This is a genomic window from Salegentibacter agarivorans, assembly GCF_900113135.1.
Lineage (GTDB): Bacteria > Bacteroidota > Bacteroidia > Flavobacteriales > Flavobacteriaceae > Salegentibacter > Salegentibacter agarivorans.
The window spans coordinates 230,186-287,856 of record NZ_FOOH01000001.1; the positions used below are offsets into that span (position 1 = coordinate 230,186).

Here is a 57,671-nt window from a genome sequence, read left to right on the forward strand (position 1 = left end):
CAGGTACTTCGGTTAGTTGGAGCCATACGGCTGAACCTATGAGTAAAACTGTAACTTATATTAACGGGTATACCGGGAGTGAAGAAACAACAACATTCTCTTATCCAGACAACCACCTTTATCAAAATGGAAATGTGAAGAATGATCATTTAACTAAAATTATAACACAAAAATTTATAGCTCAGGTTCCCTGGCTACCTCTTGAGACATGGAACGACCATCGACGTTTAGGTTTACCATTTTTCGAAAATCCGGCAGTAGAAAATTCCTTACCAAATTTACCTGCACTGGGACAAAATAATTATAATGAAAGTAGACAGGAGTTTTTTCCACAGCGTTTAAGATATCCCGGTAACTTACAAAATAATGTTCCAGAAGGTTATCAACAGGCTATTAATCATTTAGGAGGAGACGATAGTGTACTCACCCCTTTATGGTGGGCAAAACCTGAATAAATAGATAATTTTAAGGAATTGTTGTATTTTTTAAAATTCTGAATTCTAAAAATTATTACACGAAGTAATTGTTTCTATATCATTCATAAGGGTCATCGATTAATTCCGATGGCCCTTGAATTTTTTAATCTTAAACTATTATTATATGAAAAGGCGTAGTTTTATTAAGTCTGCCGGTACTATAAGCCTGGGTATCCCCTTTTTAAATTCCTGTTCCAGTTTACCTGCTTTTCAACAGGAAGATTTCTCTATTAAAACTGGTCCCGTTAGTATTAATACCTGGAATTTTCAGGAAGCTGGAAAGACAGCAGGGGCCACATTGATCCAGGGGGGCACGGCATTAGACGCTGTTCAACGAGGAGTAATGGTAGAAGAAGCCAACTTAGATAATACTACGGTGGGTAATGGCGGCGCCCCCGATAGGGAGGGCGAAGTTACCTTAGACGCCTGCATTATGGCTCCCAATGGTAATTGCGGCAGTGTTGCTTATCTTAAAAATATAGAGCATCCGGTACTTGTTGCTAGAAAAGTGATGGAAGAAACTCCTCATGTGATGCTGGTTGGAGAAGGTGCTTATAACTTTGCTATTCAAAATGGCTTTAAACCAAAAAATCTTCTGACTGAAAAATCAGAAAAGGAATGGAGAAAATGGTTGAAAGAGAAGGATTATAAACCTATTATCAATATTGAAAATCACGATACTATTGGAATGTTAGCAATAGATCAAACCGGGGATATAGCTGGAGCCTGTACAACTTCAGGCTTAGCGTATAAAATGCAGGGAAGAGTAGGTGATTCTCCAATTATAGGCTCGGGCTTATTTTTAGATAATGAAGTAGGGGGAGCGGTAGCTACTGGTATGGGAGAAGAAATCTTAAAAAATGTAAGCAGCTTTTTAGTGGTAGAATTAATGCGCCAGGGAAAATCACCACAGGAATCGTGTGAGCTTGCTATAAAAAGAATAATTAAAAATAATTCGAAATATAAAGATTTTCAGGTGGCTCTGTTGGCTGTAAATAAAAAGGGAGAAGTAGGTTCCTATTGTATTCATCCAGGGTTTACTTATGTAGTAAATAGAGCTGGAGAAAACAGAAATATTAAGAGTGAATCTTACCTATAAAAAGCCGATCCTTAAGCCTTAAACGTGCTTGGTTTATAGTAAATATTAAGGATTATTTCTGAGTTAGAAAAGAAAAAGAAATACCATTAGCCATTTCCTTCAATGATGGGTATCCATTTTATATGGAATTAATGCCAAACAGTATTTTAGGAAATACAATATTTAATAATTAAAAAATTTTCTCGTGTAAAATGAAAATATTCAATGACCAGCGAATAGTATTAACCTTAGATGCTGGAGGTACAAATTTTGTTTTCTCTGCCCTACAAGGTGGTAAGCCTATAACTGATTTATTAACCTTACCTTCTTATTCTAACGATTTAAAAAGATGTCTTAATACAATCATCACCGGATTCGAAAAAATTAATGAAGCCATATATCCTGAAAAAGCGGTAGCCATAAGTTTTGCTTTTCCCGGTCCTGCTGCTTATAAAAAAGGAGTTATTATAAATCCGCCAAATTTTCCAGGCTTTAAGAATAGTGTTGCGTTAGGGCCTTTCTTAGAAGATTATTTTAATCTACCTACTTTTATTAATAACGATGGAGACTTATTTACCTATGGAGAAAGTATTGGTGGTTTTCTAACAGAGGTTAATAAGGGTTTTAGAGATTTTGAAATCAATAAAAAGTTTAAAAACCTTATTGGTATTACCCTGGGCACTGGTTTTGGAGGTGGTATTGTAATTAATAATCAAATTTGCGAAGGCGATAACTCGGCTGGAGGGGAGGTCTGGTTAATGCGCAATTTATTAGAGCCCGAAATCATAGCAGAAGAAAGTGTTAGTGTACGAGGAATTCAACATTATTATAAAAATCTCTCGGGCGAAAGCGAGGAACGCAGTCCGAAGGAGATCTTTGAAATAGCAATTGGAAATGAAAATGGAAATAAAAAAGCTGCAATAACGGCTTATGATAATATGGCCCAGGTGGCGGCTGAAGCATTAGCAAATATAATAACCTTAATAGACGGTGCAGTGGTGATTGGCGGAGGGATGTCTGGTTCTTCTGAATTATTACTTCCTCAAATCTTAAAACATTTAAATGGCGAAATTAAAACTCGTAAAGGAGAAAAGTTGAATCGAATAGTATCCCGGGCTTTTTCTTTTGAAGAGAAGGAAAGCAAAAACGAATTTTATCGCAGAGCAACAAAAAAAGTAAAGATTCCATTTTCTTCCCGTGAAGTAGAATTTATGGCGAACAAAGGAATTCCAATAGGGATTTCCCGCTTGGGAACAAGTAAAGCAATTATGCTTGGCGCCTACGCCATAGCTTTAAATCAAGTTGAAAATTTTACCCTAACTACAAAGAAGTAGAGGGATAAATTATATAATAAAAATAGTAATTAACAATCAATTAAACTTTGATTTTTACCTGAATATCTTTAACGGGGAAGCATTTATAAACTTAGACGGATAATGAAATTGAAAAAAACGATAATATTTCTCGGTATTTTAATTGGTTTTCAGGGATTTGCACAATCTCCGGAAGAAAAAGCCATAAAGGATACCTTATTCTGAAGAATTTTTACTGCGGGATCCTACCCGTGTAATAGCGGTAGCATATAACCCCGGAACTAATTCATATAGTGAAGTTTCCAACATTAGTCTGGATATACCCAAGAAGGATTGGAAAGTATTGAATGAAAATGATGATGCAGAAAAAATTATTGATGCCGATGAAAATTCAGTATGGACAAAACAAGGGAAACTTCCGCAGGAGGTAATAGTAGACCTCGGTAAAACCTATAATTTAAAAGGATTTACTTATTTACCCCAACAAAGTAGATGGCTACAAGGTGTAATTGCAGATTATGAATTTATGCTTAGCGAAAACGGAAAACAATGGCAGAAGGTTAGTGAGGGTGAATTTTCAAATATTAAAAATAACCCTATAGAACAGCTTATTGAATTTAAAACGACAAAGGCACGATATTTTAAATTCGTAGGGAAACGAAGTGCTGATGATACGGAAGTTTTTGGAATTGCTGAAATAGGAGTAATTACAGAATGATAAGATTGTCAAGCAGAAGTATTAGGACAATAAAAATGGGAATTAGCAGGTTTACAACCTGAGGCTGCTCAATTATTTTATTCTTTAATTGATATACTGGTCTATAATCTACACTTGATGTTTCTGAAGTAGGCGATTCCAAAGTTAATTATAACTATTGGGTACAATGCAATTTCAATAATGCATAAGCTGTGTTAGAAGAATCTTCAAATCCTTTAATTTAGCTAAAAAATTGGAGAATATCTTCTCCGTAAGGTACCTATAACACCCAAATCTGGAGTTGAAAATTTCATATTTCAATAGATTATGTATTAAACAGTTATTTATAAGATTACATTTCTCTTAACTTTTAAGTACCAAATAATTGGAAGAAATTGAGAGATAGATCAGCGAAAAGACTCTAAAACTCTGGCTTTTTTCACTAACTTTCTCCCTCAGAAAAACCTTCTATTAGTAAATTATGAAGAGATTCTTCATTTTTGTATTCATTGTGTGGAGTGTTTGCACTTTTGGACAGGACAAACACCCTGATTCTTTGTGGCTTTTAAAAACTGGTAGTTCTAATCCTTTATCTGATTTACAAAAAGGATATAATACATTTTACTTTGATGCTGTCTCGGAATTAAAAAATAATGAAGACGGTTTTAATCAACTTTTGAGTACACAGCGCCAGGTTCTTTTACTGTATAATCGCCACAGAGAAAAACTACAGGATTTTTTAGACGATTCTCTCAAAATTTTTACAAAACCGCCAGGTTCTTCTAAAGAAAATGAAATTATTGGAATTGAAACAAATCAACTAAATTATATTCCTTTTGTAAGCGATTCATTATCCGAGATTGAGGTTTGCAAAGAATTTAATCTAATTTCCGTTGATAGTTTAAAAAGTAAAAAAGAAATTGATTTTTTTCTTGAAGAACTACTTTTCAGCAAAGGAGTGGTTCCCGATATTATTTCTTCACCTTTTATCAAAGATATTGAGTATTTAAAAAAAGAATTTTATAAGAAGCCAATATATAAAGCTAGGATTACTTATAATAATGAAGAATTAAACAAAGTTGGTTGGAAAGAATTCCCCCATCTGGAAACTTGTGGTGTTTTTAGGACCAGTGCTTCTACCTTATCACCCCAAAAAAGGGGATTTATGTTCTCTCCTGATATCTATAATTTTACCGATGAAAACAGAAGAATTTCAGGACCAAAAACATTTCGGGCCATAAAATATGAGATAGAGGAAAAGTTAAGGTATTCCCTGCCCCTGGATGGACAAGTGGCTAATTTAGCCAATAAGGATGATAAAAGCACCGCTACTGATGTTGAGTTTGAAAAAGATACATTTAGAGATAAACGCGTCAGTATTTTTAACGGTTCCTCGAGTTATATAGACATTAGGAGTAGACCGGAGGATAGGCTGGAAGAAATAAGTATTAGCGCCTGGATAAAACCAGATGAGGTAGATGGAAGTTTTAGTTTAATTGGAAAGGGGGAAGCTTTCTCAGCAAAAATTTATGATGGTAGGTTACAATTTACTACTACTGGAATTAAAGATCATACTACCTCAAAAGCTGTAATCAAAAAAGGAGAGTGGAGCCATGTGGCCTTCGTATATGTGCCCACACAAAAACTCCATGTATATGTAAATGGGAGCTTGGTAGAGGAAATTGCTGCCTCGGATATTCGGCAGACCGATCATGCCTTACTTATAGGAACAAATCTCTGGGGTCAATACTATTCCGGGCTAATGAGTGATTTAAAAATATGGGATAGAGCATTAAGTGATGATGAAATCAAAAGTGTTTATTTGAAAAAAACGGGTAGCGATCAGCATTCTTTTTTTACCAATAATTGGTTGTATTTATCGGGTCTTTTTTTGATTTTAATCATCCCCGCATTCTTTATTTTCCGAAGAAAGCCAACAGTAAAACCAGAAACCCAGATCCCGGAGGAAAAACCCCTGGCTCCAGTTCAGCAAAATATCAAACTAAACAGCATTAACTTATTAAATGGGTTTAAGGTGTGGAATAAAAAGGGAGAAGATATTACATCAAAATTACCTCCAAAACGGAGAGAATTATTAATCTTGATTTTACTATTTACGCTACGCGATGGTGGGATCACTTCAAAAAAGCTAAGCGATATCCTGTGGCCGGGTTTTCCATCTGAAAACAAAAAAAATAATAGAAGTACTCAAATAAAAGAATTGAGAAAAACCCTGGAAAAGCAGCTTGATGCTGAAATTTTATTTGAAGATAAAAAATGGAAATTTCAATTTTCAGAACCAGGTAAAGTAGACGTTTTTATCTTAAATAATGTACTACCTGATTTTTGGTCATCAGAAAAGGAAATTCATTCTGAGATTCATGCTATTGAATTTGCCAGAATTGTTTCTAAAGGACCTTTACTTCCCCAGGTAGAGGTAGAATGGCTGGATGCTATTAAAGCAGAATATAATTCCAGGGTATTAGACCTGTTAACTCCGTTCCTGGAAAACGAAGTTTTAGATAATTCGAGAAAGATTGAAGTTATTGAAGCTATTCTGGTGGTAGATCCTTTATTTGAACCTGCAGTTAGGAAAAAAGTTTCCTGTTTATTACAACAGGAAAAATACGGTTCCGCAAAGAAGACCGTTGAAAACTATAAAAAACTTTACGAAACTTATTATAATGAGACTATTGACCCGGAATTTATGAAATTAGTTAAATAAATCAGAAATTTTCGGGCTTATTACCCCTTTTATTACCCTTAATATTACGTCTTCCCCGGTTAGATTTACGCAGTTAAAAAAATAAATCTATCTAATAACTATGGAGAATAATAGACGTTCTTTTATTAAAAAATTGGGAGTAGCAGGAGCCACTGCTGCCATTATCCCTTCAAGCTTTGCTTCCGAAACGAAACCGGTAAATTTACTTAACCGGCAAACTAAATTTACTGGTAACAAAACCTTAAATATCGCCTTAATAGGTGCCGGGGGAATGGGAGTGGCAGATACTACTACTGCTTTAAGCCATGACAATATTAATTTACTTGCCGTTTGTGATTTATACGATGCCAGGTTGGAAGAATCAAAACAGCGTTGGGGAAACAGCTTGTTTGTTACCAAAGATTATAAGGAAATTTTAAAACGCAGTGATATTGACGCAGTTATTATAGGAACTCCAGATTTCTGGCATAAAAAAATGAGTGTTGACGCCTTAAATGCAGGTAAACATGTGTATTGTGAGAAACCGATGGTACACAGCGTAGAGGAAGGTAACGAAATAATAAAAGCCTGGAAGAAATCCGGTAAAATTTATATGGTAGGTAGCCAAGGGATGTCTTCTCTAGGCAATGAAAAGGCTAAAGAATTATTGGCGGCAGGCGCAATAGGAACTTTAAATTATGCCGAAGGTTTCTGGGCTCGTAATTCCGCATTTGGGGCCTGGCAATATCCTATTCCAGATGATGCTTCTACTCAAACCGTAGATTGGGAGAAATATATCTCCATCAGTGAAGATCGGCCTTTCGACCCTTTACGCTTTTTTAGATGGCGTAACTATTTAGACTATGGAACAGGAATGGCGGGTGATTTGTTTGTGCATTTATTTTCCAGCCTGCATTTTATCACGAACTCTTATGGACCTAACAAAATTGCAGCCACTGGAGGTTTACGTCATTGGGATGATGGACGGGAAGTTCCGGACGTACTTTTAGGAATGTTTGATTATCCCGATACTAAACAACATCCGGCTTTTAACCTTTCCCTGCGTTGTAATTTCGTAGACGGCACCAGTGGTAGTACGTTCTTAAAACTGGTAGGAAGTAAAGGATCTATGGATATAGCCTGGGATAGTCTAACCTTAAAACGCAATGCTGGTGGTGAAAGCGATGATCCATTTTTAGCAGAAAAAGCTAAAGAAGAATCTGGAAGACCAGACCGCAAAAAATTGGTTCCACCACTGGAAACCATTTATAAAGCGCAAAACGGTTATAAAGGAGCGCATTACGATCATTTTGCTAATTTCTTTACCGCAATTCGAGAGAATGGTTCCGTAGCTGAAGACCCTGTTTTCGGATTTCGCGCGGCAGCTCCGGCTTTGCTTTGTAATGAAAGTTATAAAAAGAACGAATTTATAGATTGGGATCCTGAAAATATGAAACTAGGCTAATCCTTAAGTTTATATAACACTTCAATCTAAAATATTTCAGATGAAAAAGATAATAGTATACACGTTTTTGGCAGTTTCCACCATTGCCTGTAAAAATTCAGATAAAAAACAGGAAGCAATTGAAACCAATAACCAAGATCAGGAAAATACAGTCCAGACTCAACAAGAAGAGGGAGACTGGCAATATTTATTTAACGGTAGTAGCCTTGAAGGCTGGCGAGGTTACGGTGAAGAAGAGATGCCACCAGGTTGGATCATAGAAGATAATGTATTAACCTATAAAACTGACCTTGGAAAAGAAGAAGATTATACCGGAGGCCGGGATATTATCTATGGTGCTGAAGAGTTTGATAATTTTGAGCTTTCCCTGGAATGGAAACTTCCGGAAGGGGGGAATAGCGGGATTTTTTACCACGTAAAAGAAGGGTATGAAAACCCATCAAAAGTAGCTCCTGAATATCAGCTTATAGATGATGAAAATTATGAAAATATCCATGATCTTACCGGTTATAATGAGAGTCTTGGTCACACTGAAAATCTTTCAGAATTAAAGCCATTAAACAAAACAGCTGCCGATTATGCGATGTACGCTCCCGATTCTGAAAAGAAAAAATTAAATCCGGTTGGAGAGTGGAATACCAGTAAGATTGTATATACCCCAGAGAGGGTTGAACATTGGCTTAATGGGGAAATGGTAGTGTCATTCAATCCTAAATCTGAAGACTGGCAAGAGAAAAGAGATTCAGGTAAATGGAAAGGCAGTCCCGATTATGCAAAGTTTAAGTCTGGTTATATCGGTTTGCAGGACCACGCCAGCCCCATCTGGTTTAGAAATATTAAAATTAAAAGATTATAAATTCAATTATCCTAAAAATTAGATAAACGGATAATTATATTAAAAAATATAAAATGAAAAAAAATAGTTTAGTTGCGATCTTATTGAGTATTGCATTTATGGGTTGTCAATCTGGAAAAGATCTTTTTAACGGAAAAGATCTGGAAGGATGGAAAATACATGGTACTGAGAAATGGTATGTAGAAGATGGATTGTTGATCTCAGAAAGCGGTCCCGATAAAGCATATGGATATCTTGCCTCTAAAGAAAATTACAAAGATTTTGAATTGAATTTAGAATTTAAACAAGAAGCGGACGGGAATAGTGGAGTATTTATAAGGTCTGAAATTGAAGGCACCAAGATAGCTGGTTGGCAGGTAGAAGTGGCACCACCAAATCTTCATACAGGTGGGATCTATGAATCTTATGGACGTGGTTGGTTGATTAAACCAGCCCCAGAAAAAGAAGATGCACTTAAGTATGGAGAATGGAATAAATTAAAGATAAGAGTAAAAGGCAACCAGGTAACCAGTTGGTTAAACGGCGTGGAAATGGTTGATTTTTCTGATGAAAAAATAGGAGCTGCTACCGGTAAAATCGCTTTGCAAATTCACGATGGGGGAGGGATTAAAGTGTACTGGAGAAATATTAAACTTAAACAAATTTAATTCAGAAGTAATTTAAAGATTTCAATTACAGTAATATATAAAGTTAAGTAGTTTTTTCAATAATGTGTTTTAGTTTGAAAGCCGTCTTCAATTTTTGAAAGACGGCTTTTTTTAAATATGCGATAATCTTAATTAATAAATAGACTGATTTTTGGGACAGGGTAATTGATTTGGTTAATAGATAAATTTAGGAGAAAACCGGGAAGAAAAAATTGATTAAATGAATAGTGAAAAGAAAATAAAAGCCGAATGTCTCCAAAAAAAAAGAGGCTGGTTGAATTAACAACCAGCCAGTCTTTGAATTAACACCTATGAAAATTCAAAATAAAACCTATTTCGTGATGGAGTATATTGAATATCCATTCGCCGGAGCTTCAATTATTGCCATTCCGTTTTCATCGGAGGTAGGGGTGTATGTTGTGTTACCACTATAATCAATTAAGGTAACGTTATTCCAATTAGTTTGAACGTTTCTACGTTTTGTAGAATTTCCGGTGCTAATATATAGAATTAATCCGGGGTTTTCAGCATTCCCTTCCCTTTTCATTACATATTCGTTATTATCTACATGAAGTACTTCTACATCACCAAGTGCCAGACTATTATGAATCTCGATTAACTGCTTAATTTCTTCGTTGAAAGCTTCATTTTCGTAATCTGAGTAGAAAATTGTAGGATATCCGTCGTGTGTTAGAATATAGGCATAAGCTTTCATTTTATTCTCTGCAGCGATGCGATTGTCTTCATTTTCGTCTTTTTCGGTGTCATGATTCGCTACAAAAGTCACAGCTTTGTCAGGATTAACCTTACGAAGTGTATTTCCGTCTAAATAATTTAGGTCGTCAAAACGATCAAAAGCTTCTTCCATTTTATAGAAGGCAGCAAAATCGAAAGCTGAAACTCCAGTGGCGTCAACCCAGTCTACCAGAACATCTGCATTTCCGTCAAAATTCTCTCCAACAGCAAATCCGCCAACTTCGTTCATCCAATCTTCAATCACCCAGGTTCCAAAACCTTTTACGTAATCAAATCGCCAGCCGTCAAAACCCATTTCATTTTTGTAATATTTTGCGACAGAATTTTCATTCTTCCAAAACCAGTCCTGTACATAAGGAACATCGTGATCTACATCCTGTTCAGAAAAGAAAAGATCTCCCTCATCACTTTGGCTTACATCGTTTGGATGAAAATGTTCGTAGTTTCTATTGAACATCCCTGAAGCGTTTCCATTTTCTTCGTTGAATAGGGTATAGGTATCCTTTTCGCGATATGGATTGTATTCCAGGCCGCCGCCCGAATTATGGTTTAAAACGATATCTGCAATCACCTCTAAGCCCAGCTCATGAGATTTAGAGATAAGATTTTCCAGCTCTTCGCGAGTCCCAAAACGTGTAGGAACAGTCCCGTGTTGATCGTATTCTCCAAAATCGAAATAATCTGAAGGGTCATAGCCCATAGAGTAACCGCCAGACTGACCTTTGGTAGCTACGGGAAGCCATATTCTATCTATCCCGGTATCTGCCCAGCCTTCAACTTTATCTGAAAGGTTATTCCACCATTCAAAGCGTGGTTCTACATCCCAGTAAAAAGTTTGCATCATTACTTTTTGCCCGCTGGAATATTGGGAAAGGTCTAAGGCTTCAGGATCATTAGGGGTTTCTTCCGGTTCTTTGCCACCGGTAATATCATCTGTTTCATCAACAACTTCATCGTCATCTTTAGAACAGCCAGATACCACTAAAAGCAAGCTGAAAAGAAAAGGGAATAAAAATTTAGTTTTTTTCATAATTAATAAGAATTAAAAAGGGCTGCACGCGGCAGCCCTTTTAGTTAATTAAGTCTTTTACTCTTCCCCTTGTGGGATAAAGATATATCGACCATCCAGTGTGTTAAACCACACATCGTAAGTTCCTGCGATCACTGGAATATTTGGTCCAGCTACTGTAGTTTCCCCGCTAACTGGAGTTGCTCCACCCCAATCTAGATCCCATGCGTCATCTGCTCTAAACTTCGCTTCACCATCAGTTAATTCAATTCCTTCGATATACCAGATATGAGGGTTGAATTCAGACTGAGTCATATCAGTATCATCATCCCACGCACCAGGAGTGGCATCGCCAATTATCCCGATGTTTGTTTGAACTTCGGCTGCACTTTCATCTATTTCTTCCCAGGTGTAAGTCATTTCATCAACATTCACCATTAGAGAATAATAGGCATCATCTTCTACCGGGAATGCATTAGGATCATTACCTAAGATATCACTGTTAGTAAGTTCACCATTAGAAAGTCCCCATTGTGGTTGCCACGCTGTAGTTTGTAAAAATTTGAAACCTTCTATATCTCCTCCTCCGGCAAATCTTCCTTCAAAGTAATAGATATTTTCATTTTCACCATCTCTAAACAAAGGAGTGTTGTTGTTTGCAGGATCCCAACCGGCTGCGGTGGCATCTCCTACAAGATAAAGTTCCATTTTAGGTGCTTCACCTTCTTCTTCGGCTTCTGGTAGCTCTACATTAAGGCCAATAGTTTCAGAAAATTCTTCTAAAGCATTTCCTTCACCGTCACCGGCAAATGCACGTACTTTAAAGTAAACGCTGCCAGTATTTGGCGCTTCGGTTTCAGGATCGTTATCAAGACCTGCATCTTCAGCAAGATCTCTCATTTGGCCAATGCTTACACCAAGATTATTATTATCTGTACTTCCTATTACCATAAAGTCTCCAAAAGCTTCATCTGCAGAGCCCTGAAGCTCATAGGTAATAGTAGTAGGTGCATTAAAATCTACTTCGTTCCAAACAAATCTTTCGGCAAGATTGTCTGGATTTCCCGATGGTAACACATAGGTGTTTTGAAATGAATTGCTAAACTGAATTCCTTCCGGGTCTGGTTGGGCAACGAATACAATATCATCGTCTTGTGTACACGCGCTAAAGCTTAGTAGCGCGATAAATGCTAAAAATAAAATTGAAAATTTCTTCATTTTAATTCTTTTATAAAATTAATATCCTGGATTCTGTTCTAAATTGGTGTTAACTCCTAAGTCTGAAGCTGGTATAGGCATTAGGTTTCTGTAACCTTGTGTAGTTGCTCCCTGTGGAACATCTCCTTTCCATGGCCAAATTCCATTTTCAGTAAATTGGTTAAACCTTATAAGATCTGTTCTTCTGTGTGCTTCCCAGTATAATTCACGGGCGCGCTCATCTAATATAAAATTTAAGCTTAGATCTGATGCGCCAACCTGGTCTGCATCAACTCGTTCCCTCAATTCGTTTACATAATCTAAAGCAGCCGCCTGGCTACCACCACCGCCTCTAAGGTGGGCTTCAGCATACATTAAATATGCATCTGCAAGTCTAAACATTGGGAAATCTGTATCAGGGAATTCCCCGGTATCATCAGATCCCCATTCGCCATCTACGGTAACATTTTTGAACTTGGTAATGGCAAAGCCATCATTAAAGCTGGAAATTTCATCTATCTCTTTAGTTTGTCCTTCTGTAAAGAAAAGTGCTCTTTCATCTTCAGAATCTGCTCCATTTGGAAATTTATCTACCAGGGCAGCGGTGGTTCTTAAACCGGCCCAACCACTACTTACTCCAAAGTCTGCAGGATCCATATCGCCACCTACAGCAGCGTGAATAATAAATGCCATACCGCCATAAGACCTGGTTTGCTGCCCATCAAAAGTAATAGGGAAGATCACTTCAGATTGTGCTCCATTGGAATCATTATCTGCCAGGAATAATTTTTGGTAATCATCTGCTAAACTATAGTTTGCGTTAATTACTCTTTCCGAATAATCTAAAGCTTCAGTATAATGAGCCTCACCGGTATAAATTTCAGCATTTAGATAAAGTTTAGAAAGCAGCATCCAAACTGCAGCCTGATCGGCACGCCCGTATTCATTAGAATTAGCGCTTACAATTTCGCTTTCTATGGCTAAAAGTTCACTTTCTACAAAATCGTATAATTCTGGTCTTTGAATTTGCTGCGGAAGAAAAGCTCCTACAGGGTCTTCTTCGGTCACAAAAGGAACATTACCAAATAAATCTAAAGCGTGATAATAATGAAGTGCTCTTAGGAACCTTGCTTCAGCACGGTAAATGGCTATATTTTCTCTTTCTTCAGCTGCAATGCCTCTAGACTCTAAAAGTTCTGGAGTGCTTTGTCTTAAAAATTCATTAGTAAGAGAAACCTGGTACAAAATCCTTGAGTACATAGTTCTAATAAACTCGTTTCCTGCAGTCCAGTTTTGGGCGTGCAAGTCCTGGATTGTACCATCGTTCCAGCCAATTACAGCTTCATCTGTAGTAAGTTCCTGCATAGACCAGTATAATCTAAGATACTGAGAGAAACCTTCGTCAAGACCAATAAGGTCTGGATCTCCGGCTGGACCTTCCTGGCCACTAACCGCAAGACCGGCATAAAGTTTAGCCAAAAACTGTTTGTAAGATGCTGGATCTTCAAATGTAGTTTCGGCCGTGAGCCTGTTATCTTCAGGCTGCAAATCTAAATCGTCTTCACAAGACCAGAGGAAACCGGCACTTATAAATAAGATTAAGAATGGTTTTAGTGTTTTTAACATAACTAATTTATTATATATTTTTTCTTAAAATGAAAGATTTAAACCAAGTACAATGGTGGTAGATCTTGGATAAAAATTGTTGTCTATACCGTTAGCAATTTCTGGATCTAAACCTTCATAATCGGTTATAGTCCATACATTGGTTGCGGTTAGTGAAGTTCTAATATCAAGGTCTTCTCCCGGGAATAAATATCCTACAGAAATGTTGTCTAGCTTCACAAAATCAGCCTTTTGAATATAATAGTCTGAAAAGAACTGGTTATTGTTAAAGTTGCTTTCTAAAACATTGCTATTAAAGTTTGAATAGTAAGGCTGCGGGGTAACTGTACCTGCGCCTACAAATCCGTTACTTGACTGGGTGTTGTTGTACATGTAATTTCCGAAGTTACCTCTAAAGGTAAAGCTGAAATCAAGGTTTTTATACCTCATAGTATTTGTTAATCCCATAAAGTAATCTGGTGTGGCTTTTTTATAAGCAACCCTGTCTTCTTCTGTAATTTCGTTATCCCCGTTCACATCTACATAAGCACCTTCTATTGGTTGCCCATTTTCATTATAAACCTGGCGGAAAACATTAAAGGTAGTAGGGTCAAAGCCTTCTTTCCATAGCTGGATGTTGTTACCAACACCACCGCTAATTTCTCCTTGTGGAATTTGGAAATTCGGGTTGTCACCCAGGGTTAAATTGGTGATTTCTAAATCCTGGAAAGTTAAATTGTAATTTAAATCCCAGTTGAAATCTTCTTGCTGAATAATTGCACCATTAATTCCAAATTCAAGTCCTTTACTTACCGTGCTACCTACGTTGGTAACTAAAAGGTCGGTAAGGTTAGCACCTGCCGGTACCGGTACTGTGGCTAAAAGATCTTCAGTTTCACGGTAATAAGCTTCTATGGTACCAGAGATCCTGTTATTAAAGAACCCGTAATCTATACCAACATTATAGGTTTGTAATTCTTCCCATTTCAGGTCAGAATCGTAAGCTTCAGGACGTAAAGTGTTATAGAATTGATTGCCAAACTGGTATCGCGCTCCACCTACACTTGGGTTATAAGTTCCGAAGTAACCATAATTAGGTCCAATTTCCTGGTTACCGGTTACCCCGTATCCTGCACGAAGTTTTAATTGGTTCAATACATTAGAATCTGCAAGGAAGTTTTCGTTATGTAATTTCCAACCTACAGATAATGCAGGGAAAATACTCCATTTATTGTCTCCTCCAAATCTTGAAGAACCATCTCTACGCACGCTACCAGAAACCAAATATTTATTGGCAATATCAAAACTGGCACGACCAAAGTAAGATTCCAATGCATTTCGATTTATATCTCTTGGGAAATCCTGAATATCGTTAGAAACTGTTTCAGTTGTTTGGCTGGTAATAAAGAATTCCTGGTAAGAATGTCCTGCAGTTAAATCAATTTCAGTATCCAGAAAATCTATATCATTTTTATAATTGAAATAGAAATCCAGAAGTGTATTTCTGTTGAAACCACCATAATCTTCAAAATAAGGAATATCCTGGTTGTTTGCAGCAGAAGTTAATGGTCTTCTATTATAACCATCATTCTCTGAATAATCAAAACCTGCATTTACATTAAATTTCAATTCCGGAAGGAAATGGAATTTATATTCTGCATTCAGGTTGGTGATATTTCTTTTAGTAACTCCACGGCCATCTAATTGCTCTAAAAGTGCTAATGGGTTACGTGTAGCCTGGATTTGTTGTTGTTCAGGTGAAAGTGTGTGCTCATAATATCCATCAAAGTAACTTCCCTCATTATAAACCGGTTGGGTAGGGTCAAAGCCTACGGCTGAGCCAATAGCACCCTGATCTGCAAAACGGTTTTCATCTACAATTCCTTTAGAAGTTAAGGATAATTTTAGGTGATTATCAAATAAATCCTGGTTAAGCGCAATATTAAGAGCGTTTCTTTCATAAACATCGGTTTTTAAAACTCCTGTTTGTGAAGTGTGGTTGTAATTTATACGGTAAGTGAAATTTTCAAATCCCTGTGTTGCCGTAAAGTTGTGAATAGCTCCTACAGCGGTTTGGTAAATTTGATCCTGCCAATCGGTATTAGCATCTCCCAATAAAGAAGGGTCTGTTCCCGGGGTTTCGTTTATTAAAGTACGAAATTGATCGGCATTCAATACATCTACCTTATCTATAATCCTTCCGGCAGATACTTTAAGATCGTAAGATAAAGCCAACGGAGATTCTTTTTTACCAGTTTTGGTGGTGATTAAGATTACCCCGTTAGAAGCCCTGGAACCATAAATAGAAGTTGCAGCAGCATCTTTTAAAATTACAAAATCTTCAATTTCATTTGGGTTAATGGAGTTTAACTGGTTTCTAACACCCTGAACTCCTCTTTGGTCTAATGGCACACCATCTACTACAATAAGTGGGGAGTTGTTACCCGATAAGGAAGAACCACCACGAATTCTAATTTCAGAACCACCACCTGGTTCACCGCTTCCGGGAGTAATTCTAACCCCGGCCGATTTACCTGATATTAATTGTTCTGGTGAAACTACTGCTCCCTGGTTAAAGCTTTCAGCAGAAATCTTTTCTACAGATCCTGTTGCATCCTGTTCAGATGTGCTACCGTATCCAATAAGAACTACCTCTTCTAAAGTAGCCTGATCTTCGTCTAACTGAACATCTAAAGTTGCCTGTCCTTCATAAGGAATTTCCTGACTGGCAAAACCAAGAAAAGAAAAGACAAGAATATCGTCTTCACTTACGTTTTGAATGGTATAATTACCATCAAAATCTGTGACTGCACCATTAGTTGTTCCTTTTACAATAACGTTTGCGCCGGGAATTGGAAGGCCGGTTGCGCTTTCGCTAACAACGCCACTCACAGTCTCCTGCGCAAAAAAGCTCATTGGTAGCATTAAGAGCAACATCAACGTGCTTTTAAATAGTGTTTTCATAAATTATTTTATTGATTTTTACTAAAAATTATGCTTATATTTTTACTTCCTGAGGTTAAAAGTATGTAAACAGAATGTAAAGAAATAGGCATTCCCTTACCAGTATTTTGCGCAAACGTTTGAGTGTTGAAAACTTTTGATTTTTGCGGGTATAGCGTAATTTTTATGGTATTTTTACGACATCTTAAAAATTATCCCTGAGTTATTTTTAAATAATAGATTTTTATGAAGCCAAAATTGACCCTAAAACAAATTGCAAGAGAATTAGACGTGTCAATTTCTACTGTTTCAAAAGCCCTAAGAGACAGTTCAGAAATTGGGGAAGAAACCCGTAAAAAAATCAAGGCTTTTGCAAAATTATATAACTACCGGCCTAATAATATCGCACTCAGTCTTAAAAACCGAAAAACAAAAACTATAGGAATTATTATTCCTGAAATTGTTCATTATTTCTTTACTACAGTAATTAGTGGGGTAGAGCAGGTTGCCAACGAAATGGGGTATAACGTAATTGTATGTCTTTCCAACAATTCTTTTGATAAAGAAGTACTAAACCTTGAAATGCTGGCAAATGGCAGTACCGATGGTTTTATCCTTTCTTTGGCAAAAGAAACCATGCAAAAGGAAGATTACCATCACCTTACTGAAGTTACCAACCAAGGAATGCCCGTGGTTTTATTTGATAGGGTAGTAGATGAAATACATTGCGATAAAGTGATTATTGATGATGTTATTGGTGCCAAAAAAGCTGTTCAATATTTGCTTGATAAAGGATCGAAAAAAATCGGACTGGTTTCTACGGTAGATTATGTGAGCGTAGGGAAATTAAGAACCCGTGGTTATCTTGAAGTTTTAAGAGAAAATAATGTAGAAATTGATGATAAGCTTATCCTTAAAATAGAGGATATGGATAATAGTGAAACTGAAATTAAAGACTTTATTGATAAAAATGAAGTCGATGCAGTTTTCGCAGTGAACGAGCATTTTGCCATTTACGCGATAAAAGCCATTCAGGAAAAAGGTTTAAAAGTTCCAGAAGATGTCTCTGTAATTGGTTTTACAGATGGGGAGCTTTCAAAAAGATTTATTCCCAGCCTTACCACTGTAAGTCAACACGGCGAACGTATGGGAGCTGAAGCTGCCAGGCTTTTAATAGATAAACTGGAAAGAAAACCAGAGGAAGAAGAATCTTATAGAACAGTAATTGTAGAAACCAATTTGATAGAAAGAAATTCTACCAAATTGTAAACTACTTTTAATCCAGCCGTGGAGAGCTATTTTTGAATTTTAAATACTGTCTGGAGTATTTAATTCTCGATTCTCGAGTAATTTTCGATTACCATCTTTAAAATTTTATATATATTTACCCCAGCTTAGTTAATTTATCAGAACTTATATTTTTACTTCCTACCTAAAATAAGTTTTGATAAGCCTTATGCTTATCGTAAACGTTAATTGTACGATATGCAAAAACGTAGATTAAGTTTCTGGGAGATCTGGAACATGAGTTTTGGTTTTCTTGGAATCCAGATGGGGTTTGCACTCCAAAATGCCAACGCAAGTAGAATTTTACAAATCTTTGGAGCCGATATTCACGAGCTTTCGTGGTTTTGGTTAGTGGCGCCGGTTACCGGTTTAATCGTTCAGCCTATTATAGGCTACTATAGCGATAGAACCTGGACCAGCCTTGGTCGCAGGCGACCATTCTTTCTAACTGGAGCAATTTTAGCGGCAATAGGCCTTATTTTAATGCCTAACGCCGATTGGTTTATCGCTATTTTGCCTTCCCTTTGGGTAGGTGCCGGGATGCTCTTTATTATGGATGCTTCCTTTAATGTAGCGATGGAACCTTTTCGCGCCCTGGTGGCCGATAAGTTACCTTCAGATCAAAGAACCCTTGGCTTTAGTGTGCAAACCGTTTTAATAGGAATTGGGGCCGTAATTGGTTCCTGGTTGCCTTATGTTTTGACCAACTGGTTTGATATTAGCAATAGAGCGGTGGTGGGAGAAGTTCCGCTAAACCTGCTGCTTTCATTTGTAATTGGAGCGGCTATTTTAGTCGGGAGTATTCTGGTAACGGTAATTACTACCAAAGAATATTCTCCCGAGGAACTGGAAAAAATGGATGACCACGTTGAAGAACCGGTCGATGAAAATGAAAAATCCAGTTTGCTGGATATCTTTTCAGATTTTGCTAAAATGCCTCATACTATGCGGCAGCTTAGCTGGGTTCAGTTCTTTTCATGGTTTGGGCTTTTTGGAATGTGGGTTTTCTCAACTCCCGCAATTGCCCATCATATTTATGGCTTACCACTTTCAGACAGTAGCAGTGAAACCTATCAGGATGCCGGCGACTGGGTTGGTGTGCTTTTCGGGGTTTACAATGCTGTTTCAGCGGTTTTTGCATTTTTTCTTCCGGCTATTGCCTTAAAAATTGGAAGAAAAAGCACGCATATTATGTCGCTATTTATTGGCGCCCTGGGAATGCTGTCCATTTATATAATGCCGAATGAATATTGGCTATTGCTTTCTATGTTCGCTATTGGTATTGGTTGGGCCAGTATTTTGGCAATGCCTTATGCAATTCTTGCCGGATCAATTCCACCGAAAAAAATGGGGGTGTATATGGGGATCTTCAACTTTTTTATTGTGATCCCACAAATTGTAAATGCACTTATTGGAGGATTAATGGTAAAATATCTTTACGACGGAAACCCAATCTACGCCTTAGTTACCAGCGGAATTGCTTTTCTAATCGCCGCTATACTTACTTTTAGAATAGACGATGTGGACGAACCCGTTAAAGCATAACAATATCAGTTCGAGTAGATTTGATGAAACTTAGTGGGCTCAAAACGTCTCGAGAACTGCATCGATAAAGAAATGCTGAAATGATAATTAAAAGAGATAATTTAAGATAATGAAGACAACAAAAGGAGTAATATTCGATTTAGACGGCGTAATTGTAGATACCGCAAAATTTCATTTTTTGGCCTGGAGAAAACTGGCTAACGATTTGGGTTTCGATTTTACCAAAGCCCAAAACGAACAACTTAAAGGTGTTAGCAGGGTAGAATCTCTTAAAAAAATACTGGAATGGGGAGAATTGGAACTTTCTAAAACAGAATTTAAACGCCAAATGGCGCTTAAAAACGAAAATTATCTCTCTTATGTTGCTAAAATGGACGATGACGAAATTCTTCCGGGAGTTCAAAAGGTGATAGATTATTTAATTGAAAATAATATTCCTTTCGCTTTGGGTTCCGCAAGTAAAAACGCACGTAATATCTTAAAAAAGATCAATTTGCTGGAAAAATTTGACGCCATTGTTGATGGCAATGATGTTAGCAAAGCAAAGCCCGATCCTGAGGTATTTCTTATCGCTGCCGAAAAGATAAATATTAATCCAGAAAACAGTATCGTTTTTGAAGATTCTGTAGCCGGAGTGCAGGCTGCAAATAATGCAAATATGATGAGTATTGGAATTGGCGAAAAAGAAATATTGGGTGAAGCCGATTATGTATTCAACGATTTCACCGAAATAGATATAAATTTTATAAAGAAATTACTCAGTAATTGAGATAATTTCTTTCAATAATACAACTTAAACCTATGGGTTTGTCCCGGGTTTATCAATTAGAAATTAGACAGAAATAAAGCAATGAACCAAGATTATATACAACCTAACGAGTGGTCCATTCTGGAAGAAGGATTTGATGTAGAACGCGTAAAATCGTCTGAAAGCCTTTTTAGTATAGGTAACGGCGTTATGGGGCAGCGAGCCAATTTTGAAGAAAACTATTCAGGGCCCAGTTTCCAGGGAAGCTACATTGGTGGGGTTTACTATCCTGATAAAACCAAAGTTGGCTGGTGGAAAAACGGCTATCCAGAATATTTTGCAAAAGTACTTAACGCACCCAACTGGATTGGGGTAAACGTGTTTATAAACGATGAGGCCTTAGACCTTTTTACCTGTAAAAAAGTTGAAGATTTTAAGCGTGAACTTAATATGAAAGAAGGTTTTCACCGCCGCAGTTTTATAGCTACGCTTCCAAACGAAATCGAAATTTCGGTAAAAGCCACCCGTTTTCTTTCTATTGTTGAAGATGAACTTGGCGCGATAGATTTTGAAATTGAAGTTTTGAACAGCGATGCTGAGGTTCGTTTTGAGCCGTATCTAGATGGCGGAATCACGAATACCGATGCCAACTGGGAAGAACGTTTTTGGAAGACTTTAGAAGTGAAATCTGAAGGCAACAAAGGTTTTGTGCTTTCTAAAACTTTAAAAACTGAGTTCCACGTAAACACCTATATGCAATCTGAAGTTTTGCTGAATGCTGAAAAACAAGATGTCGATTTTACTGAAACCAAAACTGCAGATTCACTCACTTTTTCCTATTCAATTAAAGCTGAAAAAGGACAAAAAGTAAGTCTTAGAAAATATGCCGGCTACGTAACCGATATGAACCATAAGCGTTCAGATCTCGTGGAAGCGGCTAGTAAAGTATTAGATTATGCCACTAAAGCCGGATTTTCCAAATTGCTTCAGGATCAAAAAGAAGCATGGGAGAAAATTTGGGAAATGGCAGATATCACTATTGAAGGTGATGTAAAAGCCCAACAGGGAATTCGCTTTAATATTTTTCAGCTCAATCAAACTTATTTAGGAAAAGACGAGCGTCTAAATATTGGTCCAAAAGGCTTTACCGGCGAGAAATACGGCGGAAGTACTTATTGGGATACCGAAGCCTATTGTATTCCATTCTATATGGCAACCAAAGACCAGCAGGTAGCCAGGAATTTATTGACCTATCGTTATAATCATTTAGACAAAGCCATAGAGAATGCCGAAAAACTTGGTTTTACCAATGGCGCGGCGCTTTATCCAATGGTTACGATGAATGGCGAAGAAAGCCATAATGAATGGGAAATTACTTTCGAGGAAATTCATAGAAATGGCGCAATGGTTTATGCCATTTATAATTATGTACGCTACACGGGCGATTTCGATTATATTCCGGAAAAAGGCCTGGAAGTAATGATCGCAATTGCAAGATTCTGGCAGCAAAGAGTCAATTTCAGCGAACACAGAAATAAATATGTAATGCTGGGTGTAACCGGGCCAAACGAATATGAAAATAATGTTCACAATAACTGGTACACCAATTATCTTGCGAAATGGTGTATTGAATATTGCCTGGAAACCATTGAAAAGGTGAAGGAGGCTTATGCCGAAGATTATAAGCGTGTAATGGGTAAAACCAGGCTCAATGAAGGCGAAATGGCGAAATGGAGAGAAGTTGCTGAAAATATGTATTTCCCATATTCTGAAAAGCACGAGGTTTTCCTTCAGCAGGACGGATTTTTAGATAAAGAGATCGTTCCAATAGCCGATTTGGACAAATCTCAACGTCCTATTAACCAAAAATGGAGTTGGGACAGGATTTTACGTTCCTGCTATATTAAACAAGCTGATGTTTTGCAAGGCTTCTACTTTTTTGAAGATCATTTTAGCAAAAAAGAACTTGAAAAACATTTTGACTATTACGAACCTATCACCGTTCACGAATCCTCGCTTTCTCCTTGCGTGCATAGCATTCAGGCTGCACTTCTGGGAAGAACAAAGCAGGCTTACGAGTTCTATTTAAGAACTTCAAGGCTGGATTTAGATGATTATAATAAAGAAGTAGAGCAGGGGTGTCATATTACAAGTATGGCCGGAACCTGGATGAGTATTGTAGAAGGTTTCGGCGGAATGCGGGTTAAAGATGATCAACTTTCTTTTAATCCCACAATTCCTGAAGACTGGAAAACCTATTCTTTTAAAGTGAATTTTAGAGACCAAATATTAAAAGTGAAAGTCTCTGCAGATAAAACGGTTTTCTACCTGGAAGGAGATAACGCGATTGAAATTAATGTAAACGGAAAAGCTGTTGAATTGCAGCCAAATCAGGAATTAGAGGTTTAATACGTCATCCTGTCCCGAAGCTTCGGGATATTTCAGGATCTAAGATGTTAGAATCCCGATGCAAATTCGGGATAAAGACTGAAAAAAGTTCAGGTTGACGATAATTAGCAGAACAATTACTTAAAACAAAAAATCATGAAAAAAATACTAATCACTTTAATGCTCCTCACCGGTTTAACCGGGTTTGCGCAAATAGAGCGTGTAGAGCCGCCAAACTGGTGGACGGGTTTTGAAGAAACCGAACTCCAGTTAATGGTTTACGGCGAAAATATTGGAAATGCCACTCCCAACATCGATTATCCCGGAGTAAGCATTGAAAATGTTGAAAAAGCCGATAGCCCTAATTACCTGTTTATCGATTTGGAAATCGGGGAAGCAAAACCGGGAACTTTTGAGCTCACTTTTGAGCTTGAGGACGGCTCAGAAGAAGTATATGAATATGAATTGAAAAGTCGGGAAAAAGCTGCATCAGAATATGTAGGTTTTGATAATACCGATGCGATTTATCTAATCACACCAGACCGATTTGCGAATGGAGATACATCTAATGATAGTTTTAATTTTCTAAACGAAAAAACGAAAAACCGCGAAGATGATTATGGTCGCCACGGGGGAGATATCCGCGGAATCATCAATCATTTAGATTATATAGATGAAATGGGTTTTACCGCTATTTGGCCTTCGCCTTTGGTGATTAACGATATGAAATCGGGTTCTTATCACGGTTATGCGATGACTGATTTTTATAAGGTAGATCCGCGGTTTGGAACTTTAGAAGAATACAGAGAATTAGCAGATAAAGCTACCGTTCGTGGAATAAAACTGGTTATGGACCAGGTAGCTAATCACGCCGGCGTTGAGCATTGGTGGATGGATGATCTGCCATTTGACAATTGGATCAACTTCCAGGAGAAATTTGAAAATGGCGAAGATTTGGTTTATTCCAATCACCGTAGAACGACCAACCAGGATCTATATGCTTCAGAAACCGATAAAAAAGGAATGACTGAAGGTTGGTTTGTAGAAACCATGCCCGATCTAAATCAGGAAAATCCGTTTATGGCCAAATACCTTATTCAGAATAGTATTTGGTGGATTGAAACTCTTGGTTTAGGTGGGATTCGCCAGGATACTTATCCTTATCCCGATAAAGCATTTATGAGTGATTGGGCTGGCGCAATTATGACCGAATATCCAAACTTTAATATTGTAGGCGAAGAGTGGAGCTTGAATCCGTTGCTTATTCGTTACTGGCAGGATGGTGTGGATAATGGTTATGATTCTAACCTAAAATCTACGATGGATTTCGCAATGCAAGAAAGAATTGTAACCGGCTTAAAAGCTGAAGAAACCTGGGGCACCGGCCTGGTGGAAATTTACGAGGGCTTAGCCAACGATTTCGCGTATGCCCATCCTGAAAATATTATGATTTTCCCCGATAATCACGATAAAAGTCGAATCTATACCCAACTTGGAGAAGATGTAGCCAAAACCAAAATGACCGTAGCTTATATGGCTGTTTTGCCGAGAATTTTCCAAATGTACTACGGTACCGAAATTCTAATGGATGATACCGAAAATCCAGGCGATCACGGTTTAATTAGAACCGAATTTCCCGGTGGTTGGGATGATAGCGAAGTGAATGCTTTTACTGGTGAAGGACTGTCGGAAGAAAAGGCTGATATGCAGGAATTCGTTAGAAAAGTGATGAATTACCGCAAAAACAGCGAGGCAATTCATTCAGGAGTAACCAAACATTTTGCTCCGGAAGAAGGTACTTACCTAATTACAAGAAAGGCGGGCGATGAGGTTCTAGTGCTAATTTTGAATAAAAATGAAGAAGCAATTACTTTAGACTTGGAACGTTTCAGTGAATTAAATTTAGAAGGAAAAACTTTTAAAAATATTATTTCCGAAGAAATATTTCAGTGGGAAGACTCATTGGAATTATCGGAAGAAGGAGTTTATTTCTTTACTACGAAAATGGAGTAGTGAATTTCCTACGAGGTTTTTAAAACCTCGTAGGTATACAAAAAGGAAAACCTACAAGGTTTTAGAAACCTTGCAGGAGAAAAAGTATAGGGCACGTCCTCCTGAACTTGTTTCAGGATCTAACATGTTTGAATTTAATATCACATTAGAAGTTGAAACATCCCGAAGTTTCGGGACAGCATGACGTCAATAATAAAATAGAGTAAAAATATAATATCAACTAAATAAAGAATAATGAAAAAAACATTAATAATGCTGCTGGCTTTTACGGCCTTATTTTCCTGTAAGGAAAATGAAAAACAAGAGCAGCCAGAACAAAAAGCGATAGCTCCCATTTCTAATGAGGCGATGGAATCTGCGGTGATTTATGAGGCAAATATTCGCCAGTATTCACCGGAAGGAACCTTTAATGCCTTTACTGAAGATATTCCGCAGCTAAAGGAACTGGGTGTGAAAGTGATTTGGTTAATGCCTGTTTATCCTATTTCTATGAAAAATAGAAAGGCAACCGGAGATCTTTCAGTAGAAGATATTGAGGATCCGGAAGAAAGAGAGAAGTATCTTGGAAGCTATTATGCGATTTCAGATTACACCGATGTAAACCCTGAATTCGGGAGCTTTGAAGATTTTGAAAAACTGGTAGAAACCGCTCACGAAAACGATATGTATGTAATTCTGGATTGGGTGGCTAACCACACCGGTTGGGATCATAAATGGATAGAGGAAAAACCTGAATTTTATCATAAAAATGATAAAGGTGAAGTTACCGATCCTATAAATCCTGCAACAGGGGAATCCTGGGGCTGGACAGATGTTGCTCATTTAAATTTTGAGAACAAAGAGCTTCATAAAGCTATGGGCGAAGAAATGAAGTTTTGGGTAGAGAAGTATGATATTGATGGATTTAGAGCAGATGTTGCAGGGGAAGTCCCAACCGAATTCTGGGAAAACATTGTTCCGCAATTAAAAGAAATAAAACCGGTTTTTATGTTGGCCGAGTCAGAAGATAAGGATCTTTTTGAGAATGCTTTTGATATGGGTTACAACTGGGAAGGTCACCATATTATGAATGAAATGGCACAGGGTAAGAAAACTGCCAAAGACTGGGATGCTTATATGCAGAAGATAGATTCCACTTACCAGGAAGATGATTATTTGATGAATTTTGTTACCAACCACGATGAGAATTCCTGGAACGGGACCGTGAAGGAGAGAATGGGAGATGCTTCAGAAGCTATGATGGCACTTACTTATACTTTACCTGGAATGCCATTAATATACAGTGGGCAGGAATATGATATGGATAAAAGACTTTTATTTTTTGAAAAAGATACGATTCCGAAGGAAAAAGGAAAAGTTTGGCCTTTACTGGAAAAACTTGGAAAATTGAAAAACGAAAACAAAGCCCTGCACGGTGCAAAGGAAGCTGCTTCTTATGAAAATATAGAAACTTCAGAAGAAGAAAAAGTTTTAGCTTTTAAAAGGGAAAAAGATGGAGCTAAGTTATTTTATATTGCCAATATGAGCGATAAAAATACTAGCTTCAGCATTCAGTTAAACGGAAGTTTTGAAGATTATTTATCTGGAGAAAGCTTAGAGATTTCAGAAGATAAAAATATAGATTTGGAACCCTGGCAGTACTTTGTCTTAATAAATAAGTAATAAATTTACTAAAAAACTAAAAACAGCCCTCTCGAAAGGGCTGTTTTTGTTAGTTATTAACCGAAAACGTTTTAGTTTTTTAGGAAATTAGGTTATATTGTAGAATTAAAATAGATTTGGCCTAATGGCGAAAAAAATTAATAAAATTGCAGTCTTAACTTCTGGGGGTGATGCACCCGGAATGAACGCCGCTATAAGGGCGGTTGTTAGATCCTGTTCATACTATAACCTGGAATGTGTGGGTGTTTACCGCGGGTTTCAGGGACTTATAGAAGCAGATTTTGAACCACTTAACGCAAGATCTGTTAGAAACATCATTAATAAAGGAGGTACATTTTTAAAATCTTCCCGATCTGAAGAATTTAAAACTAAAGAAGGAAGGGCAAAAGCTCATAAAAATCTTACCGATGCCGGTATAGATGCTTTGGTTGCGATTGGTGGAGATGGAACTTTTACCGGAGGCCTTTATTTTAGCAACGAGTTTAATTTTCCAATTGTGGGAATTCCCGCAACTATAGATAACGATATTAACGGTACTGATTATACACTTGGTTACGACACCGCTTTAAATACGGTAGTGGAAGCCATAGATAAAATTCGGGATACCGCGAGTTCTCATAACCGATTATTCTTAATTGAAGTTATGGGTCGGGATGCAGGTGATATTGCTTTAAATAGTGGTATTGGTGCAGGAGCCGAAGAAATATTATTGCCGGAAGAAGACCAGGGAATTCAACGAATGATGGATTCTTTGGAAAAAAGTAAAAAATCCGGAAAAACTTCCAGCATTATCGTGGTGGCTGAAGGTGAAAAGAGCGGAAAGAATATTTTTCAGTTAGCTGAATTTATTTCGCAAAGCCACGAAGAATATGACATTAAAGTCTCTGTATTGGGTCATATTCAAAGAGGAGGTTCTCCAAGTTGTTTTGATCGTGTTCTGGCCAGTAAGCTTGGTGTTGGTGCGGTTGAAGCATTAACCGATGGTAAAACCAATATCATGTTAGGCGTGCATCACCAAAAAGTGGTTCACGTGCCTTTGGAAACTGCTTTAAAAGAAGACAGGGAATTTGATCAGGAATTAAGAAGGGTGGCAAACATCACTTCAGTGTAAATTTTTAAAATTTAAATTATGAGTACAAAAATTGGAATTAATGGTTTTGGCCGAATAGGACGTATCGCGTTTAGAATTGCGGCTGAAAAAGATAATGTAGAAGTTGTTGCAATCAACGATTTACTTGATGTAGATCATTTAGCTTACTTGCTAAAATATGATTCTGTTCATGGTAGATTTAAAGGAGATGTTTCTGTTAAAGACGGAAATCTGGTTGTTAATGGAAATACCATTCGTATTACAGCAGAAAAAAATCCGGCAGACCTTAAATGGAACGATGTAGGGGTAGATGTTGTGATTGACTGTACAGGTATCTTTAAAGAAAAAGACTCTGCGCAGGCGCATATTGATGCCGGTGCTAAGAAAGTAGTTATTTCTGCACCATCTAAAACCGCACCTATGTTTGTAATGGGTGTTAACCATAAAGATGTTAAACCAGAAGATACAATTGTTTCTAACGCTTCCTGTACTACAAACTGTCTTGCTCCACTTGCAAAAGTAATAGACGATGAGTTTGGTCTTGTAGAAGGTTTAATGACAACAGTTCACGCAACTACAGCTACACAGTTAACTGTAGATGGACCATCAGCAAAAGATTTTAGAGGTGGTAGAAGTGCTCTTATGAATATTATTCCATCTTCAACAGGTGCAGCAGTTGCTGTAGGGAAAGTAATTCCTAAACTAGATGGGAAACTTACAGGGATGGCTTTTAGAGTACCAACCGCAGATGTTTCTGTAGTAGACCTTACGGTTAAGACAGACAAGTCTGTGAGCTACGAAGATGTAAAAGCTGCATTCAAAAAAGCTTCTGAAGGAGCTTACAAAGGAGTGATTTCTTATACTGACGATGCTGTGGTTTCTCAGGATTACGTATCAGACGCACATACTTGTAACTTTGATGCCGATGCAGGAATCGCACTTAACGATAATTTTTTCAAATTAATCGCATGGTATGATAACGAATATGGTTATTCTGCCAAACTTTTGGATTTAGCGGCACACGTTAATTCAATTTAATATTTTATTTTAGAGCCTGAAGAAAGCTACGCTTAGGTTATTTTTAATCTTTAGCCCTTTCCTCAGGCTTTTTAATTAAACCATATTCACACACATGATATTAATAGCGGACGGTGGCTCTACAAAATGTGATTGGATTTTACTTAGTGCAACGGGAGAAGAATTACTTAGAACCCGCACCAAAGGATTAAATCCGGCAGTATTTCCCGAGGGAGTACTGGAACAACGTATTGAAGAAAATGCCGAATTAAAAGAAGTAAAAGATAAAGTAGAACGCGTGCATTTTTATGGCGCCGGTTGTGGTACCGAAACGCCTAAAAAATTATTGGAAGGAATTTTTACCAATTTCTTTACCAATGTAGAAGAAGTTATAATCCTGGAAGATATGGTAGCTGCGGTTTACGCCGCCACTACAGAGCCAGGAATTGTATGTATACTTGGTACAGGTTCTAATAGTTGTTACTTTGACGGCAAGGATATTCACCAGGCCGTGCACTCTCTTGGTTATATTCTTATGGATGAAGCCAGTGGAAATTACTTCGGAAAAAGACTAATTAGAGATTATTATTATAAAAGAATGCCTCCAGAACTTGCTGAAGAATTTGGTAAGTTATACAATATGGAGTCAGATGAGATTAAGAAAAACCTCTATCGCAGAGAGAATCCAAATACTTACCTCGCTTCTTTTGCTGAATTTATTTTTTCTAACGAACGTAATGGTTATTTCTACAAATTAGTACACGAAGGAATTACAGATTTTATGCATTCCCGTGTAATGTGCTACAAACAAGCCCAAAATACGCCTGTGCATTTTATTGGTACCATCGCTTACTTTAGTGAAGATATTATTCGTGCAGTAGCGCAACCTTATGGAATAGAAATTGGGAATATTGTACGTAGACCTATTGATGCATTAATAGAATACTATAGAAAAGAAGTGCTTGCTCCTAATTAATTACAGTTTTTCATAAATTTTATTACATTTAAGAAATTTACACTTAAATGCTTATAAAAGTTTATGGAAGTGCCGTCTTTGGGGTAGAGGCAACTACAATTACTATAGAGGTAAACGTAGCAACCGGTATTGGATATCATTTAGTTGGTCTTCCAGATAATGCGGTTAGGGAAAGCAGTTTTAGAATTGCAGCCGCGCTACAAAATAACGGCTATAAGTTTCCGGGTAAAAAGATCATCGTCAATATGGCGCCAGCCGACTTTAGAAAAGAAGGTTCGGCTTACGATCTTAGTTTAAACCTTGGAATTCTGGCCGCTTCGGGCCAAATTAAAGCAGAAAATATTTCAGAATATATAATTATGGGTGAGCTTTCGCTAGACGGAAGCTTGCAACCCATAAAGGGCGCCTTGCCCATTGCTATTAAAACCAAAGAAGAAGGTTTTAAAGGATTTATCCTTCCGAATCAAAATGCCAAAGAAGCCGCCATTGTTAGCGGGCTTGAAGTTTATGGCGTGGAAAATATCACAGAAGTAATTAACTTTTTTGATAAAGATGAAGCTTTAGAGCGAACCATAATTAATACCCGCGAAGAATTCTACAAAAACCTGGATCATCCCGAACACGATTTTGCCGATGTTAAAGGCCAGGAATCTATAAAACGTTGTATGGAAATTGCCGCAGCGGGAGGTCACAATATTATTTTAATTGGTCCGCCGGGATCCGGAAAACGATGCTGGCAAAACGCCTGCCCAGTATTTTACCACCAATGACTTTACACGAAGCCCTGGAAACTACTAAAATTCATAGTGTGGTTGGTCGTGTTAAAGAACACGTGGGTTTAATGTCTCAAAGGCCATTTAGAAGTCCACACCATACAATTTCAGACGTCGCTTTAGTCGGCGTCGGGCGTATCCGCAACCAGGAGAAATTTCTTTATCACATAATGGCGTCTTATTTTTAGATGAATTACCAGAATTTAAACGCGGCGTTTTAGAAGTAATGCGTCAACCGTTGGAAGATCGCAAAGTAACGATTTCCAGAGCTAAATTTACGGTAACTTATCCTTCTAGCTTTATACTGGTGGCGAGTATGAATCCCAGTCCAAGCGGATATTTTAACGATTCCGATGCGCCTGCAACTTCTTCCCCGGCAGAAATGCAACGCTATTTAAGTAAGATTAGCGGCCCTTTATTAGACAGAATAGATATTCATATTGAAGTGACTCCCGTTCCATTTGAAAAATTAAGTGAAGAACGCCATGGGGAAAGCAGCGTTGAAATTAGGAAAAGAGTAACTCAGGCACGCCAATTTCAAACCGAACGTTTTAGAGAATCTGATTCAGTGCATTACAATGCGCAAATGAGTGTACGCCAAATTCGAAAGTTTTGTGCTCTAGATGATGCTTCAAAAGCTTTGCTTAAAACCGCAATGGAGCGTTTAAATCTTTCTGCTCGCGCCTACGATCGTATTCTTAAAGTTTCAAGAACTATCGCTGATTTAGAAAATTCAGAAAATATTAAAGGGAACCATATTAGCGAAGCTATTCAGTATAGAAGTCTGGATCGAGATGGCTGGCTTGGCTAAAATCTTCTTTTAAGTTAATTTTGATTTTTTTGAAAAAAAGAAGCCATGAAATATGTCAACTTTTAAATTTATATTTACTTGCTATAAAAATTGATTAAAGTCCCACAAATTGGTTTAGGGGTAATTTATTAGCTAAGACCACGATACTATGAAAAAAAGTTTATTGTTGCTTATTGCCATTTTAATATTCGCGTGTAAAGGGGAACCCGAAGTTAAAGAAGTTTCAGAAATGGAGCGAGATACTATTAAAGAAGAAAATTCTTTAACCAGCGACCTATTAGGTGAAAATCGTGTAGAATTTACCAGGGAGGAAGCCAATAGATTAGCCGAACTTCCGCTAAATTGTATTAATACCGAATATCCTAATAAACTTAATCAAACCCTGGAAAATAAAGAGGCTATAGGGGAACCTTCTGAATTACACCCTGCATTTTACGGTTGTTTTGATTGGCATTCATCGGTGCATGCGCATTGGTCTATGGTTAGTTTACTTAAGCAATTTCCAGATTTGGAGAAAGCTGAAACCATTAGAGAGAAATTAAAGGAATCTCTTTCTGAAGAAAATATTCAGGGCGAGGTGGCTTATTTTAACAGAGAACAAAGCGATTCTTTTGAGCGTACCTATGGATGGGCCTGGCTACTGAAGCTCGCCGAAGAAATTGAAACCTGGAACGATCCCCTGGCCAAAGAATTAAAAGAGAATTTAGATCCGCTTACCAATCTTATTGTGAATAAATACTTAGAGTTTCTTCCGAAATTAAATTACCCAATTAGAGTAGGGGAACACGCTAATACAGCTTTCGGACTTAGTTTTGCTTACGATTATGCCGTAGCTACCGAAAATACCGAATTTAAGCAATTGATCTCAAATAGGGCCAGGGATTTTTATTTGAAGGACGATAATTGCCCAATTACCTGGGAACCGGGCGGATTTGACTTTCTTTCACCTTGTTTGGAAGAAGTTAATATAATGCGCCGTGTTTTACCAAAAAATGCCTTTGAAATGTGGTTGGAAGATTTTCTTCCGCAGTTAAAATCTGAAGATTTTGAAATGGAAGTTGGAGAAGTTTCTGATAGAACCGATGGAAAACTGGTGCATCTTGACGGACTGAACTTTAGCCGTGCCTGGGTTTTCTACGGACTTATAAATCAATATCCCGATAAATTCTCGCATTTACAGGAAATCGCTGATAGGCACGTGGCTTATTCTTTTCCTAACCTGGTAGGAGATTCTTATGAAGGCGGTCATTGGTTAGGATCTTTCGCTATTTACGCCCTTCAGGAATCTAAAGGTATGTAGTGCGAAATTTTTTGAAAAACCTTGGTCCGGGAATCCTTGTTTCGGCTGCGTTTATTGGGCCGGGAACGGTTACAGTTTGTACGCTCGCCGGGGTTGAATTTGGTTATAGCCTGCTTTGGGCTTTAGTGCTTTCTATATTTTCCTGTATAATTTTACAGGAAATGGCAGCCAGGCTTGGCGTGGTTTCTCAAAAGGGTTTAAGTGATGTTATTCGGAAGGAGATAAAAAAACCGATCTTCAGAGTTTTAGCAATTATCCTTATTTTTTCAGCCATAGTTATCGGGAATGCTGCTTACCAAGCAGGTAATATTACCGGCGCTGTTCTTGGAGCTGAAGCTATCTTCGGAATTCAGAATCTGCAAATTGGCGATTTTAAGCTCAACTTATGGAGTATTTTTATTGGCGCAGTCGCGTTTATACTTTTATTCACCGGAAGTTATAAAACCCTCGAAAAGATCTTTATTGGCCTGGTTTTACTAATGAGTATAAGTTTTGTGCTTACTGCTATTCTTACCAAACCTGATATTTTAGAAATTTTAAGCGGACTTATGCCTACAAGTAATGCTGCCGGATTGCTTACGGTGATGGCTATTGTAGGTACTACCGTGGTTCCTTACAACTTATTTCTACACGCTTCTCTCGTTAGTGAAAAGTGGAAAGAAGCTTCTTATTTGCCAACTGCAAGGAAAGAACTCATAGTTTCTATAATCCTTGGCGGTACGGTTTCTATGGCAATTCTAATTAGCGCCGCTTCTTCAGGCTTAACTAATGTGAATTCTGCAGCTGATATGGCGGTAAGCCTCGAGCCGCTATTCGGGAAATTTGCTACCTGGTTTATGTCCTTGGGACTTTTGGCTGCCGGGATCACTTCTTCTATTACCGCTCCTTTAGCCGCCGCTTATGTAGTAAAAGGCTGCTTTGGTTGGAAAGGCGGGATGAAGTCAGCGAAATTTAAATCAGTCTGGGCCTTGGTTCTTATTTTGGGTGTGTTCTTCTCTTCCCTGCAAATTAATCCTATTGAGATTATACGCTTCGCCCAAATCGCTAACGGAATCCTCTTGCCGGTAATTGCTATTTTCTTATTTTGGGTAGTCAATAAAGCCTCGGTTTTGGGTAAACACCGCAATTCTAAGCTTCAAAATGTATTAGGAATACTTGTTATTGCGCTTTCTGTATTTTTAGGAATTAAAGCGATTCTAAGCGTTTTACAAGGTTTTTAATATATCTATTTTATTTTCCTGCAAGGTTTCTAAAACCTTGTAGGTATAAAGTTCCTGATATTGTATAGAAATTTAATTAGTAGAAAGTTGCATAACTTAATATAAAAAGATGAAAAAAATCCATATAAACTGCGATTTAGGTGAAGGCGGCGACTTTGATGCAGATCTAATGCCGCATATTTCTGCCTGCAATATTGCTTGCGGTGGTCACGCAGGAACTCTTGAAACCATGCAGCAAACTATTAAACTTGCCGTGAAGCATGGAGTAGAAATAGGGGCGCACCCTTCTTATCCCGACAAGGAGAATTTTGGAAGAAAAACTATGAAGATTTCTGCGGAAGAATTGCAGCGTTCTATTGTTGCGCAAATTTTAAGTTTAAAACAATTGGCCGAAGCAGAAGGGGTAAAACTTACCTATGTAAAACCTCATGGAGCACTTTATAATGAAGCTGCAAAAGACGAAAAAACAGCTCAAATTATCATAGATTCTTTACTGGAATTCGATCAAAATTTAGCGCTTTTTTGTCCAGTAAATTCTGTGATTTCTAAACTTGCGAAAGGGAAAATTCCAATCGTTTTTGAAGCTTTTGCCGACCGAAATTATAACCCAGATTACAGCTTGGTTTCGCGTTCAAAATCCAATGCTTTAATAAGCGAAAAAGAAGCCGTTTTTGAACATCTTTTTTCTATGTTTTCTGAAGGAAAAATTACCTGTGAAAATGGTGCTAAAATAAGTTGCGTCGCCACTACTTTTTGCCTGCATAGTGACACGCCAAATTCAGTTGAAATTATAAACTTTTTACAGCAGAAATTTGCTGAACACAATATTAAAATTAAGAATGCAAAATGAATGATTTTCCTAAAATAACACCGATGGGGGAGCGGGGAATTCTGATAGAATTTGAGCCTGAAATCAGTGAAAGACTTCTCAGAAAGCTTCTTTTTTACAAAAATAAACTGGAAGAGTTTTATGATGAAGTAAATGTTGAGGTAATCAATACATATAACTCGTTGTTAATTAGTTATATGTTCAGTATAGAAAACGTCTATAATGAGGTTTCAGCGATTAAAGAGCTGTTTGGAGAGGCTAAGATAGGAAAAATAAATAACCAGCAAATTTTCCACTTACCGGTTTGCTATGAGGAGGAATTCGGTTGGGACCTGGAATACATTTCCAAAGAAAAAAAACTCTCAAAAGAAGTAATTATCCAGCTGCATACCAAACCATTTTATACGGTGTTTTTCACAGGATTTTTACCCGGATTTTTATATCTGGGAGGCCTTGATAAAAAGCTTCAAATTTCGCGTAGAAATGAACCCCGAATGAAGATCGAAAAAGGGGCTGTTGGAATAGGAGAAAACCAGACTGGGATTTACCCGAAATCCAGTCCCGGCGGATGGCAAATTTTGGGCAATTGTCCAGTTCAATTTTTTGATAAAAATAACGATCCGCCTTGTGAAATTTTGGCTGGCGATAAAGTGAAATTTTATTCGGTTTCCAAAGAAGAATTTGAAGAAATTTCAGAGCAAATTTCCGAAGGAACTTTTCAACTAAAAAAAGAAAATTATGAAGGCTGAAGTTGAAATTTTACATCCGGGATTATTTTCAACAATTCAGGATTTTGGTCGTCGCGGATTTCAAAAATATGGAGTTCCTTTAAGTGGAGTGATGGATAGGATCGCTTTAAAAACCGCCAACCTTATTTTGCAAAATCAGGCCGATGCAGCAGTGATGGAAATTACCCAAATGGGTCCCAAACTTAAATTTTCAGCAGCTACAAAAATCGCCATTAGCGGAGCACATCTTTCTCCAAAACTAAATGATACTGAAATTGACAATAATGAAGTGGTGAAAATTCACGAAGGTGATATTTTATCTTTTGGAAGGCCGGAATACGGAATGCGTTCCTATTTAGCAATCCTTGACGGATTTAAAACCGAAAAAGTCCTGGGAAGCCGTAGTTGGTACGAAGATATTACCAGCCACGAAAAGTTCGAAAAAGGAATGAAGCTTCAATACGAAGCTTCTGAGGAGGAAAAATATGAGACTCACGCTGCCATAAAGTTTGATAATGAATATCTTAATTCTGAAGTAATAGAAGTTTTTCCCGGCCCTGAATTTGAAAAACTGCCAGAAACTTTAAAAAGTCATTTAAGACAGAGTAAGTTTAGTATTGATAAAAATAATAATAGAATGGCTATTCAGCTAAGTGAGCTCTTAGAGAACGAACTGCAGCCTATTATTACCGGCCCCGTACTTCCCGGAACCGTTCAACTCACTCCCGGCGGAAAATTAATCGTTCTTATGCGCGATTGTCAAACCACGGGTGGCTATCCTAGGGTTTTGCAACTAAGTGAAAAAGGAATTAATATGATGGCGCAGAAAAAGGCAGGGGATAAGGTTAGGTTTTTGTTTAAATCTTAATTTTTTTACGTCATTCTGAACTTGTTTCAGAATCTAATATGTTAAACGCCCCAACCCCAAAAGGGGGGAGAAGCATTATCCTGAAAAAGTAGGGTTATATTTTTCTTTATACTTACATCATGCTGAATTTATTTCAGCATCTAAGTTGGTTTGAAACCGAAAACTAATCAACAAGAGATGCCACATCCCGCTGTCGCAGTCCTGATAATGAATTTGATAACAAATATTAGTGTATTCGTGGCAAGCTGAACTATCTTTTGGGTTTTAAGTGGTTTTGAATTCCCTGAGAACAAGACCTTGAAATAAATTCAGTGTATCGGTTGGAACAACATTAAGTTTGAGAAGATCCCGATGTGAAATCGGGATTAGTTCGCTCTAATATTTTAAATGCGGCCAGAGGCCTTTTTAAAACATAGGCTCACTAAAATAAAAAAGTGCCGCCCTGGTTACGAGAAGCTTGATTACCCTACCAATCAAACTCCTCACCGTTGACGACACTTTTTTGCCCCAAAACACTTTAGCTAACTAAAATGACTATGTCAAAAGTAGAAGATAAGTACGCTCGTCACAAGGGGAAAAATCCCCTTTCTTCTAAACGTTATGCTGAATTTATTTCAGCATCTAACATATTAGACCTCCGAATGAAATTCGAAGCAGGCTCTGAAACAAGTTCAGGGTGACGAACTGTTTTCAAGAAGAAGATAATGGGATAAATAAAAACTCCCTCTATGGGGACTATGGAGCTCCTACGCACAGTGATTTAAAAAAACATTCGTGTATTCGTGGCAACTTGTAATCTAGTTCGACCAAAAACTGAGAACCCATAACTGAGAACCGAGAATCGAAAACTCACAACCCACAACCAACAACCGATAATTGAAAATCAAAGATTTGCCAAAATGAAAAATTCTCCTAAATTTACCTTAACAAAAAATTAAGTTTTTAACCAACCAACTTAAAATGAAAAAACCGAAAAAATGCATTAGCGTTGACAAAGCGCGCAGGGAACAGGACGAATGGGTGAAGACTCGTGGGAAAGATATTAGGGAAGCCGAGGGTTATGAAGATACCCGCGAATTCTGGTATAGTGTGGACGAACTACAGGAATACCTGGATTACGTAAAGGAGAAATCTAAAGAACAGGGTGTAGAAAAACCGGGGATTCGGTTTTATTTAGGCGCTTATCCTAAAACTAAGGAGAAAAAAAGCTATACCACCATGTTCCTGTCCCCTACCAAAGAAGCTGTGGGAGATGCAGCAACTGCCGGGGAAGATTCTGACCCTAATAATTATGAAATTGAGCCAATGAATATAATCCAAGGCGGTCATCCGCCTCGTAATTATTAATGGAAGAACTTGGTTTTCTAGTAATTCTACTTGAAGGTTTTGCTGCTATTTCCGGATTATATTACTATCAAAAAAAACCGACTGATAAAGCGGTCGGTTTTTTTTCTTATTTTTTATTGCTTACTTTTTTTGTAGAAGTACTAGCTACAATACCTGCAATAATTTATTGGAATGAACCTTTACATTTTCTGAAAAATACTTTTTTGTATAGCAATTTCTGGCTTTATAATCCTTACCTTATTATTAGTTTCGTAGTTTATATTCTATATTTCACCTGGAATATATCAAATAGAAAAATAAGACATGTTGTTAATACGAGCTTGATCTTCTACACTATTATCTGTGTTATCAATCTGATTTTTTCAGATGTATTTTTTAAAAGTCATTCTGTAGTGACCTACATTTTAGGAAATTTTTTGCTGTTAGGAGTGATTTTCTATTATTATTTTGAAATTTTACTGAGTTCTAAAATTCTAAACATCAAAAGAGAGATCAGTTTCTATATTTCCATTCCTGCACTTCTGTTTTTTTTAACTACTACACCTATTTTGATTTATTATAAATATTATACTACTCAGAGTCCGGAATTTATTAAGCTAAGTAGATCTGTTTTAATTGGTTTGAGTATTTTCATGTATAGTTCCTATAGCATTGCCTTTTTATCTCTGGCCAACAAGAGAAAACCAACTTCTAAGAATATAACAAATGCTTTCTAAAGAAGAAATTTTACTTATCATCTATTTTGTGGTAGTTATCCTACTGTTAACGGCTTTTGTAATCGTTTTTTTTGTGGTGTACCAAAGGCGTAAAAATAAAATGCTGCTAGAGCAATTTGAGGCTAAACAGCGTTTTGAGCGGGAAATTTCCCAATCGCGTTTGGAAATGCAGGAACAAACCTTAAAAAATGTGGGTTGGGAATTGCACGATAATATTGGTCAGTTACTTTCTGTTGCTAATATGCAGTTGAATATTTTTTCAAGAAGCCTACCTGAAGCCGAAAAAAACTCAGCTTTAGAAATTAAAGAAACCGTGGCGAATTCACTTCAGGAAGTGCGTTCGCTCTCAAAATCCTTAAACAACCAGGTGATTGGTTATGCCGGTTTGGTGGTTTCTGTAGAAAATGAACTGGAAAGGTTTCAGCGTATGGGCGTTATTGAAACGGAATTGAAAGTAACCGGAGAAAAACAGGAAATTCCGCAGCAACACAGCATTATTTTATTCAGAATACTTCAGGAATTCTTTTCTAACGTGATCAAACACGCAAAGGCTTCAGCATTAGATGTTCATATTGATTTTACTTCCGAAGAAATCATCATTACTGCAAAAGATAACGGGATGGGATTTGATATGGAAGGGGTAAAGAAGAATTCAGGGTTATTCAACATGGAAAGCAGGGCAGCGCTGATACAGGCAAAGTTTGAGATGGAAACTTCTATAGGCGCGGGAACTTCCTTATCTTTACGTTATTCTTTAATGGGGCAACAAGATGAATAATACAGTAGCAATTGTAGACGATCACACTTTATTTTCACAATCTTTAAAAAACCTGGTGAATTCTTTTGAAAATTACGAGGTTAATGGCGTGCATAAAAACGGGCAGGAACTGGTGACTCAATTTAAAGCCAACCAGCCTAAACCCGATTTGGTATTGCTGGATATTAGAATGCCTATAATGGATGGTCCTGAAACGATGGCCTGGCTCAAAGAGAATTATCCCGACCAAAAAGTTTTGGCGCTTACTATGGAAGACGATGAGGAAACCGTGACTTTTATGGTGAAATTGGGTTGTCGCGGTTATCTACTAAAAGATATAGATCCAGATGAGTTTAAATTTGCGCTGGATGAAGTGATAAAAGAAGGCTTTTTCTATAGCGATGCGGTTTCTGAAGCCATTAAAAATAAGGATAAAGAAAATAAACTCGTTAACCTTACCAAACGCGAACTGGAATTTCTTAGCCTGGCCTGTTCTGAAATGACCTATAAAGAAGTGGCAAACGAAATGAATCTTAGTCCGAAGACTATAGACGGATATCGCGAAAGTTTGTTTCAGAAACTAAACGTAAGAAGCCGTACCGGTTTGGTGCTTTATGCTATTAAGCATAGAATTTTGCTGTTGTAAGCTTTTTTTATCTCCATTTTAACGTCATGCTGAACTTGTTTCAGCATCTAGGTTGAAAAGTAGTTAAGCTCTACTTAGACCCTGAAACGAGTTCAGGGTGACGTCAAACTGATTTTAAAAGGTCATAGGTCAAAATAACTATTCGCGAATTCAAGTCAAATCCCTTTCCCATTTTTAATAGATAACTTTCTGCTGTATCTTCGCAATCTCAAAAAAATAATGTCGTGAACGAAACTCCCAAAATTGAACTTCGAAATTTAAAGCTTAAAGATTATCAGGAACTCAAGGTTTCTATGATAAAGAGCTACCAGAAAATGCCAGAGGAATACTGGAGTAAAGATGAAATTAGGAATCTGGTCAATAAGTTTCCCGAAGGACAGTTTTGCATTATTATAGACAATAAAATTGCTGGTTGCGCACTTTCTATCATTATAGATTCTAAAAAGTTTGATGAAGATCATACTTACGATGAAATAATTGGTGGTGAAAATTTTTCTACACATACTAAAAACGGTGATATTTTATACGGAATAGATGTTTTTATTCATCCAGATTACCGCGGAATGCGCCTGGGAAGACGTTTATACGAAGCCCGAAAAGAGGTTTGCGAGCAGCTTAATCTCAAATCTATTGTGTTTGGTGGTCGTATTCCTAATTACGCGACATACTCTAAAGAACTAACCCCAAAAAAATATATTGAAAAAGTAAAACTGCAGGAAATTCATGATCCTGTTTTATCTTTTCAGCTTTCCAACGATTTTCACGTAAAGAAAGTGATTAAAGGTTATTTGCCGGGCGACGCCGAAAGTAAAGAATACGCGGTTTTGATGGAGTGGAATAATATTTACTACACCAAAACCACCAAATTGATAGATACGCCTAAAACCGTGGTTCGTCTTGGTTTGGTACAATGGCAAATGCGACTTTTTAAGGATTATGATGCGCTGGTTTCACAAATTGAATTCTTTGTGGATGCGGTAAGTGATTACCAGAGTGATTTTATCCTTTTTCCTGAATTGTTCAATGCGCCACTTATGGCCGAATTCAATGAGCTTACGGAACCTGAAGCCATCCGCGGACTTTCTACCTATACCGAACGTTTGCTGGAAACTTTCCAGGAATTTGCGGTGAATTACAATATAAATATCATTACCGGAAGTATGCCAATGGTAATTGGTGAACACATGTATAATGTTGGTTTCTTATGCCGCCGTGACGGAAGTTATGAGCGTTATGAAAAATTACATATCACTCCGGCTGAAGAATCGGCCTGGGGAATGAAGGGCGGTAGCAAACTCCAAACCTTTGATACCGACTGTGGAAAAATTGGGGTATTAATTTGTTATGATATTGAGTTCCCTGAAGTCGGGCGAATTTTAGCCGAAGAAGGAATGAATATTCTTTTTGTTCCGTTTATGACTGATACCCAAAATGGATATTCTCGTGTAAAAATATGCGCACAGGCCCGGGCGGTAGAAAATGAATGTTATGTTGCTATTGCAGGATCTGTAGGAAATTTACCTAAAGTAAATAATATGGATATTCAATATGCTCAAAGCGCGGTATTAACGCCATCAGATTTCGCATTTCCCGTAAACGGAATAAAAGCCGAAGCTACTCCTAATACCGAGAGTACCTTATTGGTAGATGTTGATTTAGACCTCTTAAAAGAACTTCACGCCTTTGGTAGTGTAAGAAATATGAAAGACCGCAGGAAGGATTTATATTCTTTGAAGAAGAAAAAGTAGTTCTCAGTAAGCAGTCTCAGTTCTGACTTATCAGTTTTCAGTAGGAAGTATTAGATATTTAAATTAACTTATTAACCGTCATTGCGAGGCCGGCGGCCGTGACAATCTTTTCTAAAAATGTAAATTATTTTCAGAATCTGGTATAATTATCAAATTATTAGAAATTCAGCTTAAAACATTTAAAACACAAAAAATAATTCAATAAATTAAGAATTTTTCAAAAGCCCGAAATCCAACGAATTTCGGGCTTTTTCTTACTGTAATTTTTCTTCTTGAAAATACCTTTTCAGCTATCGTAATTAAAACACGATTAAAACCCTGTAAAACAGTTATTTAAGTTAATTGTTTTTATTCCGAAAGTAGTGCTTTCTATACTGCAAATTACCTGTTGAATTCTTATCGGCTTACTTTTAATCTTTAAATCACACGAAGAAGAATAAGTAATGCACAATAAATTCAGTAAAGTTTTAACACAAAGCGATTCGCAACCGGCATCACAGGCAATGTTGCACGCTATAGGTCTAACCAAAGAAGATTTTAAAAAACCATTTGTGGGTATTGCCAGTACCGGTTACGAGGGTAATCCGTGTAATATGCATCTTAACGATTTGGCAAAATTGGTTAAGAAAGGTGCAAATGAAAACGAACTTGTTGGTTTAATTTTTAATACTATTGGCGTAAGCGACGGGATTTCTATGGGAACCCCGGGAATGCGTTATTCGCTGCCATCCCGTGATATTATTGCCGATTCTATGGAAACGGTAATCCACGCGATGTCTTATGATGCGTTAATCACCGTGGTAGGATGCGATAAAAATATGCCCGGTGCGCTTATGGCAATGCTGCGAATTAACCGTCCTGCTATTTTAGTGTATGGTGGTACAATTGCTTCAGGATGTCATAATGGTAAAAAACTGGATGTGGTTTCTGCTTTTGAAGCCTGGGGAGCAAAAACTGCCGGGGATATAGACAAAGAGGAATACGATAGTATAATTGAGAAAGCCTGCCCTGGTGCAGGTGCCTGCGGCGGAATGTACACCGCGAACACTATGGCTTCTGCAATTGAAGCTTTGGGAATGGCCCTGCCTTATAATTCCTCAAACCCTGCGGTAGGAGAAGAAAAGAAAACTGAAAGTGAGGAAGCCGGGAAAGCGGTGCGCCTGCTAATTGAAAAAGATATTAAGCCTCGTGATATTGTGAATCGTAAATCGTTGGAAAACGCGATTCGTTTACTTACGGTTCTAGGTGGATCTACCAATGCGGTATTACACTTTTTGGCTATTGCGAAATCGGCCGAAGTTGATTTTAGTTTAACAGATTTTGAAAAAATATGTGATAGCACTCCGTTTTTAGCCGATCTAAAGCCAAGCGGAAAGTATGCGATGGAAGATGTGCATAGAATTGGCGGAATTCCAGCGGTTCTAAAATATATGTTGAAGAACGATATGCTTCACGGCGATTGTTTGACGGTAACTGGAAAAACTCTTGCCGAAAACCTTGCCGATGTTCCAGATATGGAAGAAGGTCAGGATGTATTTAGACCTTTAGATAACCCGATCAAGAAAACAGGTCATATTAGAATTCTTTACGGAAATCTAGCTGAAGGCGGATCGGTAGCGAAAATTACCGGAAAAGAAGGTTTGCAATTTACCGGAACGGCTAAAGTTTTTAATAGTGAATATGATGCTAACGATGGAATTTCAGAAGGAAAAGTAAAAAAGGGGGATGTCGTCGTCATTCGGTATGAAGGGCCAAAAGGCGGTCCTGGAATGCCGGAAATGTTGAAACCTACTTCAGCAATAATGGGTGCAAAACTCGGTAAAGATGTGGCTTTAATTACTGACGGAAGATTTTCTGGGGGAACCCACGGTTTTGTCGTCGGGCACATTACCCCGGAAGCCCAGGAAGGTGGTTTGCTGGCATTCTTGAAAGATGGAGACCAAATTACCATAAACGCTGAAACCAATAAAATTGAAGTTGCGCTTTCAGCAGAAGAAATAGAGAAAAGAAAAGAAAACTGGAAAGCACCCGCTTTAAAATTTAATAAGGGTGTGCTTTACAAATATGCAAGAACGGTTTCTTCGGCCTCACAAGGTTGTGTTACCGACGAATTTTAATAAGGTGAATTATGGAAGTTAAAACAGCTAGTTTCGAAAAAACGGCTTCCCCAAAAGCAACCACGGTTTCAGGAGCTGAGGCGGTGATAAAATGTTTGCTAGAGGAAGGGGTGGATACGCTTTACGGCTATCCCGGCGGAGCAATTATGCCCGTTTATGATGAATTGTATAAATACCAAACCCAAATTCACCACGTCCTCACGCGCCACGAACAAGGCGCAACACACGCAGCACAGGGTTATGCAAGAGTAAGTGGAAAAGTAGGAGTAGCGATGGCTACGTCTGGTCCTGGAGCCACGAATTTGGTCACAGGAATTGCCGATGCACAAATAGATTCTACGCCAATGGTGTGTATCACCGGGCAGGTAGGTTCGCATTTACTGGGAAGTGATGCTTTTCAGGAAACCGATATTATTGGAATTTCTACGCCTATTACCAAGTGGAATTATCAAATTACAAAAGCAGAAGAAATTCCGGAAATTCTGGCAAAAGCATTTTTTATCGCCCGCTCTGGAAGACCGGGGCCTGTATTGATTGATATTACCAAAGATGCGCAGTTTGCTACCCTTGATTTTTCGTATAAAAAATGTTCCGGCATTAGAAGTTATAAACCTAAGCCTGAAGTTAATTTAAAGGAAGTAGAAAGAGCCGCGGAAGCAATGAATAATGCTAAAAAACCAATGATTGTTTTTGGCCAGGGTGTGATCTTAGGTGGTGCTGAAGAAATATTCGAAAAAGTAGTAGAGAAGTCGGGTATTCCGGCGGCGTGGACTATTTTAGGTCTTTCGGCTATGCCAACCGATCATCCGCTTAATGTGGGAATGGTAGGAATGCATGGCAATTACGGCCCTAATGTTTTAACAAATGAATGTGATGTGCTTATCGCTATAGGAATGCGTTTTGACGACAGGGTAACCGGAAATTTGGAGAAATATGCCAAACAAGCTAAAGTGATCCATTTTGAAATAGATCCGGCTGAAATTAACAAAAACGTACACGCTGATATTCCGGTTTTAGGGAATGTAAACGAAACGCTTAAAGTTTTATTAGAACTTTTAAAACCAAATAAGCACGAAGCCTGGCATCAAAAGTTCAAGGAGCATTATAAAATTGAATTTGATAAAATTATTAAAAATGATCTAAATGCCGAACGCGGAAAAATTGGAATGGCCGAGGTTATTGATGAGATTAATAAATGCTCTCAAGGAAACGCGGTAATTGTTTCAGATGTTGGCCAGCATCAAATGGTGGCCTGTCGCTATTCAAAATTCAACCAAACCAGAAGCAATGTAACTTCCGGTGGACTTGGAACAATGGGGTTTGCGCTTCCGGCTGCAATTGGCGCAAAAATGGGCGCACCAGAGCGCGATGTGGTTGCAGTAATTGGAGATGGTGGTTATCAAATGACTATCCAAGAATTAGGAACTATTTTTCAGACAAAAGTTCCCGTAAAAATTGTGGTTTTAAATAATGATTTTCTTGGAATGGTGCGGCAGTGGCAGCAATTGTTTTTTGAGAAACGATATGCTTCTACCGAAATGATTAATCCCGATTTTATAACAATTGCCAAAGGTTATCATATTAAGGCCAAACAGGTTAGTAAAAGAGAAAATTTAAAAGAAGCGGTTACGGAGATGATGCAATCTAAAGAGGCTTATTTCCTAGAGGTAAAAGTTGAACAGGAAGAAAATGTTTTCCCTATGGTTCCTACCGGGGCTTCAGTTTCTGATATAAGATTAGAGTAATGGAAAAGAAAAATTTTACGGTTTCGGTTTATACCGAAAACAACATAGGTTTGTTGAGCCGAATTGCTGCTATTTTTCAAAAAAGGCATATTAATATAGAGAGTATTACAGCCTCCAGAAGTGAGGTGAACGGAGTGATGCGCTTTATAATCGTGGTGCAGGTTACCGAAGATCAGGTTAAGAAAATAGTTGGTCAAATAGAAAAGCAAATTGAAGTAATTAAAGCTTTTTATCATACCGATGAGGAAATGATCTACCAGGAAACTGCACTTTACAAAATAAATTCAGCCGAGTTTGTTGATGATCTTAATATCCAGGATTTTATAAAAGAATCTAATGCACGTATCGTGACGGTTACGCCAAAGTTTTTTGTAATTGAAAAAACCGGAAAACGCCACGAAACCGATAGCCTTTACGAAAAATTAAAACCTTATGGATTGATGCAGTTTGTACGTTCAGGCACTATTGCCGTAACTAAGAACGAAATGCCAATCTCGAACATTTTAGAACAATTTGATACAACCAATTAAATAAAAGTGATGACGAATTATTTTAACAGTCTTTCTTTACGTGAACAATTAGCCCAATTAGGAACCTGTAGGTTTATGGGTAGTGATGAATTCAGCGACGGAGTGGCTGCTTTAAAAGGAAAAAAGATAGTGATTGTGGGCTGCGGCGCTCAAGGCCTTAACCAGGGTTTGAATATGCGAGACAGCGGCCTGGATATTTCTTATGCGCTTCGTGAAGGTGCTATTAAAGAAAAACGACAGTCATTTAAAAATGCTTCAGAAAATAATTTTAAGGTGGGAACCTATGAAGAATTGATTCCTACCGCCGACCTGGTAATTAACCTAACGCCAGATAAGCAACATACTTCGGTTATAAAAGCCATTCAGCCGCATATTAAAAAAGACGCGGTGCTTTCTTATTCCCACGGCTTTAATATCGTAGAAGAAGGAATGAAGATTCGGGAAGATATTACTGTGATTATGGTGGCGCCAAAATGCCCCGGAAGTGAAGTTAGAGAAGAATACAAAAGAGGATTTGGAGTGCCTACACTTATTGCGGTACATCCGGAGAACGATCCTCAGGGAATTGGTTTTGAATGGGCCAAAGCTTATGCCGTCGCTACCGGTGGAGATAAAGCCGGGGTTTTAGAGTCTTCTTTTGTGGCTGAAGTAAAATCTGATTTAATGGGAGAACAAACCATTTTATGCGGATTGCTACAAACGGGTTCTATTTTGAGTTATGATAAGATGGTTGCTGAAGGCGTAGAACCTTCTTACGCCTCAAAGCTAATTCAATATGGTTGGGAAACTATTACTGAAGCTTTAAAGCATGGTGGAATTACCAATATGATGGACAGGCTTTCAAATCCTGCCAAGATCAAAGCCGATGAGATTTCCGAAGAATTAAAACAAATAATGCGTCCGCTTTTTCAAAAGCATATGGACGATATTATTTCAGGTGAATTTAGTAGCCGAATGATGCTCGACTGGGAAAATAATGATAAGGAATTATTAGAATGGCGTGCAGCAACCGGGGAAACCGCTTTTGAAAAATCTGAAGCAACTTCTGAAGAAATAAAAGAACAGGAATATTTTGATAAAGGTGTTTTATTGGTAGCCTTTGTAAAATCTGGTGTAGAGCTGGCTTTTGAAACTATGGTAGAAGCCGGGATTGTTGCAGATTCGGCTTATTATGAATCTTTACACGAAACTCCGCTAATCGCGAATACCATTGCCAGGAAGAAATTGTTTGAGATGAACAGGATTATTTCTGATACGGCAGAATACGGTTGTTATTTATTTGATCATTCAGCAAAACCGCTTATTAAGGATTATGTAAATGGCTTACCAAAAGAGGTTATTGGTCATTCCTTTGGAACTGATTATACCGGAGTAGATAATCAGCAGTTAATAGCCGTGAATGATGAAATTAGGCAACACCCGGTTGAAAAAGTAGGTGGAAGGCTTAGAAAAGCGATGACTGCAATGAAAAAAATACAAGAATAAAATGGATACTTTGCTGGCAGATAAAAAAATATATAAACCTCAGTTAGAAGCTGTAAAAGAAGCGGCGGAGCGCATCTCTAAAGTGGTGGTAAAAACCCCTTTGATGCAATCTTTTACCTATAGCAAGAAATTTTCAGCAAATGTTATGTTGAAAAGGGAAGACTTGCAACAGGTACGTTCGTATAAAATTCGGGGAGCTTATAATAAGATTTCGAGCCTGCCGCAAGAACAACTGGATAAAGGGGTTATTTGTGCCAGCGCAGGGAATCACGCCCAGGGTGTAGCTTTTGCCTGTAATAAACTGCAGGTTAAGGGTGTGATCTATATGCCAATTACTACCCCAAGACAAAAAGTAGAGCAGACAAAAATGTTTGGTGGCGAGTGGGTTGAGGTAGTTTTAAAAGGTGATACTTTTGACGATTCGTTTAAAAGTTCTATGAAACATGCCGATAAATTTGGTTTGGTTTTTATTCACCCTTTCGATGATGAAAAGGTGATTGAAGGCCAGGCCACTATTGGTTTGGAAATCCTGGAGCAAGCTAAGGAACCTATAGATTATGTTTTTGCACCCCTTGGTGGTGGTGGACTCTTAGCAGGATTGTCATCAATGTTCAAAGAACTTTCGCCAAATACTAAGATTATTGGGGTAGAGCCGGAAGGTGCACCTTCTATGACTTCCTCTTTAAAAGAAGGAAAACTGGTAGAATTAAAATCCATTGAGCGTTTTGTAGATGGTGCCGCGGTGCAGAAAGTCGGGAGCCGAAATTTTGAAATTTGTAAGCAAAATCTTGATAAAATGATCACGGTTCCTGAAGGGAAAATTTGCCAAAGTATCCTGGATCTTTATAATCAGGATGCTATTGTTGTGGAACCTGCCGGGGCGATGGCCATAAGTGCCCTTGATTTTTTTGCTGAAGAAATAAAGGGAAAAAACGTGGTGTGTATTGTAAGCGGAAGCAATAACGATATCACCCGAACTGCCGAGATCAAAGAAAGAGCTTTGTTGTACGCGGGACTTAAACATTATTTTGTGATTAGTTTTCCGCAGCGAGCCGGAGCTTTAAAAGATTTTCTGGAAAAAGTTTTAGGACCTAAAGACGATATCACCCATTTTGAATATTCAAAAAAGCATCATCGTGAAAATGCCCCGGCGGTAGTTGGGATAGAATTAAACGATCCTGCCGATTTTGAGCCACTGGTAGCCAGGATGAAAGCGAAGAATTTTTACGGGGAATATCTTAACGATAAGCCTAATTTGTTTCAATATTTGGTATAAATATTTTGTTGGTTAAAATAATTATGTACTTTTACACTATGCTTTCAATGAGACAAATAATATTTCCCGTTTTTCGCTTCTTCCCGCGCCGCCGCAGGTAAGAAGTAAATCGCATTATTCTTTTTTTAATATTATTTGATTTTAATTATAACTTGAAAGATCCACAAAATATACCGTCCAATTTAAATTTCAGAATCACTTCTGAGATTACACCTATACGCCGCCGCTTCCCGCGTCGCACCTTGGTGCGTGTATAATTTAATGGAACTTAGGTGAGTCCGGTTCCCCTTTCAAAAAGAACAAATCAAATTTATTTTCTCACTAATTTCTTAGCAAATGAAGATTGTCATTGCTAATAAATCTCACGCTCAATATGCTGAGATTATTTGTACAACTATAGAAGAATCTGCGAAGGTTAGAGGCACGGGTATTGCCCGCAGAACCCCTGAATATATCATTGGTAAAATGGAAAAGGGTAATGCTGTCATTGCCTTAGACGGCGAAAAATTTGCCGGTTTCTGCTATATCGAAACCTGGAGCCACGAAAGATATGTGGCAAACTCAGGCTTAATTGTACACCCAGATTTCAGAAACCAGGGATTGGCCAAAGATATTAAAGAAGTGGTTTTTAACCATTCCAGGAAAATGTATCCCAATGCTAAAATCTTCGGGATCACTACCGGTTTGGCCGTGATGAAAATAAATTACGAGCTTGGATATCAACCCGTAACCTTTTCTGAACTTACCGATGATGATGCCTTTTGGAAAGGCTGTCAAACCTGTAAGAATTACGATATCTTAACCAGGACCGAGCGTAATATGTGCCTTTGCACAGGAATGATGTATGATCCTGAAAGAAAGAAGGATGCAAAAAAAGGAGATAAAAAGGAAAGCTTGAATGATAAAGCTTTTAAAAGGTTGAAAAATATAAAACAGACCTTGTTTTATAAAAAAGAGAAAAACGGAAATTAGAAATTAAAATTATCGTCAAGCTGTCCCGAAGCTTCGGGATTGTTTCAGCTTCTAAACTACTTAGATCCTGAAACAAGTTCAGGATGACGTAACAATAAATAAGTCAAATGAAAAAAGTAGTAATAGCATACAGTGGAGGTTTAGACACTTCTTACTGCGCAAAATATTTATCTAAAGAAGAAAATTTTGAAGTCCATGCCGTGAGTGTAAATACCGGCGGATTTTCAGAAGAAGAGGTAAAGAAAATTGGAGAAAATGCACAAAAAATTGGGGCTAAGACCTACAAAAACATTGATGCAGTTTCTTCATTTTACCAAAAAGTGGTAAAATATTTAATTTTCGGAAATGTGCTAAAGAACAATACCTATCCCCTTTCGGTAAGTGCAGAACGAATTGTACAGGCCATAGAGATTGTGAATTACGCAAAAAGGATTGATGCTAAATATATTGCGCACGGTAGTACGGGCGCAGGAAACGACCAGGTAAGATTTGATATGATCTTTCAAATTATGGCTCCCGAAATTGAAATTATCACCCCAATTAGAGATAAGCAACTCAGCCGGCATGAAGAGATTGAATACCTGAAACAGAATGGCGTGGAAATGAATTGGGAAAAGTCAAAATATTCGGTGAATAAAGGTCTTTGGGGCACGAGTGTTGGTGGAGCAGAAACGCTTACTTCAGAAAAACCTTTACCTGAAAGTGCTTATCCTTCCCAACTTCAGGAAAAAGAAGCGAAACAAATCAGTTTAACTTTTAAAAAAGGAGAACTTTCCGCGGTTAATGGAAAAGAAAATTCCCCTGAGAAGAATATCGAAATTCTGGAAGATATCGCCTCAAAATATGCGATTGGAAGAGATATTCATGTTGGAGATACGATTATAGGAATAAAAGGCAGGGTTGGTTTTGAAGCTTCCGCAGCCTTAATCACTATTAAAGCTCACCATTTACTGGAAAAGCATACGCTAAGTAAATGGCAATTACAGCATAAAGATTATTTGGCCAATTGGTACGGGACACATTTACACGAAGGTCAGTATTTGGAGCCCGTAATGAGGGATTTGGAAGCTTTTTTAGAAAGTTCACAACAGCAGGTAAGCGGAGAAGTTTTCGTCACCTTGCATCCATACCGATTTACACTGGACGGAATTAAATCTGACAACGATTTAATGAATTCCAGTTTTGGAAATTATGGTGAAGAAAATAAAGCCTGGACAGCAAATGATGCCAAAGGATTTATAAAAATCCTATCAAACGCTGGGAAGATATACCAATACGTAAAAGAAGAGAAATGATAACAGCAGGAATAATTGGTGGTGCCGGGTATACGGCCGGTGAACTTATTAGAATACTAATAAATCACCCGGAAGTTGAACTGGATTTTGTGTACAGTACCTCGCAACCGGGGAAACCTGTAGCAGGAATACACCAGGATTTACTGGGAGAAATCGATCTCCAATTCAGCGGAGAAATCAATAAAAAAGTAGATGTGGTATTTCTATGTCTTGGACACGGAAATTCGGTGAAATTCCTTTCGGAAAACCAGTTTTCTGAAAACACTAGAATTGTTGATTTAAGCACCGATTATAGAATGAGTGGTGAACACTCTTTTATTTACGGCCTGCCGGAATTCAATAAAGAAAAAATTAAAAAAGCAAGTTTTATCGCTAATCCCGGTTGTTTTGCCACGGCCATAAGTTTAGCAATTTTGCCACTTGCAAAAGCCGGATTGTTGCAGGATGAAGTGCATGTAAATGCAGTAACCGGCGCAACCGGAGCGGGAACTTCACTTTCTGCAACTACCCATTTTACCTGGAGGGACAATAATTTTTCCAGTTACAAAGCTTTTGAACATCAGCATTTAAATGAAATAGGGCAGAGCCTAAAACTACTTCAGAATAATAAGCTCTCAGAAATTAATTTTATTCCGAATAGAGGTAATTTTTCAAGAGGAATTCACGCCACGGCTTACACGAAATTTGAAGGCAGTTTGGAGGAAGCGAAAGCAATCTATACTGAAGCTTATAAGAATTCCGCTTTTACGTTTGTTATTGAAGAAGATTTGCATTTAAAACAAGTGGTAAACACTAATAAATGTCTGCTGAAAATACAGAAATTTGGCGATAAAATTTTGATTACCAGTATTATTGATAATTTACTGAAAGGCGCTTCTGGGCAGGCAGTTCAAAATATGAACTTAATGTTTGGTTTTGAAGAGACTTCAGGATTAAAATTAAAAGCGAGTTATTTTTAATTATAAAATTGCCGTCATCCTGAACTTGTTTCAGGATCTAATTCACTTAGGACCGGGAATTAAAACCTGTGAGGTTTGACAAAAATATTTAGTGAATTCGTGGTAAGCCTAACCTACTAAAACAAAAAAAATGAAAATAGCTATTATAGGAGCCGGAAACCTGGGACTTTCCATTGCGAAAGGTCTTATTGTAAACAATGCGTTTACCACCTTGTACCTTACCAAAAGAAAAACTGAAGAAATTCAGGAATACGAGGAATATGCCAAAGTTAAGGTCACCAGTGATAATCGTGAGGCAGTTAAAAATTCCGATATCCTAATTTTTGCAGTACAACCCACGCAAATGCAGCGAATTCTGGAAGAAATTAAAGATGATCTGCATGAAAAGCACGTCTTAATATCTACGATTACCGGATTTAAAATTGCGGCTATTGAAGCTATAGTTGGGGAAGAACAGTTTATTGTACGTTCAATGCCCAACACGGCTATTGCTGTGGGGAAATCTATGACCTGTCTTTGCAGTAACGAAAAAGGGAAGAAACGCATCGCTATTGCCGAGGCTATTTTTAATCGTTTGGGAACAAGTATTATTATTGCCGAAAATAAAATGCAGGCCGCTACGGTAATTTGTGCCAGCGGGATCGCTTTCTGGATGCGGCTTATACGCGCTACCACCCAGGGAGCGGTACAACTTGGTTTTGATGCTAAGGATGCACAGCAACTGGCTATGCAAACCTGTTTGGGAGCTTCCAGCTTGCTTATAGAGTCTGGTAAACACCCCGAAGAAGAAATTGATAAGGTGACCACACCCCGTGGTTGTACCATTGAAGGACTAAACGAAATGGAGCATAACGGCCTTAGTTCTTCTTTAATAAAAGGAATCCAGTCTTCATTTAAAAAAATAAACACAATTACAACCGAATAACTATGGACTTATTTGATGTGTATCCACTTTACGATATCACGCCGGTGAAAGGCGAGGGCACCTATGTTTTAGATAAAGACGGAAATAAATATTTAGATCTTTATGGTGGTCACGCAGTAATTTCTATTGGCCATTCTCACCCCGCTTATGTATATGCAATTTCCAAACAAGTAAGCAAACTGGGTTTTTATTCCAATTCGGTTAAAAATCCATTACAAGAGCAACTTGCAGATAATCTGGAAAAAATTTCTGGCGTAAAAGATTATAACCTGTTTTTGTGTAATTCGGGAGCTGAGGCAAATGAAAATGCTTTAAAAGTTGCTTCTTTTCACACCGGAAAAGACAGAATTATATATTTCGAAAATGCTTTTCACGGTAGAACTTCCGGAGTAGTGGCAGTTACTGATAATGAAAATATTAAAGCTCCGTTTAATCAAAATCATAAGGCTACGAAAATAGCTTTTGAAGATTCTGAAGCTGTAGAAGCTGAATTAAAAAAAGGCGATGTTGCCGCGGTTATTTTTGAAGTGATCCAGGGTGTTGGTGGTCTGGACGAGGCTTCTTCAGAATTTTATCAAAAAACAGCTGAATTATGTAAAGAATATAATTCAGTTTTGATTGCAGACGAGGTACAATCAGGTTACGGCAGAACAGGGGATTTTTTCGCCTTTCAAAAACATAATATTCGTCCTGATATTATTTCTATTGCCAAAGGGATGGGGAACGGTTTCCCAATTGGTGGTGTTTTGATAGATAATACTATTGAAGCAAAATCGGGAATGTTGGGAACCACTTTTGGTGGAAACCATCTAGCCTGTGCCGCAGGAATATCGGTTTTGGAAGTTATTGAGAAAGAAAATTTATTGAAGAATGCGGCTGAATTATTTGAATATGTAAAAGAAAAAGCGGCTGAAATTCCCCAGATTAAAAAAATCAAAGGCCGGGGGTTAATGATTGGCCTGGAATTCGATTTTGAGATCGCACAAATTAGAAAAGAGCTTTTGTTTAAACATCAAATTTTCACCGGTGCTTCTGCAAATAAAAAACTACTACGGATCTTACCACCCTTAAATATTAAAAAAGAACATTTTGATGAGTTATTTAAAGCTTTGAAGATTGTTTTAGACTGAAAAAGCACAAGAAGCGCTTTCTAAAAAAATCGTCAAGCTGCCCGGGACAGCTTGACGAGATTGAAAACTTTTAGATCGCTTTAAAAGAAGAAAATAAAATGAAGAATTACACAGAATTATCAGATATAGAAGATTTACAGCAATTAATTACTGAAGCGCTGGAACTAAAGAGAGGCACTCCTACTTTGGAAATCGGGAAAGGAAAAACCCTTGGAATGCTATTTTTTAATCCCAGTTTACGTACGCGTTTAAGTACTGAAAAAGCGGCAAAATTATTGGGAATGGAAGTGATGGTAATGAATGCCGGTAGTGATAGTTGGAAACTGGAATTTGAAGACGGTGCGGTTATGAACTCAGATAAAGCTGAACATATCAAAGAAGCGGCTGCGGTTTTATCACAGTATTGTGATATCATCGCGGTACGGGCGTTTCCAGATTTACAGAACAAAGAAAAAGATGAAGCTGAAACAGTTTTAAATAGTTTTAAAAAATACGCTTCTGTACCCGTGGTGAATCTTGAAAGTGCTACGGGCCATCCATTACAGGCACTTACAGATGCGATTACCATATATGAATTAAATAAAAAAGATCGGCCTAAAGTTGTGCTTAGCTGGGCTCCGCATCCGAAAACTTTACCGCAAAGCGTACCCAATTCTTTTGCTGAAATTATGCAAAAAATGGATGTTGATTTTGTGATAACGAATCCTGAAGGCTATGATTTGAATCCTGAAATTACTAAAAATACTCCTGTAATTCACAACCAGGATGAAGCTTTAAAAGATGCCGATTTTGTGTATGTGAAAAATTGGAGCAGTTATGAAACATATGGGAGAAAATTAACCGAGGATAAAACCTGGACTTTTTCCGCGGAAAGATTAATGCAAACCAATAATGCAAAAGTGATGCATTGTTTGCCGGTAAGAAGAAATATGGTGATTGCTGATGAGGTTCTTGATTCAGAAAACTCGGTAGTGATTCAACAGGCGGGAAATAGAACTTTTGCCGCACAAGCTGTTTTAAAAAGGATTTTAGAAGAGAAGGTAAAGCAAACCGAATTAGGTAAAAATGCTTAACCATTGCGTAGTTTGATCTAACTTGAATTGACGGAATTAAGGAATTATGAAAAACGAAGTTTTAAAAGTTATAAAAATAGGAGGGAAGCTTATTGAAAATGAAACTAAGTTTTCAGCATTCCTGGACGATTTTGTTGCTTTAGATGATCCCAAAATCCTGGTTCACGGTGGAGGAAACCTCGCTACCGAAATTGCAGGAAAGCTCGGTTATAAAACCCAAATGTTCGAAGGACGAAGAATCACCGATGCCGATTCAATTAAGGTGATCACTATGGTTTATGGAGGTTTCATAAATAAAAATATTGTGGCCAAACTTCAGGCACTTCAAAACAACGCCATAGGTTTAAGTGGTGCAGACGGTATGAGTATCGTTTCCAAGAAACGCCCGGTGAAGGAAGTCGATTTTGGTTTTGTAGGAGATGTGGAGAAGGTTAATTCAGAATTTATAACTTCACTTTTAGAACAAAATATCACCCCCGTTTTTTCGGCAATTTCCTGTACCACAGAAGGATTACTTTTAAATACTAATGGCGATTCTGTTGCTGCAGAAATTGCCAAAGCGATGAGTTCAATTTATATAACAGAACTTTATTTCTGTTTTGAGAAGAAAGGCGTCCTGGCCGATGCGGAAAATGATGACTCGGTAATTAAAAAAATCGACAGGGAAAAATATCAGGAATTACTGGAAGAAAAAGTAATTAGTGACGGGATGTTGCCAAAACTACATAATTGTTTTCAGGCGTTGGAAAGTGGTGTAGAAAATATATTTCTGGGAGATTTCAGGCTATTAAAAAATGAATCTGTTTATACTAAAATCAGTAACCAATGAAGCTCGAATTACAAAAGGATGCTTTAGAATTACTAAAAAATCTTATTAAAACACAATCATTTTCAAAGGAAGAGGATAAAACAGCCGACTTGTTGGAAGACTGGTTTCGAACTAAAGAAATGACCTTTTATCGGCATTTAAATAATATTTGGGCCACCAACAAATATTTTGATCCAGACAAGCCTAGCTTGCTCCTAAATTCACATCATGATACCGTAAAGCCAAATTCAGCTTATACCCGGGACCCTTTTAAAGCCGAAATTGAAGACGGGAAATTATATGGATTGGGTAGTAATGATGCCGGAGGTTGCCTGGTTTCCTTACTCGCAACTTTTACCTGGTTTTATGAATTCAAAGACCTGGAATATAACCTGATTTTTGCGGGAACTGCCGAAGAAGAAATAAACGGGAAAAATGGGATTGCCTGTATGCTACCAAAAATGCCGAAAATTGATGTGGCAATTGTTGGAGAACCTACTTTAATGCAATTAGCAATTGCTGAAAAAGGCCTCGTGGTTTTTGATGCGAAGGTAAAAGGAACACCTTCTCACGCGGCACATCCCAATGATAATAATGCGATCTACAAAACCGCAGAAGTTTTAAAATGGTTTGAGAAATTTGATTTTCCGAAGGACTCGGACGCATTGGGAAAAGTAAAACTTACTGTAACACAAATCAATGCCGGCAGTCAGCATAACGTAGTGCCAGGACATGTAGATATGGTAATTGATGTTCGGGTGAATGATGCGTATTCTAATACTGAAATTGAGCAAATTTTGCAGGAAAATGCGCCGGTAGATGAGATCAAAGCCCGTTCGCTTCGATTGAATTCTTCTTCTATCCCTTCAGATCACGAGTTGATAAAAGCCGGAATTTCCTTGGGAATGGAAACCTATGGTTCACCTACACTTTCCGACCAGGCAATGCTAAATTGTCCTTCCCTAAAATTAGGTCCGGGAGATTCCACCAGGTCGCATTCGGCAGATGAATTTATTTATGTAAAGGAAATTGAAGAAGGGATTGAAAAGTATATAAAATTGCTTGCTAAAGCTTTAAAAATATAAAAAACTATAAGTAGACTGATAGAAAATATTTGCGTCAGGCTGTCCCGAAGCTTCGGGATTGTTTCAGCTTCTAATGTGTTGCGGGTATAGAACAACTTAGATTCTGAAATAAATTCAGAATGACGTTTATAATTAATTTTCAGCTTAAAATAAACACTATGAAACTCTGGGATAAAGGATTAGCTATAGATAAAAAGATTGAAAACTTTACGGTTGGAAACGACCGGGAGTTAGATATGCATATCGCTGAATACGATTTAAAAGCTTCAAAAGCACATGCTAGAATGCTTGGGAAAGTGGATATTTTGACTTCTGAAGAAGTGAAAAATATTGAAGATGAACTGGCAAAACTTCACCAGCAGCTTGAAAATGGAACTTTTCAGATTGAAGAAGATTTTGAAGATGTACATTCTAAAATTGAATTTGAACTTACTCAAACTTTAGGCGATACCGGAAAAAAAATACATACCGCTCGCTCCAGAAACGACCAGATTTTGGTGGCGATGCAATTGTATTTTAAAGAAAATTTGAAGGAAATTTCAGGTAAAACCAAACAACTAATAGATGTTCTTTTGGGTCTTGCAGAGAAACATCAGGAAAAACTACTCCCTGGATATACTCATCTACAGGTAGCAATGCCATCAAGCTTTGGTTTATGGTTTTCGGCTTATGCCGAATTGCTTATCGACGATCTTTATTTGCTGGAAGCTGGGTTAAAAGTTGTAGATCAAAATCCGTTAGGTTCTGCTGCAGGTTATGGATCTTCTTTTCCTATAGACCGTGAATTTACCACTAAAGAATTAGGTTTTTCAACCTTGAAATATAATGTGGTGGCAGCGCAATTGGGACGAGGAAAATGCGAACGAACAGTGACTTCTAATATTTCGTCTGTAGCAAATACGTTGGCTCGTTTTTCTATGGATATTTGTTTGTATATGAGTCAGAATTTTGATTTTATCACTTTCCCCGATGAACTCACCACCGGTTCCAGCATTATGCCTCATAAAAAGAATCCCGATGTTTTCGAGTTGATTAGGGGTAAATGCAATAAACTAC

The 57,671-nt window shown here is 37.7% G+C and carries 45 protein-coding genes and 1 pseudogene (2 of these 46 running past the window's edge); 42 read left to right on the forward strand and 4 right to left on the reverse strand.

The features are described from left to right. From BM084_RS00965 to BM084_RS01000, 8 genes are all read left to right on the forward strand, one after another. Positions 1-455 carry the 3' portion of a SusD/RagB family nutrient-binding outer membrane lipoprotein gene (locus tag BM084_RS00965; RefSeq protein ID WP_093302121.1) on the forward strand. It extends 1,450 nt beyond the left edge of the window, so only the last 455 of its 1,905 coding nucleotides appear in the window; the start codon falls outside the window, past its left edge; its stop codon occupies positions 453-455. Between the two features lie 145 nt (positions 456-600). Continuing rightward, positions 601-1,575 carry a glycosylasparaginase gene (locus tag BM084_RS00970; protein ID WP_075326354.1) on the forward strand — a complete coding sequence of 325 codons (975 nt, stop codon included), beginning with the start codon at positions 601-603 and terminating at the stop codon, positions 1,573-1,575. A 191-nt stretch (positions 1,576-1,766) separates the two neighbouring features. After that, positions 1,767-2,888, forward strand: a complete 1,122-nt coding sequence (locus BM084_RS00975) for an ROK family protein (RefSeq protein WP_093302124.1) — start codon at positions 1,767-1,769, stop codon at positions 2,886-2,888. A 322-nt stretch (positions 2,889-3,210) separates the two neighbouring features. Beyond that, on the forward strand, positions 3,211-3,585 hold the full coding sequence (locus BM084_RS00980) for a discoidin domain-containing protein (RefSeq protein ID WP_177195635.1): 375 nt from the start codon (positions 3,211-3,213) through the stop codon (positions 3,583-3,585). 460 nt (positions 3,586-4,045) lie between these two features. Beyond that, entirely contained in the window at positions 4,046-6,289 is a 2,244-nt protein-coding gene (locus tag BM084_RS00985) for a LamG domain-containing protein (protein WP_093302129.1), read from the forward strand. 100 nt (positions 6,290-6,389) lie between these two features. Continuing rightward, a complete protein-coding gene (locus tag BM084_RS00990; protein ID WP_093302131.1) occupies positions 6,390-7,733 on the forward strand; it encodes a Gfo/Idh/MocA family protein in 1,344 nt (447 codons plus the stop codon). Between the two features lie 40 nt (positions 7,734-7,773). Beyond that, positions 7,774-8,589 carry a 3-keto-disaccharide hydrolase gene (locus BM084_RS00995; protein WP_093302134.1) on the forward strand — a complete coding sequence of 272 codons (816 nt, stop codon included), beginning with the start codon at positions 7,774-7,776 and terminating at the stop codon, positions 8,587-8,589. A 53-nt stretch (positions 8,590-8,642) separates the two neighbouring features. Continuing rightward, positions 8,643-9,236 (forward strand): 3-keto-disaccharide hydrolase, encoded by a 594-nt coding sequence (locus tag BM084_RS01000; protein ID WP_075326364.1) that lies wholly within the window; start codon positions 8,643-8,645, stop codon positions 9,234-9,236. Positions 9,237-9,567: 331 nt separating this feature from the next. Here BM084_RS01000 and BM084_RS01005 read toward each other — a convergent pair whose 3' ends face one another. From BM084_RS01005 to BM084_RS01020, 4 genes are read right to left on the reverse strand one after another with little or no spacing between them, the layout of a single operon-like run. Continuing rightward, a complete protein-coding gene (locus tag BM084_RS01005) occupies positions 9,568-11,022 on the reverse strand; it encodes an alpha-amylase (RefSeq protein WP_093302136.1) in 1,455 nt (484 codons plus the stop codon). Positions 11,023-11,079: 57 nt separating this feature from the next. Next, positions 11,080-12,219, reverse strand: coding sequence for a SusE domain-containing protein (locus tag BM084_RS01010; RefSeq protein ID WP_093302142.1), 1,140 nt, complete (start codon positions 12,217-12,219; stop codon positions 11,080-11,082). Between the two features lie 18 nt (positions 12,220-12,237). Beyond that, entirely contained in the window at positions 12,238-13,824 is a 1,587-nt protein-coding gene (locus tag BM084_RS01015; protein WP_075326374.1) for a RagB/SusD family nutrient uptake outer membrane protein, read from the reverse strand. A gap of 24 nt (positions 13,825-13,848) precedes the next feature. Beyond that, positions 13,849-16,767, reverse strand: a complete 2,919-nt coding sequence (locus tag BM084_RS01020) for a SusC/RagA family TonB-linked outer membrane protein (RefSeq protein ID WP_093302145.1) — start codon at positions 16,765-16,767, stop codon at positions 13,849-13,851. A gap of 225 nt (positions 16,768-16,992) precedes the next feature. On the opposite strand from BM084_RS01020, the gene BM084_RS01025 reads away from it, so the two are divergent. From BM084_RS01025 to argH, 34 genes and pseudogenes are all read left to right on the forward strand, one after another. After that, the gene (locus BM084_RS01025) at positions 16,993-18,015 is read left to right on the forward strand and encodes a LacI family DNA-binding transcriptional regulator (protein WP_075326377.1); all 1,023 of its coding nucleotides are present in this window, start codon (positions 16,993-16,995) and stop codon (positions 18,013-18,015) included. 216 nt (positions 18,016-18,231) lie between these two features. Then, complete coding sequence (locus BM084_RS01030; RefSeq protein ID WP_075327946.1) at positions 18,232-19,578, forward strand: MFS transporter; 1,347 nt, start codon at positions 18,232-18,234, stop codon at positions 19,576-19,578. Between the two features lie 109 nt (positions 19,579-19,687). Further along, positions 19,688-20,347 carry a beta-phosphoglucomutase gene (gene pgmB / locus BM084_RS01035; RefSeq protein WP_093302147.1) on the forward strand — a complete coding sequence of 220 codons (660 nt, stop codon included), beginning with the start codon at positions 19,688-19,690 and terminating at the stop codon, positions 20,345-20,347. An 81-nt stretch (positions 20,348-20,428) separates the two neighbouring features. Continuing rightward, the gene (locus BM084_RS01040; protein WP_093302150.1) at positions 20,429-22,735 is read left to right on the forward strand and encodes a glycoside hydrolase family 65 protein; all 2,307 of its coding nucleotides are present in this window, start codon (positions 20,429-20,431) and stop codon (positions 22,733-22,735) included. Between the two features lie 135 nt (positions 22,736-22,870). Further along, positions 22,871-24,727: a glycoside hydrolase family 13 protein gene (locus BM084_RS01045; protein ID WP_093302153.1), complete on the forward strand. Its 1,857-nt coding sequence runs from the start codon at positions 22,871-22,873 to the stop codon at positions 24,725-24,727. Positions 24,728-24,961: 234 nt separating this feature from the next. After that, on the forward strand, positions 24,962-26,389 hold the full coding sequence (locus BM084_RS01050) for an alpha-amylase family glycosyl hydrolase (RefSeq protein ID WP_093302155.1): 1,428 nt from the start codon (positions 24,962-24,964) through the stop codon (positions 26,387-26,389). 124 nt (positions 26,390-26,513) lie between these two features. Next, complete coding sequence (gene pfkA / locus BM084_RS01055) at positions 26,514-27,500, forward strand: 6-phosphofructokinase (RefSeq protein ID WP_075326385.1); 987 nt, start codon at positions 26,514-26,516, stop codon at positions 27,498-27,500. Positions 27,501-27,518: 18 nt separating this feature from the next. Then, positions 27,519-28,517, forward strand: coding sequence for a type I glyceraldehyde-3-phosphate dehydrogenase (gene gap / locus BM084_RS01060; protein ID WP_075326386.1), 999 nt, complete (start codon positions 27,519-27,521; stop codon positions 28,515-28,517). A 94-nt stretch (positions 28,518-28,611) separates the two neighbouring features. Then, positions 28,612-29,472 carry an N-acetylglucosamine kinase gene (locus BM084_RS01065; protein ID WP_075326388.1) on the forward strand — a complete coding sequence of 287 codons (861 nt, stop codon included), beginning with the start codon at positions 28,612-28,614 and terminating at the stop codon, positions 29,470-29,472. A gap of 47 nt (positions 29,473-29,519) precedes the next feature. Then, entirely contained in the window at positions 29,520-30,242 is a 723-nt protein-coding gene (locus BM084_RS19335) for a magnesium chelatase domain-containing protein (RefSeq protein ID WP_232228826.1), read from the forward strand. Further along, positions 30,134-31,056, forward strand: a pseudogene (locus BM084_RS19640) (YifB family Mg chelatase-like AAA ATPase). Before BM084_RS19335 ends, BM084_RS19640 begins: the two are co-directional and overlap by 109 nt. Positions 31,057-31,204: 148 nt before the next feature. Further along, complete coding sequence (locus BM084_RS01075; RefSeq protein ID WP_075326389.1) at positions 31,205-32,356, forward strand: DUF2891 domain-containing protein; 1,152 nt, start codon at positions 31,205-31,207, stop codon at positions 32,354-32,356. Next, a complete protein-coding gene (locus BM084_RS01080; RefSeq protein WP_093302157.1) occupies positions 32,356-33,576 on the forward strand; it encodes an Nramp family divalent metal transporter in 1,221 nt (406 codons plus the stop codon). The genes BM084_RS01075 and BM084_RS01080 overlap by 1 nt, the downstream gene beginning before the upstream one ends. A 109-nt stretch (positions 33,577-33,685) precedes the next feature. Continuing rightward, a complete protein-coding gene (gene pxpA / locus BM084_RS01085; protein ID WP_093302160.1) occupies positions 33,686-34,426 on the forward strand; it encodes a 5-oxoprolinase subunit PxpA in 741 nt (246 codons plus the stop codon). Beyond that, positions 34,423-35,154, forward strand: a complete 732-nt coding sequence (gene pxpB, locus BM084_RS01090; protein ID WP_075326393.1) for a 5-oxoprolinase subunit PxpB — start codon at positions 34,423-34,425, stop codon at positions 35,152-35,154. The genes pxpA and pxpB overlap by 4 nt, the downstream gene beginning before the upstream one ends. After that, positions 35,144-36,001 (forward strand): 5-oxoprolinase subunit C family protein, encoded by an 858-nt coding sequence (locus tag BM084_RS01095; RefSeq protein WP_093302163.1) that lies wholly within the window; start codon positions 35,144-35,146, stop codon positions 35,999-36,001. Before pxpB ends, BM084_RS01095 begins: the two co-directional genes overlap by 11 nt. Positions 36,002-36,961: 960 nt before the next feature. Further along, the gene (locus tag BM084_RS01100) at positions 36,962-37,348 is read left to right on the forward strand and encodes a hypothetical protein (protein WP_093302166.1); all 387 of its coding nucleotides are present in this window, start codon (positions 36,962-36,964) and stop codon (positions 37,346-37,348) included. Between the two features lie 705 nt (positions 37,349-38,053). After that, a complete protein-coding gene (locus tag BM084_RS01110; protein ID WP_075326401.1) occupies positions 38,054-38,842 on the forward strand; it encodes a sensor histidine kinase in 789 nt (262 codons plus the stop codon). Continuing rightward, complete coding sequence (locus BM084_RS01115) at positions 38,835-39,467, forward strand: response regulator transcription factor (protein WP_075326403.1); 633 nt, start codon at positions 38,835-38,837, stop codon at positions 39,465-39,467. Before BM084_RS01110 ends, BM084_RS01115 begins: the two co-directional genes overlap by 8 nt. Positions 39,468-39,691: 224 nt before the next feature. Next, positions 39,692-41,215, forward strand: coding sequence for a bifunctional GNAT family N-acetyltransferase/carbon-nitrogen hydrolase family protein (locus BM084_RS01120; RefSeq protein WP_037320845.1), 1,524 nt, complete (start codon positions 39,692-39,694; stop codon positions 41,213-41,215). Positions 41,216-41,658: 443 nt separating this feature from the next. Then, positions 41,659-43,332 (forward strand): dihydroxy-acid dehydratase, encoded by a 1,674-nt coding sequence (gene ilvD / locus BM084_RS01125; protein WP_075326407.1) that lies wholly within the window; start codon positions 41,659-41,661, stop codon positions 43,330-43,332. Positions 43,333-43,343: 11 nt separating this feature from the next. Next, complete coding sequence (gene ilvB, locus BM084_RS01130; RefSeq protein WP_075326409.1) at positions 43,344-45,077, forward strand: biosynthetic-type acetolactate synthase large subunit; 1,734 nt, start codon at positions 43,344-43,346, stop codon at positions 45,075-45,077. Then, a complete protein-coding gene (gene ilvN / locus BM084_RS01135; protein WP_075326411.1) occupies positions 45,077-45,607 on the forward strand; it encodes an acetolactate synthase small subunit in 531 nt (176 codons plus the stop codon). Before ilvB ends, ilvN begins: the two co-directional genes overlap by 1 nt. A gap of 9 nt (positions 45,608-45,616) precedes the next feature. After that, entirely contained in the window at positions 45,617-47,092 is a 1,476-nt protein-coding gene (gene ilvC / locus BM084_RS01140) for a ketol-acid reductoisomerase (protein ID WP_093302173.1), read from the forward strand. Between the two features lies 1 nt (position 47,093). Then, the gene (gene ilvA / locus BM084_RS01145; RefSeq protein WP_075326415.1) at positions 47,094-48,368 is read left to right on the forward strand and encodes a threonine ammonia-lyase IlvA; all 1,275 of its coding nucleotides are present in this window, start codon (positions 47,094-47,096) and stop codon (positions 48,366-48,368) included. A gap of 336 nt (positions 48,369-48,704) precedes the next feature. After that, the gene (locus tag BM084_RS01150) at positions 48,705-49,340 is read left to right on the forward strand and encodes a GNAT family N-acetyltransferase (RefSeq protein WP_075326417.1); all 636 of its coding nucleotides are present in this window, start codon (positions 48,705-48,707) and stop codon (positions 49,338-49,340) included. A gap of 107 nt (positions 49,341-49,447) precedes the next feature. Then, positions 49,448-50,635 (forward strand): argininosuccinate synthase, encoded by a 1,188-nt coding sequence (locus tag BM084_RS01155; protein ID WP_093302176.1) that lies wholly within the window; start codon positions 49,448-49,450, stop codon positions 50,633-50,635. Next, positions 50,632-51,594: an N-acetyl-gamma-glutamyl-phosphate reductase gene (gene argC / locus BM084_RS01160; protein ID WP_093302178.1), complete on the forward strand. Its 963-nt coding sequence runs from the start codon at positions 50,632-50,634 to the stop codon at positions 51,592-51,594. The genes BM084_RS01155 and argC overlap by 4 nt, the downstream gene beginning before the upstream one ends. Positions 51,595-51,724: 130 nt before the next feature. After that, positions 51,725-52,519, forward strand: a complete 795-nt coding sequence (proC, locus tag BM084_RS01165) for a pyrroline-5-carboxylate reductase (RefSeq protein ID WP_093302180.1) — start codon at positions 51,725-51,727, stop codon at positions 52,517-52,519. 2 nt (positions 52,520-52,521) lie between these two features. Next, on the forward strand, positions 52,522-53,649 hold the full coding sequence (locus tag BM084_RS01170) for an aspartate aminotransferase family protein (protein ID WP_093302182.1): 1,128 nt from the start codon (positions 52,522-52,524) through the stop codon (positions 53,647-53,649). A 98-nt stretch (positions 53,650-53,747) separates the two neighbouring features. Then, complete coding sequence (locus BM084_RS01175; RefSeq protein ID WP_075326427.1) at positions 53,748-54,722, forward strand: N-acetylornithine carbamoyltransferase; 975 nt, start codon at positions 53,748-53,750, stop codon at positions 54,720-54,722. A 46-nt stretch (positions 54,723-54,768) separates the two neighbouring features. Further along, complete coding sequence (gene argB, locus BM084_RS01180; RefSeq protein WP_075326429.1) at positions 54,769-55,551, forward strand: acetylglutamate kinase; 783 nt, start codon at positions 54,769-54,771, stop codon at positions 55,549-55,551. After that, on the forward strand, positions 55,548-56,615 hold the full coding sequence (locus BM084_RS01185; RefSeq protein WP_093302185.1) for a M20 family metallo-hydrolase: 1,068 nt from the start codon (positions 55,548-55,550) through the stop codon (positions 56,613-56,615). The genes argB and BM084_RS01185 overlap by 4 nt, the downstream gene beginning before the upstream one ends. 158 nt (positions 56,616-56,773) lie before the next feature. After that, positions 56,774-57,671, forward strand: the 5' portion of a protein-coding gene (argH, locus tag BM084_RS01190; protein WP_075326431.1) for an argininosuccinate lyase. Its footprint extends 380 nt past the window's final position; only the first 898 of its 1,278 coding nucleotides appear in the window; the start codon lies at positions 56,774-56,776; its stop codon lies beyond the right edge, outside the window.

Excerpts from the sequence above, each read along its gene's own strand:
- BM084_RS00970 (WP_075326354.1), top strand. The coding sequence starts at position 601 with ATGAAAAGGCGTAGTTTTATTAAGTCTGCCGGTACTATAAGCCTGGGT.
- BM084_RS00975 (WP_093302124.1), top strand. The coding sequence starts at position 1,767 with ATGAAAATATTCAATGACCAGCGAATAGTATTAACCTTAGATGCTGGA.
- BM084_RS00985 (WP_093302129.1), top strand. The coding sequence starts at position 4,046 with ATGAAGAGATTCTTCATTTTTGTATTCATTGTGTGGAGTGTTTGCACT.
- BM084_RS00990 (WP_093302131.1), top strand. The coding sequence starts at position 6,390 with ATGGAGAATAATAGACGTTCTTTTATTAAAAAATTGGGAGTAGCAGGA.
- BM084_RS00995 (WP_093302134.1), top strand. The coding sequence starts at position 7,774 with ATGAAAAAGATAATAGTATACACGTTTTTGGCAGTTTCCACCATTGCC.
- BM084_RS01000 (WP_075326364.1), top strand. The coding sequence starts at position 8,643 with ATGAAAAAAAATAGTTTAGTTGCGATCTTATTGAGTATTGCATTTATG.
- BM084_RS01005 (WP_093302136.1), bottom strand. The coding sequence starts at position 11,022 with ATGAAAAAAACTAAATTTTTATTCCCTTTTCTTTTCAGCTTGCTTTTA.
- BM084_RS01010 (WP_093302142.1), bottom strand. The coding sequence starts at position 12,219 with ATGAAGAAATTTTCAATTTTATTTTTAGCATTTATCGCGCTACTAAGC.
- BM084_RS01015 (WP_075326374.1), bottom strand. The coding sequence starts at position 13,824 with ATGTTAAAAACACTAAAACCATTCTTAATCTTATTTATAAGTGCCGGT.
- BM084_RS01020 (WP_093302145.1), bottom strand. The coding sequence starts at position 16,767 with ATGAAAACACTATTTAAAAGCACGTTGATGTTGCTCTTAATGCTACCA.
- BM084_RS01025 (WP_075326377.1), top strand. The coding sequence starts at position 16,993 with ATGAAGCCAAAATTGACCCTAAAACAAATTGCAAGAGAATTAGACGTG.
- BM084_RS01030 (WP_075327946.1), top strand. The coding sequence starts at position 18,232 with ATGCAAAAACGTAGATTAAGTTTCTGGGAGATCTGGAACATGAGTTTT.
- pgmB (WP_093302147.1), top strand. The coding sequence starts at position 19,688 with ATGAAGACAACAAAAGGAGTAATATTCGATTTAGACGGCGTAATTGTA.
- BM084_RS01040 (WP_093302150.1), top strand. The coding sequence starts at position 20,429 with ATGAACCAAGATTATATACAACCTAACGAGTGGTCCATTCTGGAAGAA.
- BM084_RS01045 (WP_093302153.1), top strand. The coding sequence starts at position 22,871 with ATGAAAAAAATACTAATCACTTTAATGCTCCTCACCGGTTTAACCGGG.
- BM084_RS01050 (WP_093302155.1), top strand. The coding sequence starts at position 24,962 with ATGAAAAAAACATTAATAATGCTGCTGGCTTTTACGGCCTTATTTTCC.
- pfkA (WP_075326385.1), top strand. The coding sequence starts at position 26,514 with ATGGCGAAAAAAATTAATAAAATTGCAGTCTTAACTTCTGGGGGTGAT.
- gap (WP_075326386.1), top strand. The coding sequence starts at position 27,519 with ATGAGTACAAAAATTGGAATTAATGGTTTTGGCCGAATAGGACGTATC.
- BM084_RS01065 (WP_075326388.1), top strand. The coding sequence starts at position 28,612 with ATGATATTAATAGCGGACGGTGGCTCTACAAAATGTGATTGGATTTTA.
- BM084_RS19335 (WP_232228826.1), top strand. The coding sequence starts at position 29,520 with ATGCTTATAAAAGTTTATGGAAGTGCCGTCTTTGGGGTAGAGGCAACT.
- BM084_RS01075 (WP_075326389.1), top strand. The coding sequence starts at position 31,205 with ATGAAAAAAAGTTTATTGTTGCTTATTGCCATTTTAATATTCGCGTGT.
- pxpA (WP_093302160.1), top strand. The coding sequence starts at position 33,686 with ATGAAAAAAATCCATATAAACTGCGATTTAGGTGAAGGCGGCGACTTT.
- pxpB (WP_075326393.1), top strand. The coding sequence starts at position 34,423 with ATGAATGATTTTCCTAAAATAACACCGATGGGGGAGCGGGGAATTCTG.
- BM084_RS01095 (WP_093302163.1), top strand. The coding sequence starts at position 35,144 with ATGAAGGCTGAAGTTGAAATTTTACATCCGGGATTATTTTCAACAATT.
- BM084_RS01100 (WP_093302166.1), top strand. The coding sequence starts at position 36,962 with ATGAAAAAACCGAAAAAATGCATTAGCGTTGACAAAGCGCGCAGGGAA.
- BM084_RS01110 (WP_075326401.1), top strand. The coding sequence starts at position 38,054 with ATGCTTTCTAAAGAAGAAATTTTACTTATCATCTATTTTGTGGTAGTT.
- BM084_RS01115 (WP_075326403.1), top strand. The coding sequence starts at position 38,835 with ATGAATAATACAGTAGCAATTGTAGACGATCACACTTTATTTTCACAA.
- ilvD (WP_075326407.1), top strand. The coding sequence starts at position 41,659 with ATGCACAATAAATTCAGTAAAGTTTTAACACAAAGCGATTCGCAACCG.
- ilvB (WP_075326409.1), top strand. The coding sequence starts at position 43,344 with ATGGAAGTTAAAACAGCTAGTTTCGAAAAAACGGCTTCCCCAAAAGCA.
- ilvN (WP_075326411.1), top strand. The coding sequence starts at position 45,077 with ATGGAAAAGAAAAATTTTACGGTTTCGGTTTATACCGAAAACAACATA.
- ilvC (WP_093302173.1), top strand. The coding sequence starts at position 45,617 with ATGACGAATTATTTTAACAGTCTTTCTTTACGTGAACAATTAGCCCAA.
- ilvA (WP_075326415.1), top strand. The coding sequence starts at position 47,094 with ATGGATACTTTGCTGGCAGATAAAAAAATATATAAACCTCAGTTAGAA.
- BM084_RS01150 (WP_075326417.1), top strand. The coding sequence starts at position 48,705 with ATGAAGATTGTCATTGCTAATAAATCTCACGCTCAATATGCTGAGATT.
- BM084_RS01155 (WP_093302176.1), top strand. The coding sequence starts at position 49,448 with ATGAAAAAAGTAGTAATAGCATACAGTGGAGGTTTAGACACTTCTTAC.
- argC (WP_093302178.1), top strand. The coding sequence starts at position 50,632 with ATGATAACAGCAGGAATAATTGGTGGTGCCGGGTATACGGCCGGTGAA.
- proC (WP_093302180.1), top strand. The coding sequence starts at position 51,725 with ATGAAAATAGCTATTATAGGAGCCGGAAACCTGGGACTTTCCATTGCG.
- BM084_RS01170 (WP_093302182.1), top strand. The coding sequence starts at position 52,522 with ATGGACTTATTTGATGTGTATCCACTTTACGATATCACGCCGGTGAAA.
- BM084_RS01175 (WP_075326427.1), top strand. The coding sequence starts at position 53,748 with ATGAAGAATTACACAGAATTATCAGATATAGAAGATTTACAGCAATTA.
- argB (WP_075326429.1), top strand. The coding sequence starts at position 54,769 with ATGAAAAACGAAGTTTTAAAAGTTATAAAAATAGGAGGGAAGCTTATT.
- BM084_RS01185 (WP_093302185.1), top strand. The coding sequence starts at position 55,548 with ATGAAGCTCGAATTACAAAAGGATGCTTTAGAATTACTAAAAAATCTT.